Source organism: Candidatus Cloacimonadaceae bacterium, from assembly GCA_030693415.1.
Lineage (GTDB): Bacteria > Cloacimonadota > Cloacimonadia > Cloacimonadales > Cloacimonadaceae > JAUYAR01.
Genome location: JAUYAR010000112.1, coordinates 1 through 41,493 on the forward strand (window position 1 = coordinate 1; position 41,493 = coordinate 41,493).

General features: G+C 49.5%; 36 protein-coding genes. 35 read left to right on the plus strand and 1 reads right to left on the minus strand.

The genetic code is table 11. The features are described from left to right. The first annotated feature begins 271 nt into the window (after positions 1-271). The 13 genes from Q8M98_06835 to Q8M98_06895 all read left to right on the plus strand — a co-directional run bounded on the left by Q8M98_06835 (position 272) and on the right by Q8M98_06895 (position 15,131). On the plus strand, positions 272-1,003 hold the full coding sequence (locus Q8M98_06835) for an XRE family transcriptional regulator (protein ID MDP3114475.1): 732 nt from the start codon (positions 272-274) through the stop codon (positions 1,001-1,003). Between the two features lie 68 nt (positions 1,004-1,071). Next, a complete protein-coding gene (locus tag Q8M98_06840) occupies positions 1,072-2,427 on the plus strand; it encodes a DNA recombination protein RmuC (protein MDP3114476.1) in 1,356 nt (451 codons plus the stop codon). A 126-nt stretch (positions 2,428-2,553) separates the two neighbouring features. Further along, positions 2,554-3,528, plus strand: a complete 975-nt coding sequence (locus tag Q8M98_06845; protein ID MDP3114477.1) for a class II fructose-bisphosphate aldolase — start codon at positions 2,554-2,556, stop codon at positions 3,526-3,528. Between the two features lie 3 nt (positions 3,529-3,531). Beyond that, positions 3,532-4,467 carry a site-specific DNA-methyltransferase gene (locus tag Q8M98_06850; GenBank protein MDP3114478.1) on the plus strand — a complete coding sequence of 312 codons (936 nt, stop codon included), beginning with the start codon at positions 3,532-3,534 and terminating at the stop codon, positions 4,465-4,467. Then, positions 4,464-5,018, plus strand: a complete 555-nt coding sequence (locus Q8M98_06855; protein ID MDP3114479.1) for a BglII/BstYI family type II restriction endonuclease — start codon at positions 4,464-4,466, stop codon at positions 5,016-5,018. Before Q8M98_06850 ends, Q8M98_06855 begins: the two co-directional genes overlap by 4 nt. Before the next feature lie 14 nt (positions 5,019-5,032). Beyond that, positions 5,033-6,031 (plus strand): type I glyceraldehyde-3-phosphate dehydrogenase, encoded by a 999-nt coding sequence (gene gap, locus Q8M98_06860; protein MDP3114480.1) that lies wholly within the window; start codon positions 5,033-5,035, stop codon positions 6,029-6,031. A gap of 270 nt (positions 6,032-6,301) precedes the next feature. Continuing rightward, the gene (dapA, locus tag Q8M98_06865; GenBank protein ID MDP3114481.1) at positions 6,302-7,177 is read left to right on the plus strand and encodes a 4-hydroxy-tetrahydrodipicolinate synthase; all 876 of its coding nucleotides are present in this window, start codon (positions 6,302-6,304) and stop codon (positions 7,175-7,177) included. Between the two features lie 20 nt (positions 7,178-7,197). Beyond that, entirely contained in the window at positions 7,198-10,128 is a 2,931-nt protein-coding gene (locus Q8M98_06870) for an insulinase family protein (protein MDP3114482.1), read from the plus strand. Further along, entirely contained in the window at positions 10,125-11,189 is a 1,065-nt protein-coding gene (gene rsgA, locus Q8M98_06875; GenBank protein MDP3114483.1) for a ribosome small subunit-dependent GTPase A, read from the plus strand. The genes Q8M98_06870 and rsgA overlap by 4 nt, the downstream gene beginning before the upstream one ends. A 9-nt stretch (positions 11,190-11,198) precedes the next feature. Then, on the plus strand, positions 11,199-12,056 hold the full coding sequence (locus tag Q8M98_06880; protein ID MDP3114484.1) for an NAD(+)/NADH kinase: 858 nt from the start codon (positions 11,199-11,201) through the stop codon (positions 12,054-12,056). Beyond that, a complete protein-coding gene (locus Q8M98_06885; protein MDP3114485.1) occupies positions 12,056-13,753 on the plus strand; it encodes a DNA repair protein RecN in 1,698 nt (565 codons plus the stop codon). Before Q8M98_06880 ends, Q8M98_06885 begins: the two co-directional genes overlap by 1 nt. Before the next feature lie 7 nt (positions 13,754-13,760). Next, the gene (locus tag Q8M98_06890; protein MDP3114486.1) at positions 13,761-14,666 is read left to right on the plus strand and encodes a hypothetical protein; all 906 of its coding nucleotides are present in this window, start codon (positions 13,761-13,763) and stop codon (positions 14,664-14,666) included. Between the two features lie 18 nt (positions 14,667-14,684). After that, positions 14,685-15,131, plus strand: coding sequence for an NfeD family protein (locus Q8M98_06895; GenBank protein MDP3114487.1), 447 nt, complete (start codon positions 14,685-14,687; stop codon positions 15,129-15,131). A gap of 388 nt (positions 15,132-15,519) precedes the next feature. Here Q8M98_06895 and Q8M98_06900 read toward each other — a convergent pair whose 3' ends face one another. Beyond that, the gene (locus tag Q8M98_06900) at positions 15,520-16,668 is read right to left on the minus strand and encodes a THUMP domain-containing protein (protein MDP3114488.1); all 1,149 of its coding nucleotides are present in this window, start codon (positions 16,666-16,668) and stop codon (positions 15,520-15,522) included. A 171-nt stretch (positions 16,669-16,839) separates the two neighbouring features. Here Q8M98_06900 and Q8M98_06905 point away from each other — a divergent pair, with 171 nt between their 5' ends. The 22 genes from Q8M98_06905 to Q8M98_07010 form a co-directional block, all read left to right on the plus strand. Next, a complete protein-coding gene (locus Q8M98_06905) occupies positions 16,840-17,988 on the plus strand; it encodes a DNA adenine methylase (GenBank protein MDP3114489.1) in 1,149 nt (382 codons plus the stop codon). Continuing rightward, the gene (locus tag Q8M98_06910; GenBank protein MDP3114490.1) at positions 17,988-18,116 is read left to right on the plus strand and encodes a hypothetical protein; all 129 of its coding nucleotides are present in this window, start codon (positions 17,988-17,990) and stop codon (positions 18,114-18,116) included. Before Q8M98_06905 ends, Q8M98_06910 begins: the two co-directional genes overlap by 1 nt. Before the next feature lie 105 nt (positions 18,117-18,221). After that, positions 18,222-18,692: an EcoRI family type II restriction endonuclease gene (locus Q8M98_06915; GenBank protein MDP3114491.1), complete on the plus strand. Its 471-nt coding sequence runs from the start codon at positions 18,222-18,224 to the stop codon at positions 18,690-18,692. A gap of 268 nt (positions 18,693-18,960) precedes the next feature. Beyond that, complete coding sequence (locus Q8M98_06920) at positions 18,961-19,581, plus strand: hypothetical protein (protein MDP3114492.1); 621 nt, start codon at positions 18,961-18,963, stop codon at positions 19,579-19,581. A gap of 116 nt (positions 19,582-19,697) precedes the next feature. After that, positions 19,698-22,520 (plus strand): insulinase family protein, encoded by a 2,823-nt coding sequence (locus Q8M98_06925; GenBank protein ID MDP3114493.1) that lies wholly within the window; start codon positions 19,698-19,700, stop codon positions 22,518-22,520. Between the two features lie 407 nt (positions 22,521-22,927). After that, complete coding sequence (locus tag Q8M98_06930) at positions 22,928-23,332, plus strand: DUF2341 domain-containing protein (GenBank protein ID MDP3114494.1); 405 nt, start codon at positions 22,928-22,930, stop codon at positions 23,330-23,332. A 49-nt stretch (positions 23,333-23,381) separates the two neighbouring features. Continuing rightward, on the plus strand, positions 23,382-24,542 hold the full coding sequence (locus Q8M98_06935) for a FlgD immunoglobulin-like domain containing protein (GenBank protein ID MDP3114495.1): 1,161 nt from the start codon (positions 23,382-23,384) through the stop codon (positions 24,540-24,542). Between the two features lie 153 nt (positions 24,543-24,695). Then, positions 24,696-25,289: a hypothetical protein gene (locus tag Q8M98_06940; GenBank protein ID MDP3114496.1), complete on the plus strand. Its 594-nt coding sequence runs from the start codon at positions 24,696-24,698 to the stop codon at positions 25,287-25,289. Positions 25,290-25,460: 171 nt separating this feature from the next. Continuing rightward, entirely contained in the window at positions 25,461-27,014 is a 1,554-nt protein-coding gene (locus tag Q8M98_06945; protein MDP3114497.1) for a carboxyl transferase domain-containing protein, read from the plus strand. Between the two features lie 11 nt (positions 27,015-27,025). Beyond that, positions 27,026-27,211, plus strand: coding sequence for a hypothetical protein (locus Q8M98_06950; GenBank protein MDP3114498.1), 186 nt, complete (start codon positions 27,026-27,028; stop codon positions 27,209-27,211). 15 nt (positions 27,212-27,226) lie between these two features. After that, the gene (locus Q8M98_06955) at positions 27,227-29,209 is read left to right on the plus strand and encodes a pyruvate carboxylase subunit B (protein ID MDP3114499.1); all 1,983 of its coding nucleotides are present in this window, start codon (positions 27,227-27,229) and stop codon (positions 29,207-29,209) included. Between the two features lie 11 nt (positions 29,210-29,220). Next, positions 29,221-29,757, plus strand: coding sequence for a bifunctional pyr operon transcriptional regulator/uracil phosphoribosyltransferase PyrR (gene pyrR / locus Q8M98_06960; protein MDP3114500.1), 537 nt, complete (start codon positions 29,221-29,223; stop codon positions 29,755-29,757). Continuing rightward, complete coding sequence (gene pyrF, locus Q8M98_06965) at positions 29,723-30,538, plus strand: orotidine-5'-phosphate decarboxylase (protein ID MDP3114501.1); 816 nt, start codon at positions 29,723-29,725, stop codon at positions 30,536-30,538. Before pyrR ends, pyrF begins: the two co-directional genes overlap by 35 nt. Before the next feature lie 34 nt (positions 30,539-30,572). Further along, positions 30,573-31,913, plus strand: coding sequence for an oligosaccharide flippase family protein (locus tag Q8M98_06970; protein ID MDP3114502.1), 1,341 nt, complete (start codon positions 30,573-30,575; stop codon positions 31,911-31,913). A 96-nt stretch (positions 31,914-32,009) separates the two neighbouring features. Beyond that, positions 32,010-33,176, plus strand: a complete 1,167-nt coding sequence (locus tag Q8M98_06975) for an efflux RND transporter periplasmic adaptor subunit (protein ID MDP3114503.1) — start codon at positions 32,010-32,012, stop codon at positions 33,174-33,176. A gap of 65 nt (positions 33,177-33,241) precedes the next feature. Next, on the plus strand, positions 33,242-34,267 hold the full coding sequence (locus tag Q8M98_06980) for an ATP-binding cassette domain-containing protein (GenBank protein MDP3114504.1): 1,026 nt from the start codon (positions 33,242-33,244) through the stop codon (positions 34,265-34,267). Further along, positions 34,264-34,986 (plus strand): ABC transporter permease subunit, encoded by a 723-nt coding sequence (locus tag Q8M98_06985; GenBank protein MDP3114505.1) that lies wholly within the window; start codon positions 34,264-34,266, stop codon positions 34,984-34,986. Before Q8M98_06980 ends, Q8M98_06985 begins: the two co-directional genes overlap by 4 nt. Position 34,987: 1 nt before the next feature. Continuing rightward, positions 34,988-36,550, plus strand: a complete 1,563-nt coding sequence (locus Q8M98_06990) for a Gldg family protein (protein ID MDP3114506.1) — start codon at positions 34,988-34,990, stop codon at positions 36,548-36,550. Then, positions 36,547-37,485, plus strand: coding sequence for a DUF4340 domain-containing protein (locus Q8M98_06995; GenBank protein ID MDP3114507.1), 939 nt, complete (start codon positions 36,547-36,549; stop codon positions 37,483-37,485). Before Q8M98_06990 ends, Q8M98_06995 begins: the two co-directional genes overlap by 4 nt. 1 nt (position 37,486) lies before the next feature. Next, positions 37,487-37,912 carry a GNAT family N-acetyltransferase gene (locus tag Q8M98_07000; protein ID MDP3114508.1) on the plus strand — a complete coding sequence of 142 codons (426 nt, stop codon included), beginning with the start codon at positions 37,487-37,489 and terminating at the stop codon, positions 37,910-37,912. A gap of 634 nt (positions 37,913-38,546) precedes the next feature. Further along, positions 38,547-40,760 (plus strand): carboxypeptidase regulatory-like domain-containing protein, encoded by a 2,214-nt coding sequence (locus Q8M98_07005; protein MDP3114509.1) that lies wholly within the window; start codon positions 38,547-38,549, stop codon positions 40,758-40,760. Between the two features lie 548 nt (positions 40,761-41,308). After that, the coding region (locus Q8M98_07010) for a hypothetical protein (GenBank protein MDP3114510.1) at positions 41,309-41,493 on the plus strand (185 nt) is incomplete at its 3' end.

The window sequence follows — 41,493 nt, forward strand, 5'->3', positions numbered from 1 at the left end:
TCATTAACCGAAGCCCACAGTGAATTATGCTGGTCTCTTACATGAGATACCTGTTTTCTGGAGAGCCGTATGCGGGAAAACCGCACGTACGGTTCGGAGGGAGGGGAGCCAGTAATGGATAACTCCCCTACCCCTATCATATTCCGTCCTTCCACCTTTTTCATTAGCTTTGGTGAAATAATCCTTGACAAGTATAGCGTTGCTAAGTAGATTGTCCATGGGTATCGCTCCTCAATACTGAAATATCGGGATCGAACCCAAGGGAGTTGATATGACAACCGGAGAAAGATTAAAATCTATCCGAAAAGGATTGAAGCTCATCCAGCTTGACTTTGCGGAGTGCCTGGGAGTCAAGGCATCGGCGATTTCGCAGATGGAAAACGGACACATCAAGCCATCCCTGGACACTTTATATTTGCTTACAACGAAGTATGGCATCAACCTGCATTGGCTGCTGACCGGCAACGGCGAAATGTATGCCAACGTAATGGACAAAAAGCTCGAGGACACGGCGCAAAGTTTCAGCAAGATCAAGAACTTCCTCACCGACGAGCTGATGAATATCGTCAAAGCCAAGGAAAATGCCCAGGATTCACAGGTTTTTGATATCCCGGTGATGGGAGAAATCGCTGCCGGTCTTCCGGTCGAAACCGGTGACAACATTCTGGATGTGGTCAGCGTCCGTCGGAGCATGATCAACGGCGTGATCGACGACTATATCTCGCTGAGGGTCAATGGACACAGCATGGATCCCTTCGTGATGCACAACGACGTCGTCATCATCCGCAAAAGTCAGGACTGGGGACGTCTGAACGGATTGATCTGCGCAGTGCGCATCGACGGATCCATCACCCTGAAAAAACTGGCGTTGGACGACAAACGCAAGCTCATCATGCTGATGTCCATCAACGAGGAATACAAGCCGATTTTAATCGATCCGAACGAACACGAGGACGTATCGCTGATCGGTTCGCTGCACTATCTCCTGCGCAAATTACAGTAAGTATCGCGCTTAACAGGCACATCAGCTCTCATGCGGTGTTTTCCGGATGAGGCAAAGGAGTATTTGTAATGATTCTGGAAGTATTGATCGCCCTAAATCTGGTTCTGGGCTTGGCGGTTCTGGCGATCGTCATCCGTTCTTTCCGTAAAAAAGAAGGCGGAGACGCGTTTCTGGAACCCTTGAAAGAGCTGTCCGCGCGTGTGGATTCGTTTGAAAGATACCTTAGGGACGACGTTCAGCGCCTGCGCAGCGACCTTTTGGAGATCGGTTCCCAAATCCGGATGGAGATGAGCGCATCGATCTCGCTGCTTTCCAATAACCTGAAAACTGAAAACAAGACCAATCGCGAGGAACAGAGTAAATCCCTTTCCGACCTCAGCGAATCGCTCTCACGCAAGATGCAGGAACTTACATCCACTCAACAGACGCAATCTGACGCTCTCAAGGACTCGCTTGAAAACCGCATGGAACAGATCCGCGCCAATAATGAGACCAAGCTGGAAGAGATGCGCAAAACCGTGGATGAAAAACTGCACGATACCCTGGAAAAACGCCTCGGTGAATCATTCAACCAGGTGAGCGAACGTCTCGAACTCGTGCACCAGGGACTGGGCGAAATGCAGTCTCTCGCCAGGGGCGTGGGTGATCTCAAAAAAGTGCTCACCAACGTCAAAACGAGAGGCGTGATGGGTGAAATGCAGCTCGACAACCTGCTGGAGCAACTCCTTGTCCCGGAACAATATGAACGCAATTTCAAACCCAATCCACGCAGGGACGAGCATGTGGAATTTGCCATACGTCTGCCCGGCAGGGATGAAGACCTGAAATCGGTCTATCTGCCCATTGACGCCAAATTTCCCATCGAGGATTATCACCGCCTCATCGATGCCTATGACAATAGCGATCTGGCAGGCATCGAAGCCGCACGCAAAAGCATGGTGACCCGCATCAAAGGCTGTGCCAGAGACATCCGGGACAAATACCTCAATCCGCCGTTGACGACGGATTTTGCGCTGCTCTTTCTACCCGTGGAAGGTCTCTATGCCGAGGTTTTGCGCAATTCCGGCTTGTTTGAAACCGTTCAACGCGAGTTTCATGTGATCATCGTGGGACCCACTACTATCGCTGCCATCCTCAATTCCCTGCAGATCGGATTTCGCACACTAGCCATCGAAAAACGCAGCAGCGAGGTCTGGAAACTGCTCAGCGCGATCAAGAGCGAATTTGCCAAATTTGGCGTCGTGCTGGAAAAAACGCAGAAAAAGATCCAGGAAGCGGGAAACGTGCTTGAAACAGCCCATCACCGTTCCAAACAGATCGAACGAAAACTGAACCGGGTGCAGGAAATCCCCGTCATCGAAGCCACGCAGATCCTTGATCTGGAAGAGCTTGCTCTTGAAGCTGACGAGGATGTTGATGAATAATCGGATAATTTACCTTGACGTTAAGAGCAGGCTTTTGCACATTGACGACACATTATGATTATGACGGATCCGTATGGATACTGGATCATAGGTGAACAACAGTAAACTTTAGAGGAGAATCAAAAGATGTTTCTAACCGGAAAACAAATGGGTGAGGTATTCCTCAAAGCCAAGCGCGAGCGCTTTGGCATCATTGCTTCCAATGTGGTGTTCGACACCCAGATCCGTGCCATCGTGCAAGGCTATGCCGCGGTCAAATCCGACGGTTTGATGCAAATGAGCGGTGGTGCCTGCAAATATGCCGCCGGCGAATCTCAGGATATCAAGATCGGCGCACAGCTCATCTCCACGATGATCAAAACCTTTTCCAGCCAGTTCAAAAACAGCGGCATCGGTCTGCACATCGATCACGCTACACCAAATTACTTTGATTTCATCGTCTATTGCATCGAAAACAAGCTCGTCACTTCCGTGATGATCGATGCCTCCCAAGAGGATTTGCCGGAAAATATCCGCATCACCAAAGAAGTGGTCGATGTCGCTCACAAACACGGCATCATCGTGGAAGGCGAGATCGGACACATCAAAGGCACGGAAGACGAGATCGTTTCGGACACCGAGCTTTATACCAAGCCGGAAGAGGCACTGGAATTTGTTCTAAAGACAAACGTCGATCTCTTTGCCGCATCGGTGGGCACCAATCATGGTGTCTCAAGGGGCGAAAACATCGTGCTGCGCCTCGATCTGATCAAATCCATCGACGAACTTCTGATCGCCCATAACGTGGAGCGTGGACTCGTTCTCCATGGAGCTTCCGGACTCACGGACGAACAGCAGCGCGTCGCCATCAAAAACGGAGTCGTTAAGATCAACAAAGACACCCACTATCAAATGGACATGGCAACCGCTATTCAGGCTTTTTGGGAAAAGGAAAAATATGCCATCGTCTGCCCGCCGGACGTCGATCCCGCAAGGTATGTGCCGAACAAGAGCAAGTTCGATCCCCGCAAATGGTTGGTCAAGGGTGAAGAAATGATGCAGGACACCGTTATGGGGTTTTGCCGTGTCACCGGAAGCGCGGACAAGAGCATTTTGACATAGTTTATGCTGATAATCAACGATCATTGGAATACCGGCGCAGACGTCTGTCTTTACAATGGAGACTGTCTTGAATTGCTCGCCGGCATACCGGATAACACGATACGGCTTGTAATGACATCCCCGCCATATAATATCGGCAAAGCTTATGAGAAACGCCAGCCTCTGAAAGATTATATTCTATGGCAGGAAGAGGTTATAAAGGAGTGTTGGAGAGTATTGACAAACGATGGCAGCATTTGCTGGCAAGTGGGGAATTTCGTCGATAATGGAGAGATAATACCTTTAGATATAGTTATGTTCCCAATTTTTGAAAAACTTGGCATGAAGCTCAGAAACAGAATTGTCTGGCATTTTGGGCATGGATTACACGCGAGCAAACGTTTCTCGGGACGCTATGAAGTAATTTTGTGGTTCACTAAGTCCGATAAATATGTGTTTAACCTGGATGCCGTCAGAGTGCCTCAGAAATATACCGGCAAAAAGCACTTCAAGGGCGCAAAGAAAGGTGAACTCTCATGTAACCCCTTGGGGAAAAACCCAACTGACATTTGGGACATTCCCAATGTGAAATCAAATCATGTCGAAAAAACTATCCACCCAGCCCAGTTTCCCATAGAATTGGTTGAACGGATGGTTTTAGCATTGACCAACGATGATGATTGGACATTTGATCCTTTCTCTGGGGTTGGAAGCACACAGATAGCTTCGATCATTCATCAGCGCAGGTCTTGCGGAGCAGAGTTATCCAATGAGTATTACCTTGTCGCCTTGGAAAGGATTGCCCTTGCACAGGCTGGAAAGCTGAAGATTAGACCGATGAATAAGCCTGTTTATGATCCATGCCGCCCAATATCGATCCCGCCTTTGAGGGTTAGTACCGGGGGAATCCACGAAAAACAACTTGAGATAGAATTAGAGAATGCAGGATATAAAAAATGAAGATTGTTTATGAATACTCCCATCTCGGTGGTGTTGAGATTATGCAAGTTCGGCATCCTCAAATGTGGGATCAAGTTCGACAGGTGATTACAAGCGTAGAAGCTCGCAGACTGAAGATTAGTAAAGAGAAAACCATGTTAGGACGTGCATTGGTCGATCCCAAAGATATGAATATCCAGTTTAAAACAGGATTCGAAACTTTGGGCTTTCACCAATTAATAGATAAGTACAACATCCAGTTGGAAGGGCGGAAAGAAGTAATCCGCGGATGTTATAAACAGATTGATTTCTCCAAGGACAAAGTCCTGGTCGAAGTGCAATTTGGGAAATACGCATTTATGTTCTACGATATGGCAAAATTCCAGTACTTCTACAATGAAAACAAAGCAGACGTAGGAATCGAAATCGTGCCTTGCCATTCGCTTTACAAATCAATGTCCAGCGGTGTCTCTTATGGGGAACAACTAATAAATGATATCGAAAGACTTAAACGACACTTTCCTGCCGTACCTGTGGCAGTTCTTTTAATAGATGAAAACACAATTGATTAATTAAGGAGATAGACATGAAAAACGTAGCAATCAACGGATTTGGACGCATCGGGCGCCTCGTGTTCCGTGCTATTCTGAAATACCATCCCGAAGTGAACGTGGTCGCCATCAACGACCTCACGGACGCCAAGACCCTGGCATACCTCTTCAAATATGACAGTGTCCACCGGGTGTTTGATGGCGAAGTCAGCCACAGCGAAGATTCGATCATCGTGAACGGCAAAAATATCCGCATCTATTCCGAAAAAGATCCTGAGGCATTGCCGTGGAAGGAACTCGGAGTGGAATACGTGATCGAATCCACCGGCTTTTTCACTTCCAAGGAAAAGGCTTCCAAACATCTCAAAGCAGGTGCCGGGAAAGTGATTCTCACCGCTCCCGCAAAGGATGAAGTGGACGCCACCATCGTGATGGGCGTCAATCACAAAAGCCTGAAAGCGACAGACAAAATTGTCTCAAACGCTTCATGCACAACCAATTGCCTCGCCCCCGTGGCAAAGGTGCTGCATGATAAATATGGCATCGCCCGCGGGCTCATGACCACCATCCATTCTTATACGAACGACCAGCGCATCCTCGATCAACCGCACAGCGATCTGCGCCGTGCCAGAGCTGCCGCCATGAGCATGATTCCCACCAGCACGGGTGCCGCCAAAGCAATCGGATTGGTGATCCCGGAATTGAAAGGCAAGCTCGATGGATGCGCAATCCGAGTTCCAACCCCGGACGGTTCTTTGGTCGATCTGTGCGTCACTTTGGAAAAAGCAGCCGGCAAGGACGAAATCAATGCCGCCATGAAAGAAGCCTCCGAAACATATCTTAAAGGCTATCTGATGTATTCGGACGACCCCCTCGTCTCCATCGATATCGTCGGCAATCCATATTCCTCAGTTTATGATTCCCAATTCACCTATGTCAAAGACAACATGGTCAAGATCTTCAGTTGGTATGACAACGAGTGGGGTTATTCCTGCCGCGTGGTGGATCTGTTAGTTTATATGAGTAAGCTGTGAACATGGATCAGTGATCGGTTTCCCAATGTAGCGCAGCATGCCGATGCTGCGAAGCCGTGAGACCCTTTCGTTTACGCAGGAATGGCATCCTGCGCTTCAAGCTGATCGTCTCAAGGTAAACACATCTCGCCTCTGAAACTATTATATTGACGAAAAAAGCATCGTCAGGCATTTGGAACGGAATGTGTATAAAATAGATAGGCGTTTGGGGCTTTGCGCCCGGCGCCTTCGCCAGATATTCGCACATGCTTGATAGATAAGGAGTTTATTATGTTGCAAGGATCATTCGTAGCCTTGGTCACGCCCTTCAAAAACGACGAAGTGGACTATTCCGCGTTGGAAGGATTGATTCAATTTCACTTGGATAACGGCACTCACGGCATTTTGCTTTTGGGCACGACTGCCGAAACCGCAGGTTTGGCTTCCGACGAAAAGGACGCGCTCTTGCGTTTTGCCCTGCAAAAGATCAATCACCGGGTGCCGGTGATGATCGGCACCGGAACAAACAACCTGCATCAAACCCTTACGCAGACCAAAAAAGCGAAGGAATTGGCGGCGGATTTTGCCTTGGTGATCACGCCCTATTACATCAAGCCCACTCAAAACGGGATGTATGAATATTTCAAGACCATCGCTCAAAAGACGGATATCCCGATCGTGATCTACAATGTGCCGGGACGCACCGGAGTATCGATATCCGCAGCTACAACAATCAAGCTGGCACATGAATGCCCCAATATCATCGGCATCAAGGAAGCCAGCGGAAATCTCGTGCAAGCCACGGAGATCATTCGGGACGCGCCAAAAGGCTTTTCACTGATGAGCGGAGAGGACGCTTTGAATCTTCCGTTGATGGCAATCGGCGCCAAAGGATGCATCTCGGTGACCGCAAACGTCGTTCCAAAACTGATGAGCGAACACATCCAAAGCTGCCTCGATGGCGATTTTGCCACTGCCGCGCTCCAGCACCAAAAACTGCTCAAAATGAATAACGTGATGTTCATCGAGACCAATCCCATCCCCGCGAAGGAAGCTTTGCATATAATGGGCTATATCTGTCTCGAATTTCGCCTGCCCATCTGCCCGCTCATGGAGTCCAACCGTGAGATACTCCGCAACACCCTGAAGGAATACAAGTTAATCTAAGAATTACAGGAGATAGAATCATGAAAAAACGAGCTGCTACCCACGGCTTCGTCCTGCAGCGAACTCGGAAAATTGACGAGATCAAAAGCACCGCCCACGTCTATATTCACGAAAAGAGTGGCGCGGAGCTGATCCATCTGGCATGCGAAGATACAAATAAAGTGTTTTGCATCGCTTTCAAGACCATTCCTGAGGACGATACCGGCTGTCCGCACATACTCGAACACTCAGTTTTGAACGGATCGCAGAAGTTCCCCGCAAAATCCACTTTCATGGAACTGATCAAGGGCAGTTTGCACACCTTCATCAATGCCATGACGGCATCCGACATGACTCTCTATCCGGTTGCCAGCACCAACGATAAAGACTTTATGAACCTGATGAACGTCTATCTGGATGCGGTGCTCTTTCCGCTCATTTATAAACACCCGGAAATCCTGCACCAGGAAGGCTGGCACTATGAAATGACCGGTGAAACGGACGCGCTCAAGATCCGCGGCATCGTCTATAATGAGATGAAAGGCGCGTTCTCAAGCCCGGACAGCATCGTCATGCGCAGATGCCAGCAAGAGCAGTTTCCGGACAACGCCTATGGCTTTGAAAGCGGCGGGGATCCTGAATCCATACCGGAATTGACCTATGAGAAGTTCCTCGATTTTCACCGCAAATACTACCATCCTTCCAATTCCCGCATCTTCCTCTATGGGGATATGGATATAGAAAGCTCTCTGAAACTGATCAATGATGATTATTTGAGCAAATTTGACCGCGACGAGACGGTGATCGAAGTGCCCCTGCAGGCGCCTTTTAAGAAAGCAAAAAAACTGGAATTGGAATATCCCATCGACGAGCACGAAGACCCCGCGGGACGGTGCTATCTCACGCTGCTTTATACCTTTGGCGAGATCACGAACGTGGAGGAAAGCGCCGCTTTGGGCATTCTTGCCGGGATTTTGATGCAAAGTGCGGCTTCGCCTTTGAAACGCGCCATCATGCAATCCGGATTGGCAAAGGATTCCACTGCCACAGCCGAAACCGATCTGCGCCAACCGTCGCTTTATATCGTCTGCAAACAGGTCAAAAAGGAAGACGTCGAAACGCTCACGACCCTGATCAACAACGAGCTCAAACGTCTCGTCAAAGACGGGATCGACAAGAAACTCATCGAAGCGGTCTTGAACATGCAGGAATTCTTTCTCCGCGAAGCACAGATGCAAAACTTTCCCAAGGGTTTGTATTATGCCTGGACCTCCTACGCGCTTTGGATGCACGGCGGCGATCCTTTGGACGCCATTGGTTTCGAACCGCTATTCGCCAAGCTGCGCAAAGGACTCACCGAGCCCTATTATGAAAAGCTCATCGAAAAAGCCCTGCTTAAAAACAAGCATTCCTCAGTAATAACCTTCGTCCCCGTGCCGGGACTCGTTGCCAAACAGGAAGCCGAGACGCGTGCCAAGCTTGATGCCATACAAGAAAAGATGAGCAAAGAACAGATCCGCGATCTGGTGGAATTCAACCAACAGCTGCATCAGTGGCAAAATGCGGAAGACAGCCCCACCGACATCGAAAAGATCCCCGTTCTCGCGCTTAAAGACATCAATCCGCAGGCGCAAGCCCTTCCCACCGAGCTGGAAACCTGGAAGGAATTCACGCTGCTCAAACATCCCGTCAGCGCCAACGGCATCGTCTATATGAAAGTCTATTTCGATCTATCTCACGCCGAGGAGGAAGATCTCCCCTGGCTGGCGATGTATTCATATCTGGTCAATTTCGTGGACAGCAAGGGTATGGATTATGCCACCCGCTCAAATGAAATCTACATCCATACCGGCGGCATCGGCATGCGTCTGAGCTTACTTAATGGCTATCAGGATCCGGCTCAGATCTTGCCAAAAATGCTCGTTTCCGGCAAAGCGGTGGTCTCCAAAGTGGACAAACTCACCGAGCTCGCTGCCGAATACGCGCTCAAGCCCGTCTTTGAAGACAAAGCCCGCCTGGCGACCCTGATCCGCGAACTCAAGACCCGCATGGAAGCACGGATGATGTCCGCCGGTATTTCAGTGGCGATCAACCGTATGTTCAGTCCCTTCTCGCAGATTCATCGCTATAGCGACATGGTCGGTGGTTTGGCATATTATCACTTTCTCTGCGACCTCGAAAAACGCATTCTGATCGACATGGATGCCATAGTGGAAGAGCTTGAATGGGTTCGCGAGACCTTCTTCACGCAGAATAACCTCATCATCAGTCTCACCGCCACTCCCGAAGATCTCGAGGAAGCCTCCGAACACCTGGCTCCGATGGTTGAAAGTATTTCTGCGGAAGCCTATGAAAAAGCGGAAAACCACTTCATCACCAGGGATTTCAACGAAGGCATCTACGCTCCGGTCAAGATTCAGTTCTGTGTCAAGGGTGGAGACTTCTTCCGCAAAGGCTATTCCTATTCCGGCAAGATGCGCGTGCTCAACAATATCCTGAGCAACGAGTATCTTTATAAACAGATCCGCGTCAACGGAGGCGCCTACGGTGCGATGTCCAATTTCACCACTTCGGGACATCAATACTTTGCCTCATACCGCGATCCAAACCTGCGCGAGAGCTTGGACGTCTTTGACACTGTGCCCCAGTATCTGCGTGGATTTCAATGCAGCCAGAGGGATATGGATAAATATATCATCGGCGACATCTCGAATCTGGATTATCCCAAGACCCCGGAATCAATCGGAGCCGCGGCGGATGATGATTATCTCACCGGATTCACTCATGAAGACCGGCAACAGATACGCGACGAAGTGCTTTCCACCAAGATAGAAGACATCCGCGCTTATGCAGATATGATCGAAGCAATCATGACCAAGCATCACTGTTGTGTATTTGGCAACGAAGCAATAGTGAAGGAAGCTGCGGAACTCTTCGACGTGCTCACACCAGTCTTTAAACAGGATAAATGAAGCAAAAAGATAAAAAGAAAAGAACCCGATACACCGGTAGGCTGAGAGCTATCAGCCTGCCGGATCTCGACATCCTCGATGACGAGCGGGAGAAAAGCGAATATAAGACCCTACGCGCCGCCCACAAACAGCAAAAGAGTTTCAAAAGCGGCATGGAACTCCTGCATGGACGCATCACCGAGATCATGAGCAACTACCTTTATGTCGTGGAGGCTGGGGGAACCTATTACAACGCTTCGCTTTGCGGGCGCATGAAGCAGTTCATCTATGGCAGTCAAGCGCTCTCAGCGGTGGGGGATTATGTTCAGCTCGATATCTCCCACGCGCCCAACCATCGCATCGAAAACATCCTGCCTCGCAAAAACACACTTTCCCGATTCACCGGAGGCTCATTCCAAAAGGAGATCATCCTCGCCGCGAACATCGATCAGGTGATCATCACCGTTTCCTGGAGAATGCCGATGATCAAACCGGGATTGATCGACCGCTATCTCTGCATCGCCGCGCTGCAAAACATCTCACCCGTCATCGTCATCAACAAGATCGACCTCTGCGAGGATCACGAGGAACTGGAAGAAACCATCTCCTACTACCGGCAGATCGGCATTCCCATCCTCTGCACTTCGATCATCAGCGGCGAGGGTATGGAAGAGCTCCGGAGCCTGGTCAAAGACCGCGATTCCGTGTTCTCCGGTCAATCCGGCACGGGTAAAAGCTCATTGATCAACTGGTTGCAGCCTGGTTTGAATCTCCTCACCGCCGAAGTGAGCGACTATAACGAAAAGGGCAGGCACACCACCACTCAGGCAATCTTGATCCCCTGGAGCTTCGGAGGACACCTTTTGGACACCCCCGGCATCAAGACGGTGAACCTCCACAGTGAAGACAAGGCATTGATCCCCAAGGTCTTCCCCGGTTTCGACACCATAGCCCTAAACTGCCGGTTTCGCGATTGCAGCCACACTTGCGAAGAAGACTGCGCTGTGCTGCAAGCTCTCGAAGCGGACATTATTCCCATCGAGCGTTATGACACCTACCTGCGCATCCTGAGTTCGCTATAAAGGTCTGTTATGAAAAACTTTGCCATCTTCATCAACCCTGCCTACCCTGACCTGAGCAGCATCTTCGACCTGTTGAACAAACTGCGCGAAGAATATCACATCACGTTTTATGCCACGCCACAGCAACGCGACATCATCCCGGAACCGATCAAAATCTGCGATCCTGACGATAAAAACCTCCCCCGCATCGACTGCATCCTCGTTTTCGGCGGAGATGGCAGCATCCTGCGTGCCAAGGACTTGGCACTGAAAACCAAGGCTCCGATCCTGGGCATCAACCTCGGCTATCTGGGTTTCCTCTCCGAAACGTCGCTTACGGAGATCAAAGCCTCTATCGAGAATCTTATCGGCAAAAAATACCGCCTCCTATCCCGAATGCTGCTCAACTGCCATTTGAGGCGGGGTGGCGCGATTATCTATACCGGGCTCGCGCTGAACGACGTGGTGGTCTATAAAGCTGAAACTCCACGCCTGATCCATGTGCGGATCTTCAACCACGGCAGATTCGTCTTTGACACACGCTGCGATGGAGTGATCGCCAGCACGCCAACCGGCTCCACGGCATATTCTCTTTCCGCGGGTGGACCGATTCTTTCTCCGGAAATGCAGGCGATCGTGCTTTGCCCCCTGAATCCTCATCTGCTCAGCATGCGTCCGATGGTCTTTCCCGCCAGGGACCAGATTATGTTGCGCGTGCACGGACTATGCCAACCCGCCTGGCTGCAGATTGACGGAGTAAACACCATCCCCATCGAGGAAAACGACGAAGTGATGATCAGCGCCGCCAAACAGAGCGTATCATTCATCAAACTTTCAAACCGCACCTTCTATCAGATCCTGCGCAAGAAACTCCATCTGGGAAAGTGATGCTGACCGAGATATTTATCCAAAACTACCTATTCGTGCCGGAACAACGCCTTTCCTTCGGCAAAGGAATGACCGTCCTGAGCGGTGAAACCGGTGCCGGAAAATCCATCCTCGTGGGTTCTATCTCGCTGATCTTCGCGGAAAACTCACCCTCGCTGGAAGCTTTCGATCCTGCAAAACCCATCTATCTGGAAGCCTGTTTCGACATCTCCGCCAACCCCGAAGTAAAGGAAAAACTCGCCGAATTCGGCTATGAAATCGATGACGAACTCACTCTCGCCCGCGAAACCGGCATCAGCGGCAAATCTTCCTATTTTCTGAATGGCAGAAAGGTCTCCGCGACGATCATGAAAGAGCTGAAGCCGCTGATGATAGATTTTCACCACCAACGCGAGCAGCAGCGTCTGCTCTCACCCCAATACCAGCTTGAACTATTGGACATCTATGCCGCAGTGGATGTAGAGAAAGCGGAATTTGCCCGTCTTTACAAAGGACTTAAATCCCACCTCAAAGAGCTGGAAAACCTACGCCGCGCCGAGGAGCTAAACCGTCAGTTCATCGAGCTCTATCACTATCAATATGAAGAACTTGAGAAAGCCGGACTGCGCGTGGACGAAGATCGCGAATTGCAGCAGGAATTTGAGCTGCTCTCACACGCCAAGGAGATCGACGAAGCGGCGTCCTCCATCGCCCAAAACCTTTTTGAACGCGAGGACAGCGCTTTCGACATGATCAACCGTGCCGCCTCAGAGTTATCCAGATTTGCCGCTCTGAACGAAAACATCGCACAAGTAAAGCAAAGCCTCTCCGACTGCCTTGAAATCCTCTCGGACAGCTCTTCCGCGTTAGCCAAGCTTTCCGAAAACATCGTCCAGGACCCGCAGCGCCTGCTACACATCCAAAACCGCCTGGACACGATCAACAATCTCGTCTATAAACACAAGGCACACAGCATCAAGGAACTGATCTCTCTCTTCGAAGAACGCATGCGGCAGATCGATACCTTTGCCGATCTGAACGAAAACATCGCTGCCCTCGAAGTCCTACTGGAAAAGGACTTTCTCACATTGCGCGAAGCTGGAGAAAACTTGAGCGAGCTAAGACGCTCCGCGGCAATAGCTTTGAGCCGTGTATTGCAGGAAAACATCGCCCGGCTCTCCATCCCCGACGCAGTTTTTGAGATTAGGATTGACAAAAAAACGGATTCCAAATTACTAATGCACGAATATCTTGCCGCAACCACGGATAGCGGAATCGATGGCTGTGTATATAATTTCAGCGCCAATCAAGGCGCACAGCTTAAATCTCTGGCAGCGGTTGCTTCCGGCGGTGAGCTATCGCGCATTCTGCTGGCGATCAAGAAAGTGTTGGCGGAGCGGATCCCTGAAAAGCTGATCATCCTGGATGAGATCGATGCCGGCATCGGTGGTAAAACTGCAGAAGCCGTGGCGGAATTTATCTTTCGCCTGGCGACCAGCCATCGGATCATGTGCATCACCCACCTGGCACAGATAGCCGCCATCGCGCATCAGCAGGTAGCGCTCAAGAAACATAGCGGCGGCGGAAAAACGCGGATCGACATGATGGTCTTGGACGAGCAAAGCCGGACGGCGGAGATCGCCAGAATGCTTTCCGGATCAGTATCCGAGACTGCCGTCAAGCATGCTGAAGAATTGATTTTAAAATATAAACTGTGAGGAAAGAGTGAACAAAAAAACAAAAGCCAGAGCCCAGGGGGTGGCGATTTTCATCGTCTTTCTCGCCATCGCAACCACCATCTTTCAGGTTCAAAGAACCCGGGAAAAAGGGTCTGTCGGTTATAATTTCCAGCCCTTCAATGCCGAATTCCACAGCCTCAAATGGTTGAACAAAGCTGCATTTTCCATGAGCAGCCATAACACCAAAAAGACAATGGATGAATTGGATCAATTGGTAAAAAACTCCGCGATCACCACCCTCCGCAAAGAAAAACATGGCGCTTTCGGAGTCTATACCTTCAGCGTCAAGAATACCGCTTTTGAAGAAGTTAGCAAGCAACTGCGCGGTATCGGCAATCTCCTCAGCACCAGCGAAAGCATTGATACTTCATTGATCAATATCAATCTTGAGGCTGAGACAGCCAATCTGGCTTCCCATGAGAAGGATCTGGAGGAACTGGACAAGATCCGCGTCCCCACCGATCCCGAAATACGCCGTAAGGAATCCCTTCGCCGCATGAGGGATAAGACCAAGATCAGGCTGGAAAACCTGAAAAATATGGAAACTTATCTGCTGTTTGTGACCATCAAACCCGCTGTCAAGGGCTCCGGAACCATCGATGTCATAAAGTTTATGATTATCACATTTTTGACGTGGCTTGGCATCTATTTCGTCGGCTTGATCCTGGTCTATTTCGGCACACGCCTTTTGATGTATCTACTGGGCATGATGGGAATTAAGGGTCTCGGCATGAGCGGCGTCGGCGGTTCTTACTCCTATGGCGGATATACCGGTTATGGACAAAAATATTCTTCAAAATATGGCTATGACCGCCCCAGCAAACGCAAGATCAAGCGCATCTATAAAGACAAGAAATCCGAATCCGAGACGGAAGAATCGGACAAAAGCTGATCCCTACAAGGAGGAATCATGGCGATCAACCTTGCCGCCTGGCACATCTGGATGATCATCGGCATCGCCTTTGTCATCATTGAGATCTTTGACCCCGCTTTTTTCTTTATCTCATTGGGCATCGGAGGGATTGCCACAGCCCTGATCTGCCTCATGCCCTTCGTGGCAAATAGCGTTCCGCTGCAGATATTTATCTTTGCCGTCGTCAGTTTCATCGCTTTTCTCTTTATGCGCAAGCTCGGAAGGAAGGTGCTCTCCCACCCCGGGGGCGAGACCAACGTCTTTGCCCTCAAGGGCAAAACGGCTTTTGTCACCACGGACATCCCAATCGATGGCAAAGGACACGCCAAGGTTGGCGGCGAAGAATGGGTGGCGGTTGATGCCGATAATACCCATCTCGAACCCGGCACCAAAGTGATCATCCAAAACATCGAAGGAAACAAGCTTATCGTCCGCAAAGAATAGAGCTAAACCTCTCATATCCCCCGCCGATTAACGATTTCACTATGCCCGAAGGCTTTTCCGTGAAGCCGCGGGCTTTTTTCCCCCCTTGGGGTGAGTAATACTGAAGCTTAGTCCATTGCTCTTATATGCCTGCAGAATATGTGCTTACCGATGATAGCAACTTGTCCTTCCCCCTTAGCATTACGGAGTCAATACGGACTTAGTCCGTAATGAGTCCGTATTGATTCCGTAATGCTAAGGGGGAGGCGGATTTTTGAAGTGCGAGCGGATGAACTAATGAACGATAGAAACCGAAGGGACACTAAGCGGAAAACAATAGGAAAATGAAGGAGGAATCAAGCATATATTATTCGGAAAACAGAGATGGGCTTTGATCTGATCTGAGCCGCTATTTGATCACGATCTTGGCAAATTTGGTGGTGATATCTCCGTTTTTTAGGTTCTTTTTCCAGTGGGCGCGCAGGCGCAACTCGCTAACTAACGTAGCGTTTCCGCAGAGGACATAGGCTTCGCTGTGAGGGCATTTTTGTTTGAGAAAATCCCCCAATTCGTTATAGAGCAAGCCGATGGATTTCGTTTCTCCGATGCGCACGCCATAGGGCGGATTGGTGATAATCACGTGATTTGGATGTTCCGGCAAGGATTGGAAAGGGCTTTGGCGCAATTCCACCAACCGTCCGTGGGGCAGGGAATTCAGGTTTTCCCTCGCGATTTCGATGTTGATTTCGTCGATGTCTGATCCTTTGATCATCCCCGTTTCGGGGATTTGGATGGCGCCGTCCGCCTCACGTTTCACTTTTTGCCACAAAAGAGGGTCAAAATGCGGCAAAAACCGCAGCGCTCCCTCGCCTCTCAGATAGGCGGCGGGGATTTTGCACAGGTGCATCAAGGCTTCGCAAAGGATCGTTCCGGAGCCGCACATGGGGTCAAGCAGCGGTTTTTCGCCGTTCCAACCGGAAAGTCTGATCAATCCTGCCGCCAAGGTTTCCTGCAAAGGGGCGTCGGCGGCGGCTTTTCGATAGCCGCGTTTGTGCATGCTGATCCCCGCGAGGTCGAGGTAGATATTGGCAAAGTTCTCGTGGATATGGAGGTTGAAAAGGATGTCCGGCGCGGAGGAAGAAAAATCCGGACGCGCCTGAAACTTGTCTCTGAAGCTGTCACAGATCGCGTCTTTGAGGATCTGTCCGGCATAGAGCGAATGCTTTATCTGGCTGGCGCTTACGTTGCTTTCGATGGCAAACTTTTGGCTCAGGTCAAAAAGCCCCGTCCAATCGATCCGTTCCCGTGCCAGCTTATATAAATACTTATCGCTATGACAGTTGAAGCTGATCAATGGAGCTAACACCCTCTGCGCCAGCCTCGAACAATATAGCACGCGATAGAGAGTCTCGGAATCGCACTGAAAACGGACGCCCCGCGGGACTTCGCCGAGGACTTCCGCGCCCAACTCGCCAAGCTCCTGCGCGGCATGCTTTTCCAAAGTTCCCGCGACCTGCGCGAAATACTTTTGATGTTTTTGATACTCGTAGTTTTCCATGACCGGCAGGATCAGGAAAAGCGGCTATCTGTCAAGAGATTTCGCTGCCAAACCTGAATACCTGTCTCATTTCAGCACCGGTTCATTATTGAAAAACCAAAAATACCTTGACAAATGCCTTTGCTGTCAAGACTGTGATCGTCAATTGAATGAATTATTAAAGGAGTAATTGTGCAATCTCAATTAGATTTATTCATACCAACACCTGATCATGATTATGATATAGAAGAAAATCCACTATACTTATCAACCCAACTCCTTACCTATATCGGTAACAAAAGGAGTTTGCTCGGGTTTATCGGTCAAGGGGTTGCCATGGTTCAGAACAGGCTGAATAAAAAGAAGTTGAGAACATTTGATGTCTTTTCTGGGTCTGGTATAGTTGCTAGGTTTCTGAAACAATTTTCCAGCATGATGTATGTTAGTGACCTGGAGAAATACTCTTATGTAATCAATGAGTGCTACCTTACCAATAATGCTGACTTTAATTCTCTTCTTTACGACAGTATTTTTCGGGAGATAAAATGGAACATTGAAGAACATGGCTTACGAGAGGGGTTGATAAGAAAGCTATATTCACCCCAAGATGATAAAATGATAGTAGCTTCCGACAGAGTATTTTACACAAATAGAAATGCCATGTATATTGACACCGTGCGTTCATACATAGAGGATGTTCCACCAGAAATGAAGAAGTTTTTATTAGCTCCACTCTTGGCAGATGCGTCAGTTCACAGCAATACATCTGGAGTCTTTAAAGGATTCTACAAGGATTCTGAGACAGGAGTAGGCCAGTTTGGCGGCACTAATCAGGACGCTCTGAAGAGGATATTGGGTAATATTGAACTGAAAAAACCCGTACTAAGCAACTTTGAATGTGATTATCTGGTTTTTCAAGAAGATTCTAACAAGATAATCAATGAACTCGAGGAGGTCGATTTAGCCTATATTGATCCACCCTATAATCAACATCCTTATGGGTCAAATTACTTTATGCTTAATCTGATTGTAGATTATAAAGAACCACAAGAGGTTAGCAAGGTGTCCGGCATTCCTAACACCTGGAATAAATCTCTTTACAACAAAAAACGGAGCTCATTTGCTGCATTTAGACAATTGATCGAGGATGTCCGGGCGAAGTACATACTGATTTCATTTAACTCGGAAGGTTTTATCAGTCTGGATATGATGACAGAATTGCTGAATGGTATCGGCAAACTTACGGTTTTAGAAACAAAATACAATACCTTTCGCGGCTGCAGAAACCTTCATAATAGGGAAAAGCATGTGAAAGAGTATTTATACTTATTGGAGAAATAATGAGCGATAAGCACAGACTCAGAAAAACCAGAGAGAGCACTGTAATCAACACGACATCCAAGAAGCAAGAGACAGACCTAACCAAGGCTTTAGAAAGAGTATTAACCGATCTGCGGGACAAATATTAGATTCGCATTGTTCACTCCAATAATTGGTATTTACGAGACATAGTTGCTGTATTAAGAGAGAGATATCCGGAAGTTGAATGGTACAATAAATTTGACTCCTCAAACATGAAACCAGATGGTGGTATTGTGTTTATCAAAGATAACGATGATAAGAGTTACCCCATATTGATATCGGAAGCCAAAAATCAGGGAACTAATGATTTGCGGGCTGAGGAAGGATTGAAAAAACAGGCTCATGGAAATGCAGTTGAAAGATTAGGGAAAAATGTGATTGGTTTCAAAACAGCGGTGATGTTTGAGTCGATATTCCCTTTTGTCTGCTTTGGTTATGGTTGTGATTTTGCCGATGGTTGCAGCATTATTGATCGAGTAGTTACAATTGCCATGTTTTCAGAGTTAAATGTTGTAAGATTACATAATGAAGGCGCAAGCCAGCAGGTTAATCGTGGCAGCTTTTTCTTCCGCAAGGAAAAATGGTCAGAGACCGAAATGTACAATATCATGTTTGATATTGCAGACAGGAGCATATTGTATTACTTTTCCAAATATAAACAGGAGAACTTTGTCACCCAATAGAGCAAGAACATCTTCATGCTACCGGTTTTTTTGAAAAACACCTAATGTGTCTGGGATTCTTTTTGGCAACCTAGTGTCAACTATATTAGGACTTGACAAGAACTGAATTTGGACGCTGTCCTTGGTATGCAGTGCTCCTGAGCAGCATTGGGTTCCAAAGAACTAAATCAAACATAACCCGCAAGATAGACCGATTTGGCACAGATTGTGCTTGACATGAGTATCTATCGGTAAAGCTTGACCGAAAGGATATTGAAGGGAGGATATTATGTCCAAGTTCTTTTATTATACTGCGTTGCTGCTCGCAGTGATCGTGTTGAGCGCTTGCGAATCCGGAGGTAAATTCCGGGTCGTCAACCAGACTTCATATCCGGTTTATGTTAGAGTGGGGGATTTTCCCGAAGTGACCATCCCAAGCGATTCCGAGCACCTTTTTGACCTTGAAACTGGAAACCAGAGCTTCTTCACCGGCACGGTCGAGGAAACTGTCCCCGTGCGTATAATAGGCGAAACTTACAGTCTGGAGGACGGTATCGAGGGTGTCTGGACAGACAGCACATGGGTTAAAATTGCCGTCGGAAAGACCACCAACGCCTATCTCGCACCAAACCGCGCCTGCATCAAGATCGTCAATGCCAGCACCCAAAACATCGTCTCCGCCTTGATCTACCGGCACAATTTCATCTCCGCATCGCACATTGCCACTTTGCAAAATATCGCACCCGGAGAATTTCAGTTTCTGAGGGTGAATTATGCCACGGCAAACAGCAATTTCTATTATTATGTGAGCTTGCAATTGGCGGATGGAAACACCTATCAATATGGCGGAGAGAGCACGATCCTGCTCAAAGACCAGCAGTTTTTGATTACGTTGACCGATCCTCAATAGGGCAAAAATGAGCTTTGTTCAGATCCGGGGGAGCCATCGCTCTTCCTCTCTGGCAAGTGCATAAATATACAGTATGTTATAAATACAATTAGAAAATCATAGGAGCAAGAAAGAAAATGAACAGGAAAAGGCTTTTCACATTGTTGATGCTGTTTGGCTTGATGCTGACAACTCTCACGGCGATCATTCCCAATGAGAACAGATCGATCCCTCTGCCAAGGGATCCGGAGCTTATGTCCGGAAAGCTAACAAACGGACTGACCTATTACATCATGGCAAACGGCAATCCAAAAAACCGCGCGGAACTGCGTCTCTTCGTCAATGCCGGCTCCGTGAACGAAGATTCCGATCAGCTCGGCTTGGCACATTTCACCGAACACATGGCTTTCAACGGCACGAAAAACTTTGCCAAAAGCGAGATGGTGGATTATCTCAGCTCCATCGGCATGGGCTATCACAGCGGGCTGAACGGGATGACCAGCTATGATTTCACCGTCTATATGTTCAAGCTGCCGACAGATGACCTGGAAAAAATGCGCAAGGGCATGCTGATCCTCTCCGACATGGCGCATCAAGTGAGTTTCGAACCCGTGGAGATCGAACGCGAACGCGGAGTCATCATCGAGGAATGGCGCCTTGGGCAAAGCGCTCAAAGCCGCATCAGCAACGCACAAAACGCAGTTCGCTTTGCCGGTTCGCGCTATGCTGAACGCTCACCCATCGGCACCTATGAGGTGCTCAGCACCTTTGATCATGATACTTTGAAACGCTATTACCGGGATTGGTATCGTCCGGACAACCAAAGCGTCGTGATCATTGGAGATTTTGATCCCTCTGCGATGCTGGCACTGGTGCAGGAATACTTTGGCAAGATTCCGGCACGGGAAAATCCCCGTCCCCTGGAACACTTTTTCGCTGAGGAAAATATTGCCCCGCAGATCGTTGTGACCGCGGATCGCGAATTTCCGATGACGATCCTGAACGTGATGTGGAAAAAACCCGTGGAACCGATGCAGTCTTTTGGGGATTATCATGATAAGCTGCGCAGCAACCTCTATTACAGCATGTTCAACACCCGTCTGGAAGAGCATAGCAAGAGTGCCGATCCGCCTTTTTCCTTTGCCTATTCCTATGATGAACCGCTGATCCGCACGCTTTCCGCCGCCACGGTTTTTGCAGTAGTGACCGAGGGAAAAACTGAAGCGGCGCTGAGAACGATCCTCGCCGAAGCGGATAGAATCGAACGCCGGGGCTTTGTGCAAAGCGAATTTGACCGTGCCAAGATCAAGACACTCCGTGCTGCCGTGCAAGCTGTTGCAGAAAAGAAAACCCGGGAATCAGACGATATGACCTGGAGTCTCTTTGGCACGCTCGCGCATGGATATGCAGCGCTCAGTCCCGAACAGGAGGAAACCCTGATCAAAAGCCTGCTGGATTCGATCACTTTGGAAGAAGTGAACGCCGTCGCCGCGCAACTGATCTCGGATAAAAACATGTTTGTCTCGCTCGCCGCGCCGGATAAGAAAAGCGCCGTCTATCCCACGGAGGCGGAACTCCTGGCGATCGTCAATTCCGTTTCCGGGTCGGAGACTGCGGAATATGCCGATCAGATTGTGGACGAACCGATCATTGCACAGATACCCACGCCCGGAAAGATCAAATCCGAAACGCTCATTCGCCGCAGCGGAGTTTCAAGATGGACACTCTCCAACGGCATCGTCGTCTATGCCAAAAAGACCAATTTCAAAAACGACGAAGTGTTGCTCACAGCCATCAGCCCCGGTGGCTATTCCCAACAACCAGAATCCGAGATTGCGGCTGGGCAAATGCTTTCCGACTATGTAATGGAAGGCGGTTTCGGCAATTTTGATTCCGTCTCGCTTAGCAAAGCTCTTGCCGGAAAGGTTGCGGACATATCGCTCTCCCTGGGACTGAATTCGGAAGGTTTCAACGCAAGCTGCTCTCCGCAGGATCTGGAACTGATGTTTCAGATGCTGCATCAATATGGCGTCAATCCGCGGTTTGAACAAAAAAGCTTCAATTCCTTTGTCCAACGCAACCGTTCGAGATATCAGGATCGCATGCTGAACCCGGAAAACGTGTTTTTCAACGAACTCAATGCCGCGTCCTACAACTATCATCCCTACAGGAAATCGACCACGGCGGAGGATATTGATCAGATCACGCTGGAACAAATGCGCGGTATGTTTACAGAGCGCTATGCCGATTTTTCTGATTTTACTTTCTTTGTGGTGGGAAATTATGATGAAGCACTGCTCAAAGACTACCTGAAAACCTACGTCGCCACCCTTCCCGCAAAGGGGAGAATGGAACGCTACAAAGACGTCGGCATGCGCACCGTCAAGGGTCATAAGGAAATCGTCTTTTACAAGGGAGAGAGCGACCGCAGCTTTGTATCGCATTTCATTAGCGGGGATTTTCGTTTCTCGGATGAGAACAGTGTAAGCATGAGCGCGCTCGTCTATGTGCTGAATGAAAAGCTGCGCGAAAACATCCGCGAACTGCGCAGCGGAGTCTATTTCATCCAAGCTTGGAACGGTTTGGACATATATCCAAAGCCTTTTTACACGCTACAGACCGTGATGGCTTGCTCGCCGGAACGGGTGGAGGAGCTCAACCTTGCCATCTTTGCCACCATGGACAGCATCCGTGCCGGCGCCTTTGACGACAAATATGTAGCCGCTGCCCGCGCCACCTTGCAAAAGAGCTATGAAGAACGCATCCGCACCAATAACTACTGGCTCTATTCGATGCAAACCAACCTCTGGAGAAAGCGCCCACTCGATGGTTTTCTCAATTTGCCGGCTCTCTATGCCAAGCTCGACAAAGCGACGATCGTTCAGGCGGCAAACCGCTATTTGAGCTTTGATAAAAATAGACTGACCATGATCATGCTGCCGGAGCAAAAAAGTGAATAGAACACTGATGACGTGATGAACCTGATCTACTTGATTTGTGATCGGGGAGGAATTGGGGGTTTGGTGACCGTGGAGACGGTTGCGGAGCGTAGCGTTGGTTGGCTGTGGACTTATACAAACTATAGAATCCTGGTCGGTAATGGGATAGATTGTTGAAAACGCTACTATGCACTTTGCAGTCACCGTGGTTTATAAACATCGTATTCAAGATGTGCGGACAGCCTGTGGAGACTTTGATAACTGTCTGACTCACATACAAATGGACGTTTCAGAAAAAAAAAAGTAAAAAAAGTGAAGTTTCTGCTTGACAAGATCACGGGGGTTGGTTATCCTGTAATTAGAATAGTAAATTATACAAAGGTATAGAGTGTAAGACAAATAACAAAAGGAGTTTACAGGAGGAAATCATGAAACTCAAGTCAATTATCATATTTATTCTAATGCTCGGAATCGTTTCGAGTAGCTACGCAGCGTGGTGGTATTCAAAAGATCAGGTGATCAGCCAATTGGCGAATGCCGGCACCGACTATCAGGTGCGGGTCATCGCCCATTATGGAGCTGGCTCCAGCATCGGTGAGAATGTCTATTTGAATAGCAACGGCCGCACAGATTTTGGTGATGTCCGTTTCTTTGAGGGCATCACACCACTGAATTATTGGATGGAATCCATGACAACCAGCTCTGTGGCAGTTTTTTGGGTAAAGCTCGCCGGCAACTTGAGCTTGGGTGCCGTCACGCTTACAATCAAGTATGGCAACCCGACGGCTACCACCACTTCCAATGGGGACAACACCTTATATTTTCTTCGATGATTTTGAACGAACAGACGGAACTCTCACCAAATGGACCAGACACAAAATAGTGGGCGTTTATCCTCGCATCGAAGGTGATTCATACCTCAGGTGCGGTGGTGGAGTAATTTCCGCTCCCTACGGTCACACTGTGCTTGGTTCTTCTGCAACCTATGCGGGTTTTTTAAACAACGCAGTGGAATATCGCTATCGAGTTTCCTCGAATGCAATCAGTGAGTTGAGCGTTCGTGGCAATTTCGCAGCAAATACCGGATACAAGGTTCGTAGCGACCAAAGAACGGGGGAAGGTCAGAGTGTTCTGAAACCCCCATACACGGCCTGGGCTTTTATTCCGGGTTCCTTGGCTGACGGTGTTGTTCCCGCCGCAAATGTTTGGTATAGGGGAACCACCACTGTTTATGGCACTGGCACGGATTTTCTGAAGCTTTACCGGGATGGTATCCTGAGGAGGACTACTACCGATTCACAGTACACATCCGCCGGTCAAATATCGCTGCAAAATCACTATGGATCATATTCAGATTATGATTGGGCGGCGGTGCGCAAATTTGCCGGATCTGAACTCACGCGCGGAAACTGGACTGTCGAGTTTACCGTCCCCGTCGAACTCACCTCTTTCACAGCCGTGCCCCACGCTCAGAACTATATCGTTCTGCATTGGGTGACGCAATCTGAGACCGATGTGATGGGCTTCTATATCTACCGCAATACGATCAATGACATCGGCACTGCTTTTCGTGTGAGCCCACTGATCACGGCAACCAACACTTCCAGCCAAACCTCCTATCAATATGAGGACAACGAGGTCACTCCCGGTATGTGGTATTATTGGCTGCAAAACATCGATTTCAACGGCAATGATGCCTTTCATGGTCCTGTCTTATGCACCTTGACTGACGGCAACAACGGTGGCTCGGTTCCCGATCTGCCATTGTTCTCCGGCATCGAGGCGATCTATCCCAATCCCTTCAATCCCAGTGCCATGATCTCTTACAATGTTTCAAGCCCTTCCGCAGTGAACGTCCACATCTACAACTCCCGCGGACAGCTCGTGCGCACGTACAACGAAGGTAACAAAGATCGCGGACGATTCAGTGTCGTCTGGAACGGTGTGGATGCATCCGGTTCCGACTGCCCCACAGGAATATATCTTATTCGCTTGACTGTCGGCAAAAACGTCTTCAGCCGCAAAGCCGCAATGGTGAAATAATACACGGAAAACTAATAGAATAGCATAGCCCGGCCTGATCGGTCGGGCTTTTTTCTGCTTGGGGAGAAAAATCATTGACGGTTTTCCACATCGCTCCAAGATGTACTAAAGATACTTTCATATTTGCGCTACTACAATAATTGGAGGTACAAAATGAAAGAAATACATGATGTGTCGAGAGTGCAAGCCTTTAGTATGGTATTGCTTACTGTCTTTGCATTGGCTATGATGCTTGCAGCATGCGTGCCGAATTTTATGCTCCGTCCCAGCACACGGGATATTGTAATGGTGGCAAGCACTACTCCCACGGTCGCCAACCCCGCCGCTACGGTCAATGCGGACAATCACTTCCTCCAAATTGATGACTTCTTTATCATGGACAACACCCTCGATGGACATGCCTGGATCTATTCCGCCATAGCCAAGATGACCCGGGAACCCAGCCCCGACACTGATAATCAAGGGCAATTTCTGAGAGGTATGGACGGGCAATCGATCTGGACAAGACACTGGGTGAGAACCCGCAAAGCCACCCGTGCCGATCTTGTAATCGGCAGGAAGGTAATCTTCCTTGATAGGTTCGATCAATATGGAAATTACCGTTCACCTATGAGCAACCAGGAAGCCCGCGCGAACTGGTGGCTGCATAGCCGCATCGTCGATCTCAGCGAACTTTTCCGAGGCGTCGTGATGGTCGGTGAGGGGATGATGGTGAACGAAAGCGCGCTCCGGGTAGTCGTGGAGTAAGCTGATATCATACGAATTTATCATGTCTGGAGACGTAATTTCCTGCATCTCCGGCTTTTTTATTGACGAAAATCGGGCATGTAGGAAACTGGATTACTATGTGAATCCGGCTCACCCGGGCAGGATTTGCAAATTCAGCAAAAATACACAGATGACAAGGGAGATATAGATATGCTTTCGACTAAGGACGCGATCCAAAAGCTCTTGGACAAAGAACAAAAGATCCTGAAGATGGGTGGAGACAAAGCGATCGAGAAACAAAAACAAGGCGGCAAACTGACCGCCCGCGAACGCCTTGACCTGCTCTTCGATCCCGGGACTTTCCGCGAGCTGGATATGTTTGTGCAGCATCGCTGCGACAATTTTGGCATGGAGAAGATCGATATCCCATCGGATGGAGTGATCACCGGACACGGCATGATCAACGGACGCCCGGTCTTTGCCTTTTCTCAGGATTTCACTTCCCGCGGCGGCAGTCTCGGTGAAATGCACGCTGCCAAGATTTGCAAGGTCATGGACATGGCTCTCAAAAGCGGAGTGCCGATCGTGGGGATCAACGATTCCGGAGGAGCCCGAATCCAGGAAGGTGTCGATGCTCTCAAAGGCTACGGAGATATCTTTTTCCGCAATTCCCGCGCCAGCGGAGTGATCCCACAGATCACCGCGATTATGGGACCCTGTGCCGGTGGAGCGGTTTATTCACCTGCCATGAACGATTTTGTCTTCATGGTCAAAAACACCAGCTTTATGTTTATCACAGGACCAGATGTTATCCGTGCGGTCACCGGTGAGGAAACCACCCAGGAAGAGCTTGGCGGCGCGATGTCCCACAACAGCAAAAGCGGAAATGCCCATTTTGCCTGTGAAAGCGACGCGGATGCCATCTCCCGGATCAAAAGCCTTTTGAGCTTTTTGCCCTCGAACAACATGGAGGACCCTCCCCGAGTAATGTCCGGTGACGATCCCTGGCGCCTTTGCCCCGAACTTGATGAGATCATACCGGACAGCCCCAAGATCAGTTATGACATGCGCGACATCATCCACAGCCTAGCGGACGGCGGATTGTTTTTCGAGCCGCATGAGTATTATGCCCAAAACTTGATCATCGGCTTTTCACGCTTGAATGGACGCGTAGTGGGCATCGTTGCCAACCAGCCGACCGTGCTTGCCGGCTGTCTCGATATCGATGCTTCGGACAAAGCCACCCGTTTCATCCGATTTTGCGATGCTTTCAACATCCCGCTCCTGACCCTTGTGGACGTGCCTGGTTATTTGCCAGGCACAGAGCAGGAATGGAACGGCATCATCCGTCACGGCGCCAAACTGCTGTGGTGCTATTCCGAAGCCACGGTACCAAAGCTCACGGTGGTCACCCGTAAAAACTATGGCGGATCATATATTGCCATGAGCAGCAGACACTTGGGCGCGGACATGGTTTTTGCCTGGCCAGGTTCCGAGATCGCTGTCATGGGTGCCCAGGGCGCAGCCAACATCATATTTCGCAAGGAAATAGCCGAAGCGGAAGACAAGGTAGCCAAGCGCGCGGAAATGATCGCCATCTATGAAGAGCAATTCAATAATCCTTATGCGGCTGCTTCCCGAGGCTATGTCGATGCCGTGATCCGTCCTTCCGAAACGCGCAAACGCCTCATCGACGCCCTCGAGATCCTTTGCACCAAGAGTGAATCTCTTCCTCCCAAAAAACACGGAAATATCCCCACATAGAGATTAGTGCCATGAAGGACAAAAAAGAGCTTGCCGCCCTCTCCGCAGTGATGGCGATGATCAATTCCGAAGCCCGCCACACCTTCGTTCCCCGCATCCCCGCGGAAGTTCCCAACCCCTGGGAAGCCTCCGGCAGACAATATACGATGCAATATCGGGACATCGTTCAACGCAGATTAATAAAAAGAAGCAGATAAAGGAGACATAAGTTTATGGACAAACACGGCATCCTTGAAATGAGCGCCATGCGCTATGAAGCCGACCGTCCCCAAGCAGCCAATCCCATAAAAATTCAAGACGTGAGCTTTCGAGACGGGCACCAATCGCTCTTTGCCACCCGCGGCAGAACCGAAGACATGCTTCGCGTGGCGAAACTCATGGACAGCGTGGGTTTCTACTCCATGGAAGTATGGGGGGGGGCCACATTCGACACCATGCACCGCTACCTCGGCGAAGACCCCTGGGAGCGCATCCGCACTCTGAAAAAGCACATCACCAAGACTCCTTTTTCGATGCTCCTCCGCGGACAAAACCTCGTGGGTTATCAGAATTATGCCGATGACATCGTGGAAGCTTTCGTCCAGTGCAGTTGCGACAACGGCATCGATATCTTCCGCGTTTTCGACGCCCTTAACGATTTTCGTAACTTCATCACCGCCGTCAAGATCATCAAGAAAAACGCCAAACATTTCCAAGGCACGATCTGCTATTCGCTCACCGAACAACGCCTCGGCGGAGAAACTTACAACACGGAGTACTTCCTGCACAAAGCCAAACAGCTCGAAGAGATGGGCGCGGACACGATCTGCATCAAAGATATGGCAGGGCTCGTGGCTCCATACGACGCTTACAATCTTGTCCGGGCGTTGAAAGAAACCGTCAAAATCCCCATTCATCTGCACACTCATTTCACCAGCGGAATGGGCGATTTGGCACTTTTCAAAGCCATCGAAGCGGGCGTTGATATCATCGATACCTGCGTCGGTCCCTATGCCTATCGCACCTCGCATAGTGCCGTGGAGCCTCTCGTTATCTCGCTTTTGGGCACAAACCGTGATACCGGATTTGATATCAAACTGCTGAACAAGATCGGCAAGGAAATGGAAAAAGACATCCCCAAATATCTGGAATTCGCTGATAACACCAAATTTAGCATCATCGATTCCGACGTCATCATCCATCAGACCCCAGGCGGAATGCTTTCCAACCTCGTCAACCAGCTTCGTCAGATGGATGCTTTGGACAAACTGGACGACGTCTTCGCGGAGATCCCCAAGGTTCGTAAAGAACTGGGACAGATACCACTTGTGACGCCCACCAGTCAGATCGTCGGCATCCAGGCAGTCAACAACGCTCTCTTTGATACCAAGGACGGCGAATATGCCCGCATCACCGAACAGGTCAAGGATCTTTGCTATGGTCTGTATGGCAAGACCACTCTGCCCATCGATCCGGAAGTGCAAAAGAAAGCACTGCAGGATTATCCTCGCGGAGAAACGCCTATCACGGTGCGCCCCGGAGACGTGATCGAGCCCGGCATGGAAAAAGTCAAAGCCGAAACCGAAGGCTTGGCTAGGAGCCTCGACGACCAGCTTATCGTGGCAATATATAACCTCACCGGCAAGAAATATCTCAAAATCAAATATGGTATTGATCCGATGCCGGAGGATATGAAAGCCAAAACCATTGAACAGGTCAAAGCTGAAGAAGAGCTTTGCCGCAAAGCAAGAGCTGGCTTACTGATGGAAAAACCCGCCAAGGACACACCCGCGAAACCAGATGATCTGCGTCAGTTCGACGTCTTTATCGATAACGATTATTATCTGGTGGAAGTTTCCGAAAAAGGCGCCCCACCGAGAGTCATCAATTCCACTCCAACTCCGCGTCCCGCAGTTGAAACACCCACCCCTATAAAATCTGCTCTCGTGCCGGAAAAGGCAAGCCCCAAAGCCGCTCCCGCGATTGCAACAGAGGGCGGAACTCCCATCCCGGCTCCCATGCCCGGCATGTTTGTCAAATACGATAAAAAAGTGGGCGACCACGTCGAAGTAGGGCAGACCCTGCTCGTTTTGGAAGCCATGAAGATGTATAACAACATCCCCAGTCCGATCAAAGGCACCGTCACCGCCACGCCTTTCTCATCCGGAGACAGCGTTGGCAAGGGCGACGCGCTGATCGTGATCAAAAAGGACTAATGGAGTATATCATGCAAACCAAAAGTCAGATCATGGACAAATCCCAAATGGAGCGCAGCATCCATCGCATGGCGCATGAGATCATCGAACAAAACCGCGGGCTTGGCAAGATTCGCCTCGTCGGCATCCGTTCCCGTGGAGTTCCTTTGGCACAAAGACTTTCGGAATATCTACGTCTGATCGAGAATCAGGAGATTCCCGTGGGGATTTTGGACATTACCCTATACCGCGATGATCTTTCCACGATCTCGCATCAGCCCGTGATCAAAGGTTCCTCGCTGGATTTTGACATCGAAGACGCCGTCATCATCCTCGTTGACGATGTGCTATTTACCGGTAGAACGGTGCGTGCCGCCATCGACGCATTGATGGATTTCGGAAGACCAAAACAGATCCAATTAGCGGTTTTGATCGATCGCGGCCATCGCGAATTGCCGATCAAGGCGGATTACGTGGGCAAAAACGTTCCCACCTCCAAGGAAGAGATCATCAAGGTGGAATTTGAGGAGACCGATGGAACAGATTCCGTCAAGATCCTTCTGGCATAAATATCAAGCGCGTTGGCTGCAAACCGGTTCGTTAGTCTGCGTCGGGCTCGATTCCGAGATCTCGAAGCTGCCTGGTTGCGTCCTGAAATCCGAAAACCCGATCTGGGAGTTTAACCGCCAGATCATCGATGCCACCGCGGAAGCCGCTTGTTGCTACAAACCCAATCTGGCGTTTTATCTCAGCGACGGAGTGCGCGGTCTGGATGCACTTTACAAAACAGTGGAGCACATCCCCAAAGAGATTCCAGTGATCCTGGATTGCAAGGTTGGGGATATCGGATCCACCATGCAGGGCTATGTCAGCGCTTTTTTCGATAAACTGGGAATCGATGCCATCACCACCAATCCGCTCATGGGCAGTGACGTCCTCACGCCTTTGCTGGAAAGGGAAAACGGCTTTGCCTTCGTGCTGGCGCTCACCTCCAATCCCTCGGCATTTGAGTTTTTCAAGTGCGCTTGCATGGCGGAGGAGATCGGTGGTTGGATCAAAGACTTTCCCAGTGATCGCATCGGAGCGGTGGTGGGAGCCACGCAGACTGGAGAGCTGAAACGCATGCGGGAATTGATGCCGGATCGCATCTTTCTCATCCCCGGAATCGGCGCTCAGGGCGGAGACCTTGATGCCGTGATGCAGTTTGCGATCGCATCCAAAGAACAACCCAATGTCCTGATCAATTCATCGAGAGGCATCATTTTCAAGGATTCCTCGCCTAACTTTGCCGAAACCGCCAAGGCGGAGACGATCAAACTAAAAAACCTGATCCTTGCCGCGCTGCGCTGATCCCCAAGGCTCTTCATATATCGATGAGACGCTCATGGGTCAGATAAACTTGAGAAAAAACATCATGGTGAGCGGATATTTCCGCATCATCGTGATGTTTGTCTCATTTCTGACCGGATGGATATCCACCCGCTTTCTGGGCGTGGAACTCAAAGGGCAATACAGCTATCTGATCACGATCAGCAGTTTCGCCTGGCTGCTGCTGGATTTTGGCATTCACAAGACCTATCCCTATTTGATCCGCAAACAAGCAGAGCGCAAGGGCATGCTCTTCACCTGGTCGATATTGCAGTTTGTCTCCGAATACATATTCATCTCCGTGCTGGGTTTGGCTTTCATACCGTTTTTCAGCGCCGTGCTCAAGTTTGATTTTACCCCCTCGATCGTGGTGTTGATTGCGGGAGCGATCTCGCTCACCAAGCTCTCATTGCACATGCAGATGTATTATCTGGGCATGGACAAGATCAGGCAAAATTCGCTCTATCAAATTGCCAACAGCTTATCCATGTTAGTTTTGGTGCTGATCGGCTGGCTGCTTTTCCGCGCTTCCGATCGCTTGATCTATGTGCTTGTCTGCTACAACCTTGCCATGTTCGTCGCCGTGATCGGCTATACGCACACTGAGATTTTGACCCGTTTCTGGAAGGGATTCAAGCTCAAATTCATCCTCATAAGCTATGGCATGGGCTTTCGGGTGTTTCTTTCCTCGGTGTTTATCACGCTCCTGATCCGTTTTGACATCGTTTTGATCAAGCGTTTTCTGGATTTTAAAGAGCTGGGCATCTATGCCGTGGCGGCGAACATTGTGGAGATGCTGCAAATGGCGGCAAACCTGGTTGGGGGCTTGCTGCTGGTAAAACTATCCGACATCGACGACGATATCCAGCGCTGGCAGATCCTGAAAAAGGTCTTCATCGCCTTTTTCGCCTTCCTCACCGTTGCCAATCTCGGCTTTGTCTTGTTGGGCAAACCATTGTTGGGCTTGATGTATGGCGTCGAATTCGTTCCCGTTTACGGAGTCTTTCTTTGGTTGATACCGGCAACCTTCGGTCTGGCATTCGGATCGCTGTTCAATACCTATCTTTGGAGCAAGGGTTTCCCTTTGGTCAGCGTGATTTTACCGCTGTTAGCGCTACTTTTAAACATCGGCTTGAACCTCGTTTTCATCCCCACATTCGGTATCAAAGGCGCCGCGCTCGCCACCAGCATCGCCTATGTATTGTGGTTTTTGCTTATTCTGCTGTATGAACAGATACTATCCAAAGGCAGGATGTTGCCGCATCTTGTCCCTCTCCTTAGGGACATCGGCGATGTGGCGCGGATGCTGCGGGAAAGCCTGCCATATCCGCTCCGCAACAAGAGGGGAGATAAATAGGCAAGGTTTCGTTGGCGGGCGTTTTTTGTTGACACGATCCCCATGCCTAAATGAAGTGCGCAGAAGTGAAATATTATTAGCCAAGGAAGAGCTTATATGCAAAAAAAGTGGAAAATCGTGATCGGCATAGCGGTCGGAATCATCGTTCTCGGTACGCTTGGACGCCAGTGTTCCAAAGCGGGACCAAAGGTCGCCGCTTTGGACGATGAATCCCAGACCCACACAGTCGCCCGTGGTCAGATCCTTTCGCAGATCGAGATCACGGGAGAAGTGCAGCCCCAGACCGTGGTTTCGATCAAGAGTAAGGTCTCCGGCAAGATCGTCAAATTCTATGTCGGTGAAAACGACTATGTTTCAATGGGACAAAAGATTGCCGATATCGAACCGGATTATACTCAGGCAAACACGCTCTTCAACACCAAGGCGCAGCTTCAAAAAGCGGAGATTCGCCTCGCCAATGCCCGCAAAGATATGGCGGACAAGACGATACTCTTGAGCAAGCAATATATACCCCAGCAGGAATATAACAACGCGGAAAATGAACTCAAAGCCGCGAAGATCGATTTTGAACAAGCCGCCTCACAGTATGAAATGATTCGCGAGCTCGATGTTCCCGGAAAAGTTACGTATGTGTTTGCCACCGCCGCGGGTATGGTGATCGAGCGCAAGATCAACGTAGGCGAGATGGTTCAATCCAGCATCAACACCTATGGCGAGGGCACTGTGTTGATGAAGATCGCCGATCTGACCAGGATGATCGTCAAGAGCAATATCAACGAAGTGGACATCGCCAAATTTACCCTCCATCAAGAGGCGAAGATCAAGCTGGACGCCCTTCCCTACGAGAGTTTTGAGGGCAGAATCATCAAGATCGCCCCATCCGCCATCACTGAAAACAATGCCAAGGTCTTCCCCGTGGAAATCAGCATCAACGCCGGAGGAGAAAAGGTCAAACCCGGTATGACGGCAGCAGTCAACATCATTGGAGATTCCCGCGAGGACGTGCTGATCATCCCAATACGTGCGGTCTTCAGCGACGACAAGAATCAAGACATCGTCTATATGATGACTGGAAGCACTGCCAAAGCGGGAGAAAAAGACCCCAAAACCAAGACGCAAAGCGCCACGCCGCTTGCGACTCCGGTCAAGCTCGGCGCCAATGACATGCAGATGGTGGAAGTGGTCTCGGGGCTCAAAGAAGGGGACAAAATCTCCCTCACCGAGCCGCAGACGAAGCCAAACGTGCAGATCATGGCACGCTGAGCACCTGCATGGAAGACATTGATAATCAATAATATAAAATAATCCATCGAAACACAGGAGATTTGATGATAGAGATCAAAAACTTAATCCGCGATTTTGGATCACTGCGCGCGGTGAATGGCATCAGCTTTGCAGTGGGAACCGGCGAGATCGTGGGTTTCCTCGGTCCAAACGGTGCCGGAAAGACCACCACGATGCGTATGATGGTTGGCTATCTTCAACCCACGCAAGGTATTATCGAGCTGGATGGGCGCAGCATTTTTGAAAATCCGATGGCTACCAGTGCCCGCATCGGTTATCTCGCTGAACACAATCCACTTTACAACGAAATGACTGTGGGAGAGTTTCTTGGCTATATTGGCAAGCTGCGCAGTATGAACTCCGTGGAGCTATCCCAAAGAATGCAGTATGTGATCCAGAAATGCGGGCTTACGACCGTCGTGAAACAAAGCATTGGCACGCTTTCCAAGGGTTTCAGACAACGCACCGGGCTCGCACAAGCGATCCTGCACGATCCCGATGTGCTCATTATGGATGAACCGACCAGCGGGCTCGACCCCAATCAAATCATTGAGATCAGAGAACTTATCCGCGAACTCGGCACCCACAAAACTGTGATCCTCTCCAGCCACATCATGCAGGAAGTGCAAGCGCTCTGCGACCGCGTGATCATCATCAACAAAGGAAAGATCGTGATAGACGACCTCAAGGACAATCTTTCCTCCTACATGGGTTCATTCAATCATCTCTATCTGGAGATCGAAGCGGAAGAACCGGATTTCAGCGCTTTCCTTGCGGACAAGGAAGACGTCGAGATTGCGGGACAGACTTCCGCGCAAGGAATTACGAAGCTGGAGTTTCTCACTCCGGCGGAGCTTGATCTGCGCAGGGAACTCTCCGCCTACGTTGTTTCCCAAGGCTGGAATCTGCTTTCCATGTATGTCGAAAAGCAAAGCCTGGAGGAAATATTCCACGTCCTCACCATGGAAAGCGAGGAAGAGGAGCCGGAGTTTGAGGAAGTTGACGAGAGTGAAGAAGTTGCAGCAGAAACCAAGCTGCCGGACACGGAAAATACTGAGGAGGATCGATGAATACGATCATCACCATAGCCAGAAAGGAGTTTCAGCTTGCGCTGCGCTCTGTGACCACCTACATCGTGTTTGTGCTCTTTCTCGTTGCCACCGGTCTCTATTTTTCTAGCACGGTCTTCAAGGTCGGGCTTGCGGAACTGCGCGGCGTCTTTGGCATCATGCACGTCATCATGCTTTTCTATATTCCGGCGATCACCATGGGTTTGATCTCTCGTGAACGCAGCAATGGAACTCTTGAGCTGCTCTCCACCCTACCGATCCGGCTGGGAGGCATCGTCTGGGGTAAGTTTCTCGGAGCGGTGATGCTGCTCAAAACCGTGCTGTTCTTTACTTTGGTCTATCTGGGACTGATCTCCTGGTTCGGTTATGGCATCGATTATGGAGCGGTCTTTTGCGGCTACTTCGGGTTGATCCTTGCAGGCTCTGCCTACATCTCCATCGGCATATTTGCCAGCAGTATATCCGCCAACCAAGTGCTCTCTTTCATCATCGCCCTCGCGATCTCCAGTGCGTTTTATCTGATTCGTTTCATAGCGGATTTTATGCCCTTCAGGCTGATCCGATTTGTAGAATACTTTGGTTTTGACTATCACTTGCAGAACTTTCTGCGAGGAGTGATCGACAGCCGGGACATCCTTTTCTTTGCCGCAGTGATGGTCATCTTCAACTTGCTTGCGGAGCTTAACCTCCAATCCCACAATATGATGCAGGAGCGGTAAGATGGCAGCTATCCAAAGCAAACAAATCCTCAGCGGCTATCTGATCAAGATCGCCATCGTCGTGATGCTCCTCGTGGTAGGCTCATACCTCTATCTACGCATCGACATCAGCAAAGGCAAGGCATATTCGATCGGTTCCCACAGTCGGGAAACGGTCTCGTCCCTCAAAGACAACATGGTCGTCAAGATTTATGCCTCAAAAGAACTACCCGGCGGGTTCGGAAACCTGAACCGGTATCTGAAGGACATCCTTGCCGATTACAAACGCGCCGGTGGTGGCAAGTTTCAATATGAATACGTCAAAACCGTTAGTCAGGATGAGCTTCGCGAAGAAGCGATGAAGAACCGCGTCCAACCGATCGCCTATCAGATGTATGAAAACGACCAGATCGTCACCAAGGAAGTGATCTTTGGCGTCGTCTTTGAATTGATGGGAAAGTTTGAGGTCTTGCAACTGTTTCCAGGAATGGAAGCCAAGCTCGAATACGAGATCACCAAACGCATCCAGCACCTGGACGGAAACCTGCTTCCGGAGATAATCGTGGCGCAGGATTCACTCTACAAATACTATCCCACGCGCATCTTCGGTAGTGAACTGAACGCAAACTATCTCACCCGCGTCACCGAGCTCGATTCCATTCCTTCGAACAAGGAAGTGATGCTCTTCACCGGAACCACCGAATCGCTCTCGCAAACACGGCTTTACAACCTTGATCAATTTCTCATGCGCGGCGGAAAACTCGTCATGCTTCAGGATCGGGTGGATAGCAATGAGCGCGCTGCCTTCACCTTTGATTCCAACCTCTTTTCGCTCTTGGAACACTATGGCATCCTCATCCATCCCAATCTGGTGCTGGATCGCGTTTGCGACGAACGCCGGGGGCGCGGCATGGGTCAGTCTATTCCATATCCCATCTATCCGGTGGTGCGTGGAGGTGATAAATCCAAAATTACCAAGAACATGGACAACATCGTCCTCTATCTGGCATCGGAGATAGCGTTGCTCGATAGCGTCAACCTCAAGATGGAAAAGATATTGCAGACCTCAGCCAATTCAGGCACTATGCTGGGACCGGTGTTTGAAGTGGAGAGTATCATATTCGCACCCCAAGGAGCAGCTTTTCTGAACCAGCCTCCCAAAACCGTAGGCGCCCATTTCAAAGGCAAGCTGACCAGCTATTTTTCCAAGAACCCGGAGCTGTGGGCAAAAGACCACATCAATGCAACGGATAAAGCGGAAATCATCATCTTCAGCGACCGCGAACTCTTTATGGATCCCGACAAAGCTGAATACATGGACCGCAGCTTCATCGTTCTAAACGCGATTGATCACTTTCTGAACCGCGATTCCATGATCAAGATCCGCTCCCGCAATTTGCAGACCAGCATCCTCAGCATCCCCTTGTATATGAGTCAACTCAAAGATCTGCCTGCCGAACCGGCTGCTGCGGAACAGAGCATCAAGCTCGCATTCAGACTGATCGGCATCATCCTTCCCTCGCTGATGCTCATCGTTCTGGGCTTGGTCGTGTTTCTGATTCACCGAGCAAGGGATTTACGATGAAAAAGCGCAATCTTCTCCTGCTCATCGTGCTCGCAGTATTGATCGGCGCCTTTTTTCTGCTGCGTCGGCAAAGCCCCACCGAAAGAAACTATCGTATCTTCGATGCCGATTCACTCAAGATCGCTTCCATCGAGATCAGGGATTCCGAGGATGCCATCACGATGAAACTCATTGACGGAAAGTGGAGAATCACCGATCCCATCAAGTGGGACGTGAATACTGACCCTCTCAATAACTTTTGGAACACCGTGTTGAACGCCACCTATTCCCGCACCGAGATGAGCGAGGATCCAGATGCTGTTTCCAGATACAAACTCGAAGCAGATAACGCGCTGCAGGTAAAGGTACTAGACACACGAGGCAAGCTCGTCGCTCATGTATATTTCGGCAATATCGGCAATCCCTACGATTATTTCCGTTTCCAGGGCAGCGGCAAGATCTATCAGGTGCGCCAAAACATCAGCCTGATGTTCAATGCCCAGCTCAAAACCTGGCGCTCGCCATCGCTGCTCAGCATCGCTTTTGACAAACTGGACAAGATCGAGATCAAGCATCCGAAAAACAGCTATGTGCTCACCAGGAAAGGCGAAGACTGGCACTTTAAAGACAAGCTTGAGGAGTTTAAAATCCCGGCATACAATGCCGCCATGGGCAAGATACTGAACGTCCTGGAACGCCTTGACGCCTATACATACCATGACAAGGATACCGATCGCTTCAAAGCTCTGCTGGAAAATCCCGAAGGCGACGTGACGCTAACCCTCACGGACAAAAGCACCCGCCGCCTCACCTTCATCAAATCCGGCGAGGAATATCTGATGATGCTGGACGGTGATGAAAGCATCTATTATGTGATGTCCTTCGACACCATCCATCGCTTTATCCGCAATGCCGCGATATTTCGCATTCTCGAATGGGGACAGGAACTTCAGTGACGTGGAAGCCAAGGTTATTCGCTGTCAAAAGCTTACGCAGGCAGTATTTGAACGGATAACCCATATTTGGCATGAAACCGGGATCGGCAATCCCGACCGCGCGGATAGCTTTGCTGCAATCCAGGACAATCTCGACCACGGCGGCTTGCTGTTGCTTGCTGAAATAGGCGATGACGTCATCGGAACAATCTGGCTGAGCCACGATTTTCGCAGGCTCTATATCCATCACATGGCGGTTTTGCCCGCTCTCCAGAACAGGGGAGTAGGCAAATCGCTACTGCAGGAGGCGCTTGCCATCGCCAAAGATCTTGGCTATCAGGCAAAACTCGAAGTCCACAAGGACAATGCCGCCGCCCGGCATCTCTATCAAAACCTCGGTTTTGAAGATCTGGAGGGATATATCACGATGATCATCCGCCGGGTTTAGGGATCAAGCTCAATATAAACAGACGCTTATCAGTCTCCAAAATCGAGACTGCTCGAAATCTCCCACGACACTTTCCTGCATTTGTAGGTTTCATCAAGAAATAGTGGTCTTTACTATTACCGGTTGTTGTTTTCGCTGTAGCGCAGGATGCCGATCCTGCGAAGGGGAAAATCTATCAAACATTACAACGCTTTCAGTTTTTGCTTTTGCATTCTGCTATGGCTTTTCGCCTGCCGTTTTGCGCTTTCGTTTTCAGTTTTGACTTTAATATAAGCCCTACGTAAGATATATCGCTACCCGCTGATGATAAAGGGCTTATATTGGGTTAAAACCAGAATTACGGATATGGAAGATGCTGAGATGCCAGCTCCAAGCCCTTCATTTTCAAGCTGCCGCGCACGAACCGACGGGGACGTCGGTAATTCCATATTAACGCCTCAATTTAGCTGAAACTTCGCTTATTTAGCAAGCAAACTGATCAGGTTTAATGAAGGAATAGTTGAACCGTCTCCATCATCAATATCCAGCGCAGGTTATAGCGTTGAACTCCCCCGCCGATAATTTTCTTGACATTTATAGCGGACATTGTAATCTGCACGCTTATGATGCAATAAAGTAAGTAAAGGAGTTCATTATGAAGAAGTTGGCATACTTTGCCGTGCTGTTTATCGTAGCAGCCTTTCTCTTTACGTCCTGCGAAAAAACCACAAAACCGGAGGACACACCCAACGTCGTAAAAGAAACCACCATCATTCTCAGCGATGCCGTTTCCGGGCAATGTCAAGATGGGGGATGGGGGGTCATCATCCTGCCATCCGTTCCTGTGACCCAAGCCCTGATCATAGGAAACATCATTGTCAGCAAACCCACAACTCAATTTCCGAATGGATTTCTACGCCGCGTCACTCAAGTGAACGTGAACCAGCAGAATGTTTCCGTCACCACTGTTTCGGCAGCACTCACCCAAGCGCTGCAATCCGGATACGTCGGATTCAACCATGTCTTGAATCCTTCGAAACTAAAATCCACCCAAGCCGCCATCCCGGGTGTAAAACTGACGGAGGGCGCTCGCGGCAATTTCCAGTTTGAGATCGACACTGTTCTTTATGACGCTGATGGAAACGCGGGCACAACCAACGACCAGGTGGTCTTTTCCGGAACCGCCGATCTGGATATCACCCTCAAAGGATATATTCAGATCCAAAACAACCAGCTCAAGCAGATGCGGTTCACGGCAGATCAGACCTTCCAGGTCAACGCCGCGGTCTCAAACAGCGTCAGTTTCTTCAACGTCAATCAGGAAGTCACTATCTTTTCACAGTCATTTCAACCCTTCATCGTCTTTTTTGGCGTTTTCCCGGTGGTGCTCACTCCCGTGCTGGATGTGAAGATCAACCTTGCCGGAAATGCCACTGCGACCCTCAATATCGGCTATCAATACACAAACTCTTGCTCCGCCGGAATGCTCTATAAAAACCAGCAATGGACTCCGGTGCAAGCCATTACGGAAAGCGCCACCTCAAACATCACCGATCCGCTTGCCTTCAACGTGAGCTACAAAGCCTCGCTCAAACCGGAGATGTCTGTCATGTTATATGGCATCGTCGGTCCTTCCATCAGCGTAGGCGCCTTTGGTGAAATGATCGTCAACCCCGCGGTGCAAAACTGGTGGCAGCTATGGGCAGGATTCTTTGGCCAAGCCGGTATCAACATCACGGTAATCGACAATCTGTTCACCCGCCTGGGTCCATGGGAGTTATTTAATACCCGCTTCCTCGTCAAACAAGCCGCTAATCCGATTCAGGGCTACCTCGTGGGACAGGTCAAGGACGCCATTCTCAACCAGGGGCTGGAGGGAGTCTCCGTCAAAGTCTATCTGAATAACACGCTCAAAGCAAATGGTACGACCAATTCCTCCGGCGAGTTTTCCATCCTCGTAAATTCAGGATCGGACTATCGCGTCCTCTTTGAAAAGACCGGATATCACTCCGTGAACTATTACAACGTCACCATTCAGGGCAGCCAAAACACCGTCCTGCAGACGATTATGCAGATCGATGCAAGCTATACCGGCACCGGTGTCGTGAACGGATATGTCTATAACGCCCTCAACGGAAACATCGTTCCTGCCGTCACTCTGAAGTTCAGAGCCGGTATGAACACCCAGAGCGGATCCGTGATCCAAACCACCGAGACGGGATCAGACGGTGCATATACCATCAGTACTCTCACTACCGGTCACTATACCGTTGAAGCTAACAAGGCGGAGTTTGTGACTACCTTTTTCAGCATCTACTGCATTGGTGGACAGACACTGAACGGGCAGAACGGAGTCATCACTCCGATCCTCGATGCTTCAGAGATCCGGGTTGTCCTCACCTGGGGCAGCTCTCCCTCTGATCTGGATTCCCATCTCACCGGTCCCAACCCCGCTGGCGGACGGTTCCACGTCTATTATGGAGATGATGACTTCTATTACGGAGACATTGTCTATGCAAGCCTCGATTATGACGATACCAGCTCCTTCGGACCGGAAACCATCACCATCTATAACCAGACCGGCGGACTCTACCGCTATAGCGTGCATGACTACTCAAACCGCTATAGCACCACGAGTTATGCATTAAGCAACAGCAACGCCACAGTACGCGTCTATTTTGGCAGCAACCTGGTGCAGACCTTCTATGTGCCCTCAAACACCATCGGCACGCTCTGGACTGTCTTTGAACTCTATGATAACCAGATCATACCCAAAAACATGATGACTAACGAGAGCAGCCCCAGCGGCGTCACAAAAGGCATGGTCACCGATGGAGATTTGCTTCTGAATCTTCCGCAAAAGGACTGATACTCCACTAATGTGGATATTACGATAACCCACAAAGCCTTCCGGATCCGGAAGGCTTTGTTTTTTTTATAGACTTGAGACAGTGTCCGGAGACTGTTGAAGAAATCCGAACTAAGCGCAAATCAGTTACTGTCATGCCCTCGGAGGAGGGCATCCACCATATATAGTTCTTCCTATATACTCGCAGAGACTGTTGAATAATGGGTAGCACTGGCTTCAGCCGGTCGTCTTGCCGGATTCATCCGGCAATTATCTTGGCTGCGGGGCTTTGTGAATATGTTCAATGTCAATGAGCCAAAGCGTATACTTCGCACCGGCTAAAACCAGTGATACGGCTATGTGCAACGGTCTTTTGCAGTTCTTGCAGATAGAGCAACATCACGGCATTATCCCAACCCAAGTTTCGCACGAAATTGGTCAAATTTGCAATTTTGTGCTCGTAAGTCATTGATAAATAGACAGCGCGCTTCCCAAAAACAGCAAAAAATAACCAAAACGGCAACCATAATAAATCTTGACATATATTTGGCTCTCAATAACCTGACGTCATGTTTTTAAGAAAGAAAGTTTCAACGAACCCAAGTAACGGTAAGGTATATACTTACTACCAGTTAGTCGAGTCTAGAAAGATCGAGAAAGGATCGCGCAGTTTTGTCATATTGTATTTAGGCTCTCTGGATATCAGCAGAGATGAGCAGAAGATTATCAGTTCGTTATTGAATCATCGCATTGC

Coding starts and splice junctions, on each gene's coding strand:
- Q8M98_06835 (MDP3114475.1), top strand. CDS start 272: ATGACAACCGGAGAAAGATTAAAATCTATCCGAAAAGGATTGAAGCTC.
- Q8M98_06840 (MDP3114476.1), top strand. CDS start 1,072: ATGATTCTGGAAGTATTGATCGCCCTAAATCTGGTTCTGGGCTTGGCG.
- Q8M98_06845 (MDP3114477.1), top strand. CDS start 2,554: ATGTTTCTAACCGGAAAACAAATGGGTGAGGTATTCCTCAAAGCCAAG.
- Q8M98_06850 (MDP3114478.1), top strand. CDS start 3,532: ATGCTGATAATCAACGATCATTGGAATACCGGCGCAGACGTCTGTCTT.
- Q8M98_06855 (MDP3114479.1), top strand. CDS start 4,464: ATGAAGATTGTTTATGAATACTCCCATCTCGGTGGTGTTGAGATTATG.
- gap (MDP3114480.1), top strand. CDS start 5,033: ATGAAAAACGTAGCAATCAACGGATTTGGACGCATCGGGCGCCTCGTG.
- dapA (MDP3114481.1), top strand. CDS start 6,302: ATGTTGCAAGGATCATTCGTAGCCTTGGTCACGCCCTTCAAAAACGAC.
- Q8M98_06870 (MDP3114482.1), top strand. CDS start 7,198: ATGAAAAAACGAGCTGCTACCCACGGCTTCGTCCTGCAGCGAACTCGG.
- rsgA (MDP3114483.1), top strand. CDS start 10,125: ATGAAGCAAAAAGATAAAAAGAAAAGAACCCGATACACCGGTAGGCTG.
- Q8M98_06880 (MDP3114484.1), top strand. CDS start 11,199: ATGAAAAACTTTGCCATCTTCATCAACCCTGCCTACCCTGACCTGAGC.
- Q8M98_06885 (MDP3114485.1), top strand. CDS start 12,056: ATGCTGACCGAGATATTTATCCAAAACTACCTATTCGTGCCGGAACAA.
- Q8M98_06895 (MDP3114487.1), top strand. CDS start 14,685: ATGGCGATCAACCTTGCCGCCTGGCACATCTGGATGATCATCGGCATC.
- Q8M98_06900 (MDP3114488.1), bottom strand. CDS start 16,668: ATGGAAAACTACGAGTATCAAAAACATCAAAAGTATTTCGCGCAGGTC.
- Q8M98_06910 (MDP3114490.1), top strand. CDS start 17,988: ATGAGCGATAAGCACAGACTCAGAAAAACCAGAGAGAGCACTGTAATC.
- Q8M98_06915 (MDP3114491.1), top strand. CDS start 18,222: ATGAAACCAGATGGTGGTATTGTGTTTATCAAAGATAACGATGATAAG.
- Q8M98_06920 (MDP3114492.1), top strand. CDS start 18,961: ATGTCCAAGTTCTTTTATTATACTGCGTTGCTGCTCGCAGTGATCGTG.
- Q8M98_06925 (MDP3114493.1), top strand. CDS start 19,698: ATGAACAGGAAAAGGCTTTTCACATTGTTGATGCTGTTTGGCTTGATG.
- Q8M98_06930 (MDP3114494.1), top strand. CDS start 22,928: ATGAAACTCAAGTCAATTATCATATTTATTCTAATGCTCGGAATCGTT.
- Q8M98_06940 (MDP3114496.1), top strand. CDS start 24,696: ATGAAAGAAATACATGATGTGTCGAGAGTGCAAGCCTTTAGTATGGTA.
- Q8M98_06945 (MDP3114497.1), top strand. CDS start 25,461: ATGCTTTCGACTAAGGACGCGATCCAAAAGCTCTTGGACAAAGAACAA.
- Q8M98_06950 (MDP3114498.1), top strand. CDS start 27,026: ATGAAGGACAAAAAAGAGCTTGCCGCCCTCTCCGCAGTGATGGCGATG.
- Q8M98_06955 (MDP3114499.1), top strand. CDS start 27,227: ATGGACAAACACGGCATCCTTGAAATGAGCGCCATGCGCTATGAAGCC.
- pyrR (MDP3114500.1), top strand. CDS start 29,221: ATGCAAACCAAAAGTCAGATCATGGACAAATCCCAAATGGAGCGCAGC.
- pyrF (MDP3114501.1), top strand. CDS start 29,723: ATGGAACAGATTCCGTCAAGATCCTTCTGGCATAAATATCAAGCGCGT.
- Q8M98_06970 (MDP3114502.1), top strand. CDS start 30,573: ATGGGTCAGATAAACTTGAGAAAAAACATCATGGTGAGCGGATATTTC.
- Q8M98_06975 (MDP3114503.1), top strand. CDS start 32,010: ATGCAAAAAAAGTGGAAAATCGTGATCGGCATAGCGGTCGGAATCATC.
- Q8M98_06980 (MDP3114504.1), top strand. CDS start 33,242: ATGATAGAGATCAAAAACTTAATCCGCGATTTTGGATCACTGCGCGCG.
- Q8M98_06985 (MDP3114505.1), top strand. CDS start 34,264: ATGAATACGATCATCACCATAGCCAGAAAGGAGTTTCAGCTTGCGCTG.
- Q8M98_06990 (MDP3114506.1), top strand. CDS start 34,988: ATGGCAGCTATCCAAAGCAAACAAATCCTCAGCGGCTATCTGATCAAG.
- Q8M98_06995 (MDP3114507.1), top strand. CDS start 36,547: ATGAAAAAGCGCAATCTTCTCCTGCTCATCGTGCTCGCAGTATTGATC.
- Q8M98_07005 (MDP3114509.1), top strand. CDS start 38,547: ATGAAGAAGTTGGCATACTTTGCCGTGCTGTTTATCGTAGCAGCCTTT.